Here is a 56,097-nt window from a genome sequence, read left to right on the forward strand (position 1 = left end):
TTGGCGAAGAACATGTCGCCGATGATGGCGCCGACCACCACGAGCCCTGAGGCAGTGCGGAATCCGGTCATCATCGACGGCATCGCCGACGGGAACTCGAGTTTGATCAGCCGCTGGACGCCGGACGCACGCGACAGCGTGAACAACTCGTGCGCGCCCTTGTCCACCGACACCAGCCCGAAATGTGTGTTGGCGATGATCGGGAAGATCGCGATGATCACACACACGATCGTGCGCGCGACCATCCCGTAGCCGAACCACAGACCGATCAGCGGAACGATCGCGAGGACCGGGATCACCTGAAGCACAACCGCCCACGGGTAGATCGCGCGCTCGAGAAAGGACCCTCTGCTCATCACCACCCCGATCGACACGCCGATGAGAGCCGCGAACAGGAAGCCGACGAGGCTCACCTTCGCGGTCACCATCAGCGCATCGAGCATCGGCTCGACGTGGGCGCGGTCGAGCAATGCGTGCGTCAGCACCTCGTGTGGCGGCGGAAGTAGGAATTGCCTTGCAGGACTGAGGATCACATAGCTGACGAAATACCAGATCGCGATCGCGACGGCAAGGGAGATCAGCGGTGGCAGGCCATGACGCAGGATCGACACCGGCACCGACGTGCGGCGCACGGACGCGGTCGCCTGCCGGCCCGACGGAGCCGTGGCATCAGTGGTCAATGGCGGGATCGTCGCAGCGGTCATCGTTGGCCTCGCAGGGTCTCGGAGATCTCGGCGACGTACTCGGTGAATCGGGCGTCGAACCGGAGATCGGGGTCGCGTGGATAGGGGAAATCGATCCGGATGTCAGCGGTGATCCGGCCGGGTCTGGCCGACATCACGATCACTCGATTGGCCAGGAACACCGCCTCCGACACCGAGTGGGTGATGAACATGGCGGTGAACCGCCGTTGGGCATAGAGCCGCTGCAACTCGGTCTGCATGTCGAGTCTGGTCATCTCGTCGAGTGCACCGAAGGGTTCATCGAGGAGCATCACCTCGGGTTCTGAGGTCAGCGTCCGCGCCAGGGAGCAGCGCATCTTCATTCCGCCGGACAGCGTGCGGGGCAGTTGCGACTCGAATCCGGTGAGCCCAACCGCGTCGATGGCGGACTGCGCACGGGACCTCCTCTGCGCCTTGGGCAACCGCGCGAGCTCGGCACACAGCTCGACGTTGGCGCGCACCGACCGCCACGGCAGGAGTGTCGGCTCCTGGAAGATGAAGCCGACCGACTCGGTGGCGAGGGCGACCGTGCCCTCGGTCGGACGTTCGAGTCCCGCGGCCATCCGCAGCAGGGTGGACTTGCCGCACCCCGAAGGGCCGACCACCGCGACGAAGTCACCCTCGGCGATGTCGAGGTCGATGCCGGCCAACGCCAGGGTTCCCGAGTCGAACTGTTTGGTCACACCGGACGCCGAGACGACAACGCCCTTCGTGAGGTGACGCGCATCCACGTCGTTCATCGTGTCGACGAGGCCCATGAACTCTCCCAGGTTTGAAGTACATGTAGATAGTTGATTTCTCGGTGCTACTCATCATTCGATACATGCATTTCGTTCTCGTGTCGATATGTAAACAGTGCATGACGAAAGGCGTCTCCCGCCGCGTGGCCGAACGTCGATCAATAGCCAATAGCTGCATATATGGCCGAGATTGTGCGTCGGTGAAGGAACTCTCACGCACCAACCACCGGCTGGCCGCCGAGACATTCAGCATTTAGATTTACATGTAGATTGCGAATTGCTCGCGACATTCACCGGCTCAGCAGGAGTTCCCATGACAGCTCGTTCCCTCATCACCGCACGCCGATCGCGCGTGGCCGCCGCCGCAATGGCGACCATCTGCGCGGCCGCACTCGCCGGCTGTACCGACTCCGGCACCGACAGCACCGCCGCGGTCAGCCTCGAACCGGCCCCCGCCGCGCAGAGCCTCGCCGACGTGTGCCCGAAAGACGTTGTGGTGCAACTTCAGTGGCAGCCGCAGTCGGATATGGCCGGAGTGATCGGGCTCCTCGGGCCCGGCTACACGGTGGACACCGAGAAGAAGGCGGTGACCGGCCCGCTGGCGTTCGACGGCAAGGACACCGGTGTCGACATCACGCTACGTGCCGGCGGTCCGGCGATCGGTTTCCAGTCGGTCGCCTCGGCGATGTACGCCGACGACTCGATCGATCTCGGGCTGGTGCACGGCGATCAGCTGATCTCGGCTGCCAAAGAGCAGCGCGTCGTCGGCGTCACCCCGCTGCTGCAGTACAACCCGTCGATCATCATGTGGGATCCGGCATCACACCCGGATCAGAAGACGATCGCCGACATCGGCAGGACGAACGCCAGCGTGGTGGTCTCCAAGGACCAGATCTTCCCGCAATGGCTGGTGGCCAAGGGCCTGCTGAAGCAGAGTCAGCTCGACACCAGCTATGACGGCGCGCCCGCGCGATTCGTCGGCGACCCCACCATCACCCAGCAGGGCTTCGCCAACTCCGAGCCCTACACCTATGAGCACGAGACGCCGTCGTGGGACAAGCCGGTCGCCTACGAGATGGTCAAGGACGCGGGCTACGACGTCTACGCCTCGAACGTCTCGGTGCGAGCCGACAAGCTCGAGCAGATGTCGCCCTGCCTGCAGAAGCTGGTCCCGATGATCCAGCAGACCGGCAAGGACTATGTGAACTCCCCCGACGCGATCAACGCGACGATCGTCGACTGGGTCTCCAAGGACGTCGCGTTCACCCCGTACAGCGCGGGCGAGGCGGCGTACTCGGCCGAACTCCTGAAAGACAAGGCGGTCATCGCACCGGGTACCGACGGCGTGTACGGGAGCTATGACATGGCGAAGGCGCAGTCGACCGTCGACGATCTCGTCCCCATCCTGAACGCAGGCGGTGCGAACCTGCCCGCGCACCTGCCGGCCGATCAGATCTACACCACCCGGTTCATCAGCCCCCAGGTGCGCTGACACAGACCGTGACGACCGCCCGGGGCCACACGGCTCCGGGCGGTTGTGCCATCTGGTCACACGGGAACAGACGACGTCCGCGCAGGCGAGTCGAGACGACCGTCGCGCATGTGCAGCAGGAGGTCAACGCCGCGCCCCGGCGCCACCGACAGGGAATCGAGGTCGTGACTCACGAGCACCGCGGCGACATCCCGGTCCCGGACGAGGGCGCCGATCAACTCGATGATCGCCCTGCCCCGCTGGGTGTCCAGTGCAGAGGTCGGCTCGTCGACGAGCAGCAATGACGGCGATCCCATCAGCGCTCGGGCGATGTTCACCCGCTGGCGCATCCCCCCGGAGAGCTCATGCGGCCTGCGGCCGGCCGCCGCGACCACGCCGACGTCGTCGAGCAGTGCCATCGCCTCGTCCCGATGCCGCGCCGGCTTCTGTCCGCGCAGATGGACGGTCAGCAACAGTTGATCGAGCGCGGTCAGCGACGGCAGCAGATTGTCCTGCTGGAACACGAACCCGATGCGGTCTCTCCTGATCCGGGCCCGCTCCTCGTCGGACAGCCCCGTCGTCGGTGTGCCGTCGATCTCGACGGTCCCCGAGTCCGGGGTCACGAGCGTGCCCGCGACGGACAGGAGACTCGATTTGCCGGACCCGGACGGTCCGGTCACCGCCACAAAACCACCGTTCGCGACGTCGAGTGCGACGTCGTCGAGGGCCGTCAGCCGGCCGCGGCCGTCGGCAAAGGTGAGTGTGACGTCGGAAAGCAGCAGACTCATGGTGGGGCTCCTGTCGGATCGCACGTTCGGAGGTCGTGGGCTCGAGATTTCGTGGGCGCGGGGTTTCGTGGAAGCTGGAATTACGTGGACGCGGATCTTCGTGGACGCGGGGCGATGAGAACCGATCACCGCGACATCGCGACGACCGGATCGACAACGGTGACCCGGCGTACCGCCAGGAGCGCACCTGCACTCCCGAGCACTGTCATCGCGACCACGGGCAGGGCGATGCCGCCTGCGGTCAGGGCCACCGGGACCACCGCCGAAGCGGCGACCGCCAGACCGACCCCGAGGAGCGCGCCGAGGATCTCGCCGACGAACAGGACGAGTGCGGCCTGCCCGAAACCGTCCCGCAGGAGGTACCACCGGTTGGCGCCCAGAGCACGGACCACGGCGAGATCACGCAGTCGCTGCACCGTCCACACGGCGAAGAAGGCACCGACGACCAAGGCGGAGATCGCCAGCAACATCGCCTGGATCGCCACCAGCGACCCGCGCTCCGAGCGGTAACCGGGAACGGTGTCGACGGCTGTCGACATCGGCACGCTCACCGTTCCGGGAGCGTCCGTCGAGCCGCCGGACAGCACCATCGCAGTGGCCTCCTGACCATGTGAGAGTTCGCGCCAGGTGGCCATCGGCGTGTACGCGACCGGTGTGTGGGCGTAGTCGCCCGCCGGGCCGATCCCGTCGACCCGCAGACGTGTCGGGCCAACCGTGACCGCGTCACCGATCCCGACGCCCAACGCGTCGGCCTGCTCGCGGGTGAGCAGGATGCCACCCGATCGCGGTACCCCGCCGACGTCGGGCGAAGGCATCAGACTGCTCCCGGCGCCGAAGACGGCCGCCGTCGAGGTGACCTCGCCGTGCGTGATCCGGGTGGTCGTCACGCCCAGTTCGGATGCGTCACCGCCGTTCTCGTCGACGATGCGACGGACGGTCGGTTCGTCGAGCTCGCTCTGCGACAGCGACGGTCCGTCCGGCCCGGCGGTGTCCTGGAGTACCAGGGTCTGGCCCGGTAACCTGCTGATCGCCGAGATCGACTGGTTCTGCAGGCCGGTGGTCAGTGCCGAGAGCGCCACCACCATGAACGTCATCATCGCGATGACCGCACAGATCAAGACGAATCGTCCCTTGGCGAATCTGATGTCGCGGATGCCGATGAACACCGCACTCCCTTCGTCGCTGTCGATGTCTCCAGCCTCGGCGGCGTCGGGTCGGCACGCATCGGCGCACCGATGGGTTCTGGGGTCTCGTTCGGTCCAGCCGGAAGTCCATCAAAAGTTGGAGGCGGTGCCGGGTGCCCGGTGGGGATACTTGGGGATGTGACCCCGTCCCGCCCTCAGTTCGATCCCCCCGGCACCCCGCCGGGTGATGAGGCGGCCCCCGAGGCCGATCGGCACGTGCTGCTGGCCGGACACGTCTTGTTCGCCGTGCTGCTCGCGCTCGGGGCGGTACGCGCCGCGATGGCTTCGTCCACCCCGGTGGTGCCGGTCCTGGCGGCGCTCGCGGCCGCCGGCTGGTACTGCGTCGGCGCGGTGTGGGTCTCACGCCGACGCGGGCGGATCGCCCGCCTGTGGTTGGCCGGACTGATCCTGATCTGGCTGGGCCTCGTCGCGCTGTCCGGTGAGTTCGTGTGGCTGGCGTTCCTGCTCGCATTGCTGGTCTGGCATCTGTTTCCCGTCCGTGCGGCCATACCCATCGAGGTCACGATCGCGCTCGCGGCGGCGATCGGGTTCGCCGCACACCAGGGCCGGTGGGTGGCGGGAGCGGTCTTCGGCCCGGTCATCGGAGTCGCCTGCGCCGCCGTGATGACGGAGATCTATCAGCGGCTGCGAGCCCAGTCGGACGAACGCAGGCGCCTGCTCGACGAGCTGATGCGTACCCAACAAGCCCTGGCGATCCGCGAACGCGAGGCCGGTCGACTCGCCGAACGCGAGCGCCTCGCACGCGAGATCCACGACACCGTGGGACAGAGTCTGGCGAGCGTGATCATGTTGCTGCGCGCGGCGCTGCGACCGTCCACCCCGACAGATCGCTCGGAACAGCTCCACACGGCGCTCGACACCGCGATCGGTGCGCTGGCCGAGACCAGGCGGTTCGTCCTCGGGCTGAACCCGGCGGCGCTCGAGAGAGACGGTCTCACACAGGCGCTCCGATCACTCGCCGACGACAGTTCCGGGCTCGGGTTGCGCACCGATTTCGAACAGCATGGGACCCCACACGTTGTGCCCATCGACGTCCAGGTCGCGCTGCTCCGCGTGGCACAGGAAGCCTTGTCCAACGCCCGCAGGCACGCCGCGGCCGACTCGGCGACGATGACCCTGACCTATCAGGACGACGAGGTCAGCATCGACGTCGTCGACGACGGCGTCGGCTTCGATCCGGCGGCACTGAACGGCCCACGCTCCGACGGGACCGGCTACGGTCTCACGGCCATGCGCAGCCGGCTGGCAGAGCGGGGCGGAGACGTGACCGTCGAGTCCGAGGCAGGCGCCGGAACCGCTGTCCGAGCGACGATCCCGGTGGACCCCGACACCGCCGCGGAGGAGGCCGACACATGATTCGACTGCTCCTCGTGGACGACCACCCGGTGGTGCGGGCCGGCCTGCGCGCCGTGCTGGCACCGGTCGACGGTATCGAGGTCGTCGCGGAGGCCGGCACCGCTGCGGATGCGCTGGCCGCGGCGCAGCGCGAGACCATCGACGTGGTCCTGATGGACCTGCGCCTCGGCAGCGGCGGTGACGGGGTGCACGCAACCGAATCGATTCGGGCGCTTCCGAATCCACCACGGGTACTGATCCTCACCACGTACGAGACCGACGCCGACATCCTGCGCGCGGTCCGGGCCGGCGCCACCGGCTACCTGTTGAAGGACGCCGACCCCGACGATCTCGTCCGAGCGATCGGATCGGCGGCCGCCGGAGAGACCGTCCTGGCTCCGCCGGTGGCGGCGCGCCTCCTCGGCAGGATGCAGTCGCCGGACACCGCCCTCACGCAACGCGAACTCGAGATCGTCGGCCGGCTGGCGGACGGGGATTCCAACCGTGACATCGCCCGCACACTCACCATCTCCGAGGCCACCGTCAAGTCCCACCTGGTGCACATCTTCGACAAGCTCGGCGTGGACAGCCGGACACGGGTGGTCGCCGAAGCCCGCCGACGCGGTCTGCTCTGAGGGACGGTCTCGCTCAGCGGTCCGTCATTCGCGCGGACGGCCGGGGATGTCCGTTTCGACGGGTTACCGATAGGGTCGGGCGCGTGGAGATCCTGCTGATCGTCATCGTCGCACTGCTGCTGATCATCGCGGTCGTGGTCGTGTTCAACTTCCTGGGCAACCGCAAGTTGCGACAGGCCGAGTCCGACGCGTTGCGGCAGCGGGCGTACCGGCCCGGCGACCCGTTCTCGACCGCCGACGACGACGCGGTCCGCGGTGACCCTCGTGTGCTGAAGCCGAGCGACCTCGTCGACCTCCGCGGCGAGACGTTCGCAGTGCGCGGGACTCTCCGGTTGTCCCAGAGCGGCTACCTCTGGACCGAGAACTTCCTGGACACCGGTACCGGGCGTAAGGCGTGGATCTCGGTCGAGGACGACCCCGACCTCGAGGTCGTGTTGTGGCACGAGCTCACGGGCGTGACGTTGACCCCCGGACCGGACAGTCTGGAGTTGGACGGCCGGCGCTACCGCTCCGACGAATCGGGGTCGGCGGAGTTCACCTCGGCGGGAACCACCGGTCTGGCCGCCCGCGGCTCGATGCGCTACCACGACTACGAGGCAGGCGACGAACGCCTGTCGTTCGAGGATTTCGGATCCGGGTGGGAATGCGCCCGGGGCGAGGTGATCGAGCGTGGCGAGTACCGCATCTACCCGTCCGACCCCACTCCTGAACCGTGATCGGCCAGAACCGATTACAGGTCCGCTATGCCGACACGAGTGCCCGCGGCCTCGCCTTCTCGCTGACCGCCGGACTCCAGGAACCGCTGGCGCGCTGCGATCGGCGAATCGGTGACCGCGGTGTGTCTGTGCGTCTGCTCGGTGCCAGCCACCAGGTGGTGGTCGACGACGGCACCGACCGGCTCTGCGAGACAGTCGCCTGCCTGCCCGGCATGGACGCACCACTGCCGGACACCGTCGTCGAGGACGGTTACACCTTCGCCTCACGCATCGAGCCATGCGATACCGACCGGATGCAGTCGATCGTCACCGAACTCGGGCACCGGGTCGACCGCCACCTCGCCGCCGGTGACCCCGCCGTGATGGGCCACTTTCCCGGACTACCGCTGGCGATCACCGCGGTGATCGCCACGGCACACGCCGACGCGCTCGCCTGGCAGACCTGGCACACCTATCCGCAATGCTCCGAGCTCGTGGTGACCTCGAGTGAGCTGCGCCGGACGCCGGAGCCCGGCAGATGACTCAGCCGCCACCACCATCTCCGCCGCCCGGTTCCGACGACCCTCGCCGCGGCCTGCGCCGAACCCGCAACCTCGCGGTTGCCGCGATCGTGCTGATCGCCGTCCTCGCCATCGTCGGATCCTGCTCGGTGAAAGCGTTCCGAGGCCTCGCGGGCGACGACGCCAACGCACGCAGCTACATCACGTCGCACTACCAGCGCGACACCAGCCTCGACGAAGGCGACGTCGACGCCTACGTGGCCGACGGCACACCCGATACCGTGGCCGCGGAGTTGAGTGATGTGGAGCGGCCCAACGATCAGCGCAGCGGCGACACGGCGAATCCGTCCAACGTGGCGGGCAGCCAGTTCCTGCAGTACCCGGACTATCTGATCGGGCTGTTCCCGTTGGCCGCCAACACGACCCGCGTGATGCTCAGCCGTGACTACCGATCGGGATACAACCACTACCTTCCCTTCATCGGCGCCTTCTGGGTGCCGACACCGAATTTCGGGGGCTCCGGCAGCGGTTACCGAGGCGGCGGGTCCGGCGGGGGCGGCAAATGACCCGTCCCGATCTGACCAAACCGACCCATCGGCGCCCATCACCCACCCAACCGTCCAGCATCACCTGAACCGGAGGACACCGTGCTCACCAGACTCATCGAGAATGCCTACGCGGCAGCGGCGTACGGCGCAACCGGCATGGTCCTCATGCTGCTGGCATTCGCCGTCGTCGACGTGCTGACACCCGGCAACCTGCGCCACCAGCTGTGGGCGGACCGCAACCGCAACGCGGGCATCCTGGTCGGCTCCAATCTGGCGGCGGTCGCGATCATCGTCACCGCCGCGATCGTCGCGAGCCAGGGCAGGTTGCTGGAGGGTCTGACCTACACCGTCGTCTACACGATCATCGGCATCGTGATCATGGTGGCGAGCTTCCTGATCATCGACCTGTTCACGCCGGGCAAGCTCGGTGAACTCGTCGTCCACCCCGAAAGCCACCCGGCGGTCTGGGTCCACGGCGTCACGCATGTCGGCATCGCGCTGATCGTGGCCGCCGCGATCCTCTGACCTCGTGGCATCGACAGAATCATGACCACAACCGAGGAATCCGCCACGGGCGCGACGGCCGACGACCAGACGGCGCAGCCCACCGGTGGGGCGCGACCTGACGAACCTGTACGCGGCCGATGGCCCCGAGCCGCGCTCCTCGCGGTCGTGTTCGTCTGCGCCGCATGCGGTCTGGTCTACGAGCTCGCGCTGGTATCGCTCGGCTCGTTCCTGATCGGCAACACCGCCACCCAGGCCTCCATCGTGCTCGCGGTGATGGTCTTCGCAATGGGCGTCGGGTCGCTGGCCGCGAAACCGCTGAAATCGCAGGCCGTCACCACGTTCGCGGTCATCGAGCTGGCGCTCGCCCTATTCGGCGGACTGTCGGTGATAGCGCTCTACGCGGCGTTCTCCTACCTGTCGTTGTACACGCCCGCCCTGGTCGCGATGGCGTTCGTGCTCGGCCTGTTGATCGGCGCCGAGATCCCGCTGCTGATGGTGCTGCTACAGCGGATCCGACGCCAGGACCCGGGGTCGGCGGTGGCGGACATGTTCGCGGTGGACTACATCGGCGCGCTCGTCGGCGGCCTCTGTTTCCCGTTTCTGCTGCTCCCACTGTTCGGGCAATTGCGAGGCGCCCTCGTCGTCGGACTGGTCAATGCCGCGGCCGGATGTTTCCTGGTGTTCGTGGTGTTCCGACACGATCTGGGACGTACCCGGGGGCTGGTGCTCGGCGCCGTGGGTGTCGGTGTGGTCGCGACGCTGATCGCGGGACTGGTGTGGGCCGACCGATTCGAGGTGACCGCCCGTCAGGCCCTCTTCCGCGACCCGATCGTCGCGGCCGAACGCACTCCGTATCAGGACATCGTGATCACCCAGCGCCGCACCCCGATCGGGCCCGACACACGTCTCTATCTCAATGGGGATCTGCAGTTCTCGTCGATCGACGAGTACCGATATCACGAGTCGCTGGTACATCCAGCCATGTCGGGTCCGCATCGCAGGGTGCTGATCCTCGGCGGCGGCGACGGTCTCGCGCTACGCGAGGTGCTGACCTACCCCGACGTCGAGTCGGCGACGCTGGTGGAGCTCGACCCGGAGATGGTCCGGCTGGCCCGTTCCGATCACCGGTTGCGAGACCTGAACCGTGGATCGATGGACGATCCGCGCAGCACCGTCGTCGACGCGGATGCGTTCTCGTGGTTGCGGGACAACCGGGACCGTTTCGACGTCATCGTCGTCGACATGCCGGATCCGGATGAGTCCGCCACCGCCAAGCTGTACTCCACCGAGTTCTATTCACTCGTCCGGACCCATCTGGCCGGTGGCGGCCGTGCCGTTGTGCAGGCGGGTTCGCCCTACTTCGCGCCGCAGTCGTTCTGGTGTGTCGATGCGACGCTCCGCGCGGCCGGTTTCGCCACCACGCCCTTCCACGTCGACGTGCCGTCGTTCGGGGACTGGGGCTACCTGTTGGCCGGTACGTCGAAACCCGCTCTGCGGGTTGACCCCCCGGTTCCACTGCGCTTCCTCAGTCAGGCCGAGCTGGCCGCGGCGGCGGTCTTTCCCGCCGACCGACCCCCGGTCGACGTTGCGCCCTCTACCCTGATGGACCCGCGCATCCTGCGATACGCGCAGGGCGAGTGGTCGGTGTACTGAGCTCGGACCTCCCGGTTTGCCGGTCCAGGTGAACACCGGGCCCGGGAGGTGGGATCGTGGAGACCATGTCCGGACAGCTGGCGATCGCTCTCGCGGTGGTGGCCGTGCTCGTCGTCATCGCGGCGGTGGTGCTCATCCGTACCCGTCGCGTGGTCACCACCCCGACCGAGCGGGCCGTCCACTTCGCTCTGCAGACCGCGTCGCAGGCGGCACGATCGCTACGCACGGGACTCTCGTCCTCCTCGGCTCGCGACGCCCTCCCGCACCTGCGAGCACTCACCGCCGCCGATGCATTGGCTCTCTACGATTCCGTCGGCGAGTTGCTGGCCCACGAGCCCGAGGGCGATCGGCTGTGGGATGACGCTCTGATCGCTGCCGCCGCAGAGGCGGCGCGGACCGCGGAGCCGGATCAGCGGCGAGTGCTGGTGAACGATCCGTGTGGTCCGGAATCGCCGGTCCGCGCACTCGTCGCCGAACCGCTGATCGCCGACGGCCGCAGCGTCGGGGTGCTCGTGGTGGCCGCCACCCAGCGTCCGGGCCCAGGCATGCTGGGCGCGGTCGGTGAGGTGGCGCGGTACGTGTCGAGTCAGATCGAATTGGCGGACCTCGAGGCGTCGAGGGCGCGTCTGGATCGTGCGGAGGTCCTCGCGCTGCGCGCACAGATCAGTCCGCACTTCATCTACAACGCCCTCAACACCATCGCGTCGTTCGTGCGGACCGACCCCGATCGGGCCCGGGAGCTCATCCTCGACTTCGCGGATTTCACGCGGTACTCCTTCCGGGCCGCAGGTGAATACACCGTGCTGGCCGACGAACTGCGCAACATCGACCGGTACCTGACGCTGGAACGCGCGCGGTTCGGACCGGCCCTGAACGTGAAGCTCCAGGTGGCGCCCGAGGTGCTGAACGTCGTCGTACCATTCCTCGCGTTGCAACCGCTGGTGGAGAACGCCGTTCGGCACGGGCTGGCGGGGAAGGGCGGGGGCACCATCACGATCATCGCCCGCGACGAAGGCTCGGACTGCGTGATCACCGTGGAAGACGACGGCGCAGGCATGGACCCCGAACTCCTGCGGTCCGGGGACATCGATGCCCTGGCCCCCGCCGAGAACGCCCGCAGCGAATCCGACGGCGCTCACGTCGGGCTCACGAATGTCGATCATCGGCTGCGGGCCGCGTTCGGCAACGATTACGGTCTGGTGGTCGACACCGGAATCGATGCGGGCACCCGAGTCGGCATGCGGGTCCCCAAGTTCCGCGCCGGTATCCGTGCCTGATGTATCCGTGAAAGGGGGTGCCCGAATGTCGTTGGTGGTCCTCGCTGTCGACGACGAGCCTCCGGCGCTCGACGAACTGACCTATCTGCTCGGGCGCCGGCCCGAGATCGACGAGGTGCTCAGCGCAGGCGACGCCACCGACGCGCTGCGCCAGCTCAACGAGCATCGCGTCGATGCGATCTTCCTCGACATCAACATGCCCGGGCTCTCCGGGCTCGAGCTCGCCGGAGTGCTGACCAAGTACGCCGACCCGCCCGCCGTCGTGTTCGTGACCGCCCACGATGACAAGGCGGTCGACGCCTTCGAGGTCGGTGCCGTCGACTATCTCCTCAAGCCGTTGCGCGACGAACGGCTCACACAGGCGATCTCCCGGGTACTGACGATCCGCGAGACCTCCGGCCACGCTGAACCGGTTCCGCCGGGGGTGAGCGGCACCGACGAGGTGATCCCGGTGGAGCTGTCCGGCGTCACATCACTGGTCCGTCGCGACAGTATCTCGTGGGTGGAGGCGGTGGGCGACTATGCCCGGCTACATTCGGATTCGGGCGCGCATCTCGTGCGAATCCCGTTGTCCACCCTGGCATCCCGCTGGCAGGATCACGGGTTCCAGCGCGTCCACCGATCATATCTGGTGGCGTTGCCCATGGTGACCGGACTACGCACGACCGGTTCCACGACCGTCGTGTGCGTACGGGCTCATGGAGCCTCGGCCGCCGTCGAGCTGCCGGTGAGTCGCCGTCAGCTCCGCGAGCTCAAGGATCTGCTGATCCGCGATCCGATGCGCGAGCTCAAGTCGAGCCCGGACGACCCGGCACAGCGATGACAAGCCAACAGCCGCAGCGGGAACGGGTCGTCTTGTCACGACGGCGCGGCGCGCGGATGGTCCGCACCCGGGTCGAGGTCCAGGAACAGACCGAGGTCGGCGACGCCCTGGTGCGTGGACTGATGCGAGCGCAGTTGGGGCTCGCCCTGCGCCTGGCGGTGGGTGTGGTCGCCATCATCGTCGCGATCCCGGTGGTGGGCACCATCTTTCCGTGGCTCACCACTGTGAGTGTGCTCGGAATCCGTCTCAACTGGCTGATACTGGCGTTGGCGCTCTACCCCCTGCTGTACGTCACCGGACGGGTCTACGTGCGATTCGCCGAACAGGCCGAGCGCGACTTCATCGGGCTCGTCGACGACGAACGCGACCAGCCGTGAGCACCGACGTCGACGCTCTCACCGCGGTGGCGCTGGGACTCGCGGCCGTCGCGACCGTTGCCGTCGGCGCGTACGGCGGCCGACTCTCGCGCACCACCTCCGACTTTCTCGTCGCCTCTCGCAGCATCGGTTCTCGCTGGAACGCCGCAGCGATCTCCGGCGAATACCTGTCGGCCGCATCTTTTCTGGGTGTTGCAGGCCTGGTGGCCAAATACGGCGCCGACGCACTGTGGTATCCGGTCGGATTCACCGCCGGGTATCTGGGGCTGCTGTTGTTCGTGGCGGCCCCACTGCGCCGGTCCGGCGCGTACACGGTGCCCGACTTCGCCGAGTTCCGGCTGAGCTCCCCGACCGCCCGGCTCGCCTCGATGACGGTCGTGGTGGTGGTGTGTGTGCTGTACCTGATCCCCCAGCTGCAAGGTGCCGGACTCACCTTGAACATCCTGCTGGGTGCGCCCGTGTGGATCGGTGTCGTCGCGGTGGGCGCGATCGTGATCGTCAATGTCGTCGGGGGTGGGATGCGGTCGATCACCTTCGTCCAGGCATTCCAGTACTGGCTCAAGCTCACCGCGATCGCGGTGCCGGCGCTGGCCCTGCTCGCCGTGTTCTTCTCCGATCGTGCAGAACTCGGTGCACCCGCACCCCCACGCGTGGCGCAGGCCACCACGGTCGACATCACCACCGACGTCACGGTCACCGTCACCGAGACAGCAGGTCTGTCGGTGACGGGGACGCTCGACGGTGAGCACGTCGAGGACGCGCCGATCACCGCCACCGGGCCACACGATCTGGCCGCCGGTACCGTCATCCACCTCGATGCGGGCGCGGCCACCCCGGTGGTCGAGGGCGCCCCGACCACCGGGGCCGACTGGATCGCCTCGGGTGGCGGACTCGGTGGGCGACAGCCATTGTTCGAAGTGCTGTCGCTCATCGTCGCGACGTTCCTCGGCACCATGGGACTCCCCCACGTGCTGGTGCGCTTCTACACCAATCCCGACGGCCGGTCGGCACGCCGGACCGCGCTCGCGGTGATCGCGTTGCTGGCGTTGTTCTACCTGTTCCCCACGCTTCTCGGAGTCTTCGCCAGGCTGTATGTGCCGCAACTCCTGATCACCGGTACCGCAGACGCCGCGGTGCTCCTGTTGCCCAGCGCAGCGGTCGGCGGGCTGGCCGGACAGTTCCTCGCGGCCCTGGTCGCCGCGGGCGCGATCGCCGCCTTCCTCGCCACGTCCTCGGGTCTGCTGGTCAGCGTCGCCGGGGCACTCGCCACCGACGTACTGCGCGGACGCGTCCGCGACTTTCGGCTGGCGGCAGTGATCGGTGGCCTGATCCCGATCGGGCTGTCTCTCGCCGCCACCTCCCTCGAACTGTCGCGGACCGTCGGCCTCGTGTTCGCTGTCGCTGCGTCCACGTTGTGTCCCCTTCTGGTGCTGGGCATCTGGTGGCGTGGCCTCACGGCCCCCGGCGCCGTCGCCGGCCTGGTGGTCGGTGGATGCTCGTCAGGGGCAGCGACGAGCCTGGCGATCGCGGGAGTGGTCGACAACGAGGCGCTCGGCGGCTGGCCCGCCATGATCATCGGATACCCGGCCGCGGTGACCGTCCCCCTCGCGTTCGCCACCATGATCGTGGTGAGTGTTGCCACCCGGCGGCACCTGCCCGTCGACCTCGCCCGCACCTTCGCCCGGATGCATGTCCCCGAACGCCTCGGGATGGGCATCGAACGGTTGCCGAAGGAGTAGTCGTTAGGCGTGGTCGGCCTGGGCTGTGCCTGGGTCAGCGTGGGTGGGTGGTGATCTCCTCTCCCGTGGTGGTGTTGCACCACGTGATGGTGCGGTCGGTGTTCATGGTGGGTCGCCATCGACCGAGGTGTTTGCGGTGATGGTCGGGCGGGCACATCGGAGCCAGGTTGGACGCCAGCGTCCACCCGCCTGCGTGCGGGTCGGCATGATCGAACTTCACGATGTGGTCGAGTTCGCACTTGTGAGACGGCATGCCGCAGAACGGGTATCGACAGATGAGGTCCGACAGCATGACCTCGCGACGCAACCGTGCCGACGGTGCGTGGGTCAACGCGCCGGGCGGTGGATGCTCGAACCCGCCGTGCCCGGTCGGGTCCATCGGCGGTGCCGGTCCACGTCTGCCGACGACGATGAGTCGGGAGCGCCCGCGGATCAGGTGCGGAGGCAGCGTGATCAGCGAGGCTCGCGGAGACAAGGTGTCCGCCAAGGACGGATCGATGGCCCTGAAGCCACGTAGCCGAGGCACCTCGACACCGGTCGGATCGACGACGAGCGTCCACGGCGGCGGTTCTGTGGGTGCCGGTGAACCCTCGTGACGATCGTCCGCGACGTCGGTCGGGACATACATTGCCGGAGCCTGCTCGTCGGTCGTGGCATCTGGCATACGCATCGGGCATTCGTCCAGACCACATGCACACGTCAGCTTCTTGCCAGGCACACCCAGCAGCTCCGCCAATGCGAGCACGCGGCGGCGGCCGATGGTGCGAGGATCGCGGTGACACACCCGCTCGGCGATCAGCGCACCGATCCGCTCACGCAGGAACACCGCGTCCTCGGCAGGCACACATGCGTCGATGTTGGCGTGACCGGATGAGTCGTCGGTGATGGCAACGTTCTGCCACGCGTCGGCAAATCCGTCACGCGCCTCGGCGGCACCCTCCGGATCCAGACTGATCAGCGCCTCTTCGAGTTCGTCGCGCAGCACCTTGTCGGTGGACGGGCGCGACGCCAAGTCCAATGCGATGTCCTCGAAATCGGGTTCTGCGGTGGCGACGGACGCCGATCGTGCCGCGTAGACCATCACCGACATCCGATGCGTACTGAGATCACCTGCCAGATATGCCATCCGGATCTTCGGCAGGCCCCGTAACGCCTCGCCGAGATTGAACCAGGTGCCTGCCTTCTTCCGGGAGATGCCCAGCTGCAGCGAGATCTCGCCGATGGCAGCCTTGTCGGCGGGGTTGCGCACCATCATCTGGCGTTCGGGATCCAGCGACATCAACATCTCGTCGTACACCGACTGCCCGAGCCGATGAGCCGCGAGCAGCGAACGGGCCTCGGCCTGGCGACTCAACCACAACGCGTCACGCGCCGTACCCGCCAGCTCGGACGACGGCGCGCAGGACAGCGCGACGTCGTCGGCGACAGGATCGGTGAACACGAACACGAGCAGGCCTCACTGGACGAAACCGACAGGACACCAACAACATCAGCCCGGTATCGAATGCGTAAAGCCCTCGTGGAGATCAACTGGACACAGACTATCGCGGAGCACCGACAGGAAATTCGGGGTCCGTGAAGGGGTCTCGATACGCGCGCTCACTCCGTTCGCGGGCTACTCGACCAACAGGAGCCACCCACCCTCGCGGGCTACTCGACCAACAGGAGCCACCCACCCTCGCGGGCTACTCGACCAACAGGAGTCGCCCACCCTCGCGGGCCGGCCCGACCGTTCGTCGCCGGACACCGACCGCCCGGCGCACCGTCACCGGACTTCGACGTGTGAGCCACGCCACCCCGTTCTCATGTGACCTGGCCCTCAATATTCTCCTGTTCAGAGTGTCATCACAGTCCCCGTAGGAGGCAGACGTGTCCACCATCGAACAGCCACCCGGCGCGGTACCGCACCCGCCGACCGGCGATCAGTTCCTGGAGGTGCAGGCCAGCCCGCAGTTCCAGGAACTCCGCAGTCGCCTGCGCCGATTCGTCTTTCCGATGACGGCGTTCTTCTTGCTCTGGTACGGGCTCTACGTGTTGCTCGGAGCATTCGCCCACGACTTCATGGCGACCGAGGTCTGGGGCAACATCAACGTCGGACTGGTCCTCGGCCTCCTGCAGTTCGTGACCACCTTCGTCATCACCGGGCTGTATGTACGCTTCGCGAACCGCGACCTCGATCCCCGCGCCGAGGCGATCCGCGACGAGATGGAAGGGCCGGTCGGTTCATGAGCACCTCACATACCCAGGTCGTGGCAGCCGCAGTCGGCAACCCGGCGGCCAACATCTCGATCTTCCTCGCATTCGTGGCGATCACCATGTACGTGGTGATCCGGGCGAGCAAGAACAACAAATCGGCGGCCGACTTCTTCACCGGCGGACGTGGCTTCTCCGGACCACAGAACGGTGTCGCCATCGCGGGCGATTATCTGTCCGCGGCGAGCTTCCTCGGCATCGCAGGCGCCATCGCCGTCTACGGCTACGACGGCTTCCTCTACTCGATCGGGTTCCTGGTCGCCTGGCTCGTCGCTCTGCTCCTGGTGGCCGAATTGCTGCGCAACACCGGCAAATTCACGATGGCCGACGTCTTGAGCTTCCGCCTGCGCCAACGCCCGGTACGCCTGGCGGCCGCGATCTCGACCCTGGCGGTCTCGCTGTTCTATCTGCTCGCCCAGATGGCCGGCGCGGGCGGCCTGGTCGCCCTGCTCCTCGACATCGAAGGCCGCGTCGGACAGTCGATCGTGATCGCGGCTGTCGGTGCGCTGATGATCGTCTACGTCCTCGTCGGCGGCATGAAGGGCACCACCTGGGTGCAGATCATCAAGGCGGTCCTGCTGATCGCCGGTGCCGCGATCATGACGTTCATCGTGCTGGCCAAATTCGGCATGAACCTGTCGAGCATCCTCGGCTCGGCCCAGGACGCGATCTCCGGGTCGGCCGACGAGAAGATCGCTGCCCGTGACGTTCTCGCGCCCGGGGCGCAGTATGGCGGCTCCTTCGAGTCGCAGATCAACTTCGTGTCGCTGGCCATCGCCCTCGTGCTCGGCACCGCAGGGCTGCCTCATGTGCTGATGCGCTTCTACACCGTGCCGACAGCGAAAGAGGCTCGGAAATCGGTGGTCTGGGCGATCGCACTGATCGGCGCGTTCTATCTGTTCACCCTGGTCCTGGGCTACGGTGCCGCAGCCCTGGTCGGTCCGGACAAGATCATGGCGGCGGCAGGCAAGCAGAACTCGGCGGCTCCGCTGCTCGCGTTCGAACTCGGGGGCGTGGTACTCCTCGGGATCATCTCCGCGGTGGCGTTCGCGACCATCCTCGCCGTCGTCGCCGGGCTGGCCATCACCGCATCGGCCTCGTTCGCGCACGACATCTACGGAAGCGTCATCAAGCGCGGCACGGCAAGTGAGGAAGATCAGGTCCGGGTGTCGCGCTACACCGTCGTCGTGCTCGGCATCATGGGCATCATCCTGGGCATCCTCGCCAACGGGCAGAACATCGCCTTCCTGGTGGCCCTGGCCTTCGCGATCGCCGCAGCGGCAAACCTGCCGACCATCCTGTACTCGCTGTACTGGAAACGATTCAACACCCGCGGCGCGCTGTGGAGCATCTACGGTGGCCTGATCTCGACGATCGTGCTGATCATCTTCTCCCCGGCCGTCTCGGGCTCGGAGACGGCGATGATCCCGGGCGCCGACTTCGCGTGGTTCCCGCTGGCCAATCCGGGCATCGTGTCGATCCCGATCGGTTTCATCCTCGGCATCGTCGGAACGTTCACGTCACCATCCGACGTGGGCACGCCGGAACGCAAGGCCGAGATGGAGGTGCGGTCACTCACCGGGGTGGGTGCCGAAAAGGCTGTTTCGCACTGATTCTCACGCTCGACCGACCCAGAGGTTGCATCCTGTTCCGGATACCGGACCAGGATGCAACCTCTGTTCGTGTCAGTCCTGGATGCGCGCGAACGGCCGGGCCGCCTCGATCTCGAAGGCCATCTCCAACAGCAGGCGTTCGCGGCCCAGGTCGGCGCAGAAGTGGACGCCCACGGGAAGCCCATCGGAACTCCGGCTCATCGGGAGACTGATGGCCGGGGTGCCGGTGGTGTTGTTGGCGGGCGTGAAGGCGACATAGTGCACGAGCCGCTCGAAGATCTCGTCGAAATCGCCTCCGGGATCGAGGTAACCGATCCTCGGAGTGGTGTGGGACAAGGTCGGCGACACGAGGAGATCGAACCGGTCGAACGCAGTGCGGAACCTCGCGGTGGCGCGTTTGAGTCCGACGATCGTCGACGGGGTCCGCCAGAACGCTCGCAGATACCGCTGCGACAGGTCAACGGTGAAAGGATCGAGCGCCGCGGCATCGAAGTCCTTGCCCACCAGCAGTTTTCCGAGTCGGTGCATCGAGCATGCGAGCATCGACCAGTAGTCGGTGAACTGCCGGACGAATGTCTCGTCCAACGGGACCGGGGTCACCTCGACATCGTGCCCCAGCGAGGTGAGCAGGTCGACGGCCGACGAGAGCGCGGCCATGGTGTCGGCATCTATCGGGGTCCCGGTCACGGTGTCGTTGATCAACCCGATCCGCAGCCGCCGCGTGCCCGGCCCCTCCACGAGACCCACCGTCGGGAGCTCGGACGGCGGCCGGAACTTCTCGGCATCGTCGATGAAATGCGCTGTGTCGCGGACGGTTCTGCTCAGGATGCCGTTGGAGATGATGTCCACCGGAAGGATCTGACCGGTCGGCGAGGGTGCCACCCGCCCGCGCGACGGCTTGAGGCCCACCAGCCCGCAGGCCGCGGCGGGGATCCGGATGGAACCGCCGCCGTCGTTGCCGTGCGCGACGGGCAGCGCGCCGGCGGCCACCAGCGCGGCCGACCCGCCCGACGACGCGCCGGAGGAGTAGTCGGTGTCCCAGGGGTTGCGGGTGGGATCGCGGTCGACGAACTCCGTTGTCGCAGTGAGTCCGAAGGCCGGCAGCGTGGATGCCCCGACGATGTTGACGCCCGTCGAGAGGAACTGCTCGGTGAACGGTTCGTTGCCCTTGGCGGGCAGGTCGGGCATCGCAGCCGAACCATTACCCACCGGCAGACCCTCGAACAGGGTGTTGTTCTTGATGATCGACGGCACCCGAGCGAACGAGCCGGCCGGGAAATCGTCGTCCGCGGCCCGTTTGCGGGCACGATCCCGATCGTCGACGGCGATCGCGTTGAGCTGCGGGTTGACCGCGTCGATCCGGGCGATTGCCGCATCGAGCGCTTCGGCAGCGGAGATCTCGCCCGATCGGATCGCGGCCGCAACTCCCACACCGTCGAGATCGCCGAGCGCGTCGTCCCCGAATGCGTGGACGTTCTTCATGCGGGGAGCCTAGCCTCCGTCACGGTCGATCGGCCATGGCTCGGCGATGTCGGGCCGGGGTCGGGGTGTCTGATCTCGATACGGCGCCTCGCTGCGCTCGGGGCCTACTCGATCAGCGGGGGGGCGGGGGGCGGTGTGGCGGGGCCTGATCTCGATACGGCGCCTCGCTGCGCTCAGGGCCTACTCGATCAGCGGGGGGCGGTGTCTGATCTCGATACGGCGCCTCGCTGCGCTCGGGGCCTACTAGATCGGCGGGGGTGGGGGCGGGGTGGCCCGGGGCGGGGGGCGGGATCAGCGGGGTGGCTGGGCAGCCTTGGTCATGGCCATCACATCAGCGGCCAGATCCTCCGCGTAGGTGTCGTCGAGGGCCAGACCGAAGACGGCGTGGTGATACAGCGGCGCGATCACGTGGTCGAGGATCTGGCGTGCCGATGGCGTCGTCTCGCCACGTGCAACCGACCGCGCGACCATCTGCTCGGCCTGCTCGCGGCGGATCTCCCAGCAGGGACACTCCTCGACCACATCGTTGCGCGCGAACACCATGGCGCGCAGATATGCCCGCCGCTTCGGGCGCCCGATGTCGGCGGCGATGATCTTCGACCATTCGGCGAGGTCGGCGTCGAGCACACCGGTGTCGGGCAGCGGCTCGCCCTGGGTGAGAGCGGCGACGGCCACCTCTCCGAGCAGCGCCTCGATCGACCCCCATCGTCGGTAGATGCTGGTGGGGTTCACCTCGGCGAGCTCGGCCACCTCGGGGATCGTCATGGTGTCACGCCTGCCGGCACCGACGAGCTGCCCGACCGCCGCGTACACCGCCGACTGCACCCGCGCACTCCGACCACCCGGGCGCCTGGAACCGCCGGGATGGGCATTCGCCGCTGCACTGGAACCACTCATGTCTGCCATTATTGCAAATCGAGTTGCTTTAGTGGGCGGGTGTGGCTACTTTGAATCTAACGCAAATTTGTTTGCTTTAGGGAGATGAGATGACTCGATTGCACCCGCATCGCGCGTTCTGGGTGGTCACGGCCACTTTCGTGATGGTCCTCTTCTCCTCTGCTGCGCCATCGCCGCTGTACCCCGTCTATCAGGAACTCTGGGGGTTCTCGGCGTTCACCCTGACCGCGGTTTTCGCCATCTATGTGGCCACGATGCTGGCGAGCCTGCTCACCGTTGGCTCTCTGTCCGACCACATCGGCCGACGACCCGTGCTCGCGGTGGCACTCGCCCTGTTGATCGCGAGCATGATCTTGTTCGTCTCGGCCGACGACGTCGGCGTGCTGTTGGCTGCCCGTGCCCTACAGGGCCTCGCAACCGGCGCGGCGATGGGGACACTGACCGCGACCGTCGTCGACCTGCAGCCGACACCCCGGCTCGGGTCGGCGATCACCGGGGCCGCTCCGACCATCGGACTCGCAGGCGGCGTCGCGGTCGCCGGTCTCCTCGTCGAGTACGCGCCTGCCCCGCGGTTCCTGATCTACGAGGTGATCCTCGGGTTGTTCGCGGCATTGCTCATCGCTCTGCTCATCGTGCCCGAGACCTCCGAGCGAGTCGGCTTCACCTCCCGGCGACACCTCGTCGCGACGCTCGCTCCGAGAGTGCATCTGCCCGCCCCGGTCCGCCGGGTGTTCTTCACCGCAGTGCCCGCGCTGGTCGCGACCTGGTCGCTCGGCGGGCTCTACCTGTCGCTCGGCTCGTCGGTGGTCGCCCGCGTCTTCGGCGTCGAGAACCACGCCGAAGCCGGAGTGCTGCTCTTCGTCTTCTTCGCCTCAGCGGCCGTCACGTCGCTGATGATCACCGGACGCGAGGCGGGCACCAAGCTCGCCTTCGGCTACCCCGCCCTCGCCGGCGGTGCGGTCATCTCGCTGTCGGGCGTGCTCATGGAGGCACTACCGCTCTACATCGTCGGCTCGATCGTGGCAGGCGCCGGCTTCGCCGCGACCTTCCTCGGCGCGCTGGACAGCATCATCGCGGCGACGCCCGCACAGCAACGCGGACAGGTCTTCTCGTCGGTCTTCGTGGCGAGCTACCTCGCCTTCAGCCTGCCCGCGGTGGTGGCCGGACTCGTGGTCTCCCACATCGGTCTGCAGGAGACCGTCGTCGGCTATGTGGCCTACGTACTGTTGCTGGCGGTCCTCGGTGCACTCGTCACCGCCGGTATCCACCGGCGGTCGGCCAGGAGCGACGGATCGGCGACCGGCGCCGCGGCGGCCGACCGCACCGTCTCGGACCGAAAGATCTCAGTGGGTCGCTGACACGCTCGCCCGCGTTCGCCCACATCGACGTGTCACGTCGGTGAGCGGTCCGCCCGAGCACCGACGATCCGCGCAGCCATCTCCGCCTGGAAGTCACCGATCTGTTCAGGAGTCATCGCGCCGGACTCCCGATACCAGCGCGCCACATCGACACCCATCGACAGCAGCAGCGTCGTGGTCGCCTGCGGGTCGTCGACGTCGAAGGCTCCGCGGGCGATGCCCGTGTCGACGATCGCGCCGACCCGTCGGGCGACCTCCTTGCGCATCACTGCGATGGCTTCACGATGCTCCGCCGAGAGCGAGTCCAACTCATAGTTGACGACCCTGGACCACACATGATCACGAGCGTGATGAGCGGCCAGCGCACCGATCACGGCCCGCAGACGCGCGGCAGGCGGGTGCGCGGGATCGTCAGCGGCATCGATCAACTCCAGGAACGAGCGGTGCCCGGCGTCGGAGAGCTCGTAGAGCACCTCCTCCTTGGACCGGAAGTGCACGTACACCGCTGCCGGACTCATCTGCGCCCCGGTCGCGATGTCGCGGGTGGTCGTCGCGTCGAATCCCTGTGCCGCAAACGCCTCCACCGCGGCTCGCAGCAACCGTGAGCGCGCCGCGACGGCACGGGGCGGCGGTTCCACGACTGACATGTCGCCGGCCTCCGTTTCCGATGATCCGTTGACATTGACATGGGCCACTGGTCGCGGCATAGTGCAGAGTATCACTAAGCAAGCGCTTAGTCAGCAGACGCAACGACCGTCACCTTCGCGTTTCCACGTCTGCATCCCACGCCCGCCGACCAGGAGTAAGACAGAACTCATGCAGCTGAAATTCAGTCCCGAAGAAGAGGCGTTCCGCGATGAGTTGCGGGCGATCTTCGCGAAAGTCCCCGAAGACCTCCGGCGCCGGTCAGAGGCGGGCAAGCTGAATTACCCTGACGACCTCGTCACCACCACCCGCATCCTGAACGAGCACGGCGTCGCGACGCCGGGTTGGCCGGTCGAGGCGGGCGGCCGCGACTGGACCCCCATCCAGAGCCACATCTACCGCGAGGAGATGAGCCTGATGCACGTCCCGGACATGCTGCCGTTCAACGTCGGCATGATCGGTCCGGTCATCGCGCAGTTCGGGTCACCGGAGATGAAGGAACGCTTCCTGGCCAAGACCGCCAACCTCGACATCTGGTGGTGCCAGGGCTTCTCCGAGCCCGAGGCCGGTTCGGACCTCGCATCACTCAAGACCCGCGCGGTCCGCGACGGCGACCACTACGTCGTCAACGGCCAGAAGACGTGGACCACGCTCGGCCAGTTCGCCGATTGGATCTTCTGCCTCGTGCGCACCGATCCGGACGTCAAGAAGCAAGCAGGCATCAGCATGCTGCTGTTCCCGATGGACACCCCCGGCGTGGAGCTCCGCCCGATCCAGCTGATCGACGGCGGATTCGAGGTCAACGAGGTCTTCTTCAACGACGTCCGCGTGCCGGTCGAGAACCTCGTCGGCAAGGAGAACGAGGGCTGGACCCAAGCCAAGTTCCTGCTCGGCAACGAGCGCAGCGGCATCGCCCGCATCGGCTACACCAAGACCAAACTGGCCAAGGCGAAAGAACTCGCGCGCCAGATCACCACCGCGTCCGGCGGCACCCTCTTGGAGGATCCGCTGCTCGCCACCCGTCTGGCCGAGCTGGAGAACGACCTCCTCGCCCTCGAGGTGACCCAGCTGCGCGTGGCCGCGTCGTCGGCAGACGGCAAGCCGAACCCGGCGTCGTCGCTGCTGAAGCTGCGTGGCAGCCAGTTGCAGCAGGAGGCCATGGAGCTGCTCGCCGACATCGCCGGCCCCGACTCACTGCCGGTCGCAGGCCTGGATGCGTCCGCCGCCAACGGTACGGCCGACATCGCGTCGCCGGAGTGGGCGCAGCTGTCCGTACCGACCTACCTCAACTACCGCAAGGTCAGCATCTACGGCGGATCGTCGGAAGTTCAGCGTCAGATCATCGACAAGGCCGTGCTGGGCCTGTAACAGGCCGCCACACAGAACCTTTCACTACACACGAGAACCTGGGTACCTTTCATGGATTTCGCTCTATCTGACGAACAAACGATGCTGCGCGACACCGTCCGCGAGGTGTTGACCCGCAAGTACGACATCGAGACGGTCCGCGCGGTCACCGACACCGAACTCGGCTGGGACAAGGGCGTCTGGAAGTCGTTGGCCGACATCGGCATCCTCGGCCTCACCTTTCCCGAGGACGACGGCGGTATGGGCGCGGGCCCGGTGGAGTTCACCAGCGTCATGACCGAGGTCGGTCGCGCACTGGCCCCCGAGCCGTACCTCGACGCAGTCCTCGTCCCGGGGTCGCTCGTCGCCGCGACCGCCGATGCCGACACTCGCGCCGAAATCCTCGGCGGGCTGGCGTCGGGTGAGTTGCTGATGGCGTTCGCACACCTCGAACCGGGCGACCGCTGGCCGGGCGCGAAGGTCGCAACCACCGCCGACGACGGCAAGCTCAATGGCGTCAAAACCCTGGTCGGACATGGTGATTGCGCAGGCAAGCTGGTCGTGTCGGCACGCACCGACGACGGTGTCGGCCTGTTCCTCGTCGACGCGGATGCCGAGGGCGTCGCACGAACTCCGTATCGCACCCACGACCGCCGTCGGGGCGCGCAGATCGAGTTCACCGATGCCGCAGCGGTTCGCCTGGGCAGCGGCGACGCGACCCAGGTGATCGCGGACGCCGAGGTCGGCATCCAGACCGCGTTGTGCGCCGAGGCCGTCGGCGCCATGGAGCGCGCCCTCGACCTCACCGTCGAATACCTGAAGACCCGCAAGCAGTTCGGTGTCACGCTGTCACAGTTCCAGACACTGACCCAGCGCGCCGCGGACATGTACGCCCAGCTGGAGCTGGCACGCAGCATGAGCCTGTACGCGACGACCGCGTTGTCCGACGGCGTCTGCGACCCGGCCATCGCGTCGCGTGCGAAGCTTCAGATCTGCCGCTCAGGCCGGGTCATCGGACAGGAGGCGGTGCAGATGCACGGCGGTATCGGGATGACCGCCGAGTACCCGGTCGGCCACTACCTGAGCCGACTGACCGCGATCTCGCACACCCTCGGCGACGCCGCCGATCACGTGTCGGCGCTGGCACGCTCGGTCGGCGACCACGAGATGGTGATGATCGGCTGAGTCGGTCGAATTGACCGCGCAGGCCCCCACCTGGTCCGGGAGTGATCCCGAAGCAGGTGGGGGCCTCGGCGTTTCCCGGCAGTCTCATCACTCGTCGCCGCGGCGCTACAGCCAGGCCTCGGCGGCTACCGCCAGGCCTCGGCGAGGAGCTGGTGCGATCGCTTCCGGGCCTCGAAATCGTGTGTGACGCTGGTGATCACCAACTCGTCGGCACCGGTGGCTCGCACCAGGGCCTCGAGGCCGCCGACGACCGTCTCCGGCGCGCCGACGAACTGGGTACGGGTCCGATCCGCGACGACGCGGAGCTGCTGAGCGGTCAGCGGTGGCGCCGTGGCGGGGTCGAGGTAGTCCGTCGCGCCGTGACCGCTACGGATGTCGTACACCCAGTGACCGTAGGTCGAGGCCAGCTGCGCCGCGGTCTCGTCGTCGTCGGCGACGACCACATCCGCCGACACGACGACGTAGGGTTCGGTCAGCCGAGCCGATGGCCGGAACGCGGCACGATAGGCCTCCACGGCCTCCAGCACACTGGCCGGGCTCACGTGGTAGTTGGCCACGAACGGCAATCCGGACGCACCCGCGACCGCCGCGCTCTGCCCCTTGCTGCTGCCGAAGATCCAGACCTGGAGGTCGGCATCCTCACCCGGGACGGCACGGACCTCGAGGTCGTCGATGCGAAAGCGCCCGCCCAGCAAGGCAAGCACGTCGTCGACGGCGTCGGCGAAATCCGGCTGCCGCGCACCCTCGAACGCGAGCGCACTGCTCATCGTCGCCAGCCGCGGCGACGACAGGAGTTGCTCGATCGGAAACGGTTCCGGGATCAGCAGTCCGTCGACCCATCGTTCCGGCTGCGGTTCGGTGACGCGTCGGCCCGCGGCGACGGCCGACAGGGCCTCGGTGCGCCGCTGCCCCGACCGCCCAAGCCCGAGGTCGAGCCGCCCCGGGTGGAGAGCATCGATCGTGCCGAACGCCTCGACCACCGACGCCGCGGTGTGGTGACCGATCTGGACTGCAGCACTGCCTACCCGGATGTGATCGGTCGCGGCCGCGACCAGCGCGATGAGGGTCGTCGTGGATGAGCTGGCCACGGAGACGAAATGGTGTTCGGCCAGCCAGTACCGCCGGTACCCCAACTGTTCGACGTGGCGGGCGAGTTCGATGCTGCGCCGGATCGCGTCGGTGGCGCGACTGCCCTCGGTGATCGGCGCGAGGTCGAGGACCGACAGCGGAACACGCGAGGCACGCACGGTCACCATGCCTCCCCGTGCGCCGGGATGACAGCACCACACGAACAGTCCGGTCCGGCACACAACGCGGTGGCATGCGCGGCCTCGGGTGCGAGCCCTGAGACCGCTCGGAGCAGATAGTTGTGCTGGGAGACCAGCACCCGGGTCAGCCACGACATGGCCACACTCCCTGGGTTCCTCGGCGTGAGATCGATGGCGATCACCCAGTAAGCCGCACCACGAGAGTCTTGGCGAGACTTGCACTCACACTGATCGAGACCCTCCGGATCCGGTTGCCCGGGCGCCGTCGCGACGTTGTCCTCGATGACCACGCGACGTACCACCGATACGGGAAGTGCCCTCATGACCACTCTCGGAACACATCTGGCCATCGCCCTCACCGGTGCCGGCTGGCATCCGCTCGCCTGGAGAGAACCGGACGCATGCCCTGATGACCTGCTCACGGCGGACTATTGGACCGACCTCGTCGGCGAAGCGGATCGGGCCGGGATCGACCTGGTGACGATCGCCGACCGCTTTCGCCTGCGGCCACCGACGACCGACGACCTGGACCGGCCGGCCGCCGAACTCGCCGCCGGACGACTCGATTCCGTGCTGGTGGCCGCACGCGTCGCATCGACGACGTCGCGGGTCGGCCTGGTACCGACCGTGGTCGCGACGCACACCGAGCCGTTCCATGCCGCAAAGGCCATCGCCACCCTCGACTACGTCGGTCGTGCACGTGCGGGTGTCCTCGTCGAGGTGGCCGACACCGACCCGGACGCGCGGCTGTTCGGCAGGCGGACGCTGCCGGCCGAGTCTGCCGAACGGCAACGCGAATTGTTCTCCGAGTCAACGGAATATGTCGAGGTTCTGCGCCACCTGTGGGACTCCTGGGAAGATGGCGCCGAGATCCGGGACGTGTCGACCGGACGGTTCGTCGACCGGAGGAAGCTGCATCACATCGACTTCGAGGGACGCTTCTTCTCGGTCCGGGGACCGTCGATCACCCCGCGGCCGCCGCAGGGTCAACCCGTCATCGCCGCAACGACCGCAGCGGGCGCGGCCGCCGTCGACTTCGTGGGCGCGTCCGCCGACATCGGGTTCGTCGCCGCCCACGATCGTCCGTCCGCGACCCGTGCCGTGGCCGCCGTCCGGGACGCGCAGTCGCGCGCTGGACGCGAGGACGAGCAGGTCCACGTGTTGGCCGACCTTCTCGTCCACCTCGACGATCGCGACCGGACCGCCGAGGCCCGCCGCAATCGGCTCGACGACGTGCTGGGCACGCCGTACACCGGTGGGGTGCCGGTCTTCTCGGGCACCGCTGCCGACCTCGCCGACCACATCGCCGATCTCACCGGCTCCGGGATCACCGGCGTCCGACTGCGGCCGGCGACGGTTCCACACGACCTGCTGCAGATCACCACGAACCTGGTGCCGGAACTCCGACGACGTGGACTGATCCGCGACGCCGACGCACCGAGTCTGCGCGAACGGCTCGGCCTCACGCGCCCGGCCAACCGGTTCACCCTGACCACTGCGACGACGACAGGAGCGGGACGTCGATGACGAAACAGGTCCACCTCGCCGCGCACTTCCCCGGCGTCAACAACACCACGGTGTGGAGCGATCCGAACTCCGGCAGCCACATCGAGTTCGATTCGTTCACCCGTTTCGCCCAGACCGCCGAGCGCGGGCTGTTCGATTTCCTCTTCCTCGCCGAGGGGCTGCGTCTACGCGAACAGCACGGGGAGATCTACGACCTCGACGTCGTCGGGCGGCCGGACACGTTCACCGTCCTCGCCGCACTGGCGGCCGTCACCGAGCACCTCGGTCTGGCAGGCACCATCAACTCCACGTTCAACGAACCATTCGAGGTGGCACGGCAATTCGCGACACTCGACCACCTCTCGGACGGTCGCGCCGCGTGGAACGTGGTGACGTCGTGGGACGAGTTCACCGGACAGAACTTCCGGCGGGGCGGGTTTCTCCCCCAGGACCAGCGCTACCGGCGCGCCCGCCAATTCCTCGAGACCGCCATCGAATTGTGGGACTCGTGGCTCGACGACGACGTGTCGGCCGACAAGGTGACCGGCCGATTCCTGCGTCGCGACGACGCAGGCGCATTCGACCACGTCGACGATCAGTTCGCGATCTCCGGGCACTTCTCGGTGCCCCGGAGTCCGCAGGGACGCCCGGTGATCTTCCAGGCCGGCGACTCCGAGGAGGGCCGCGAGTTCGCGGCGGCCCGCGCCGACGCCATCTTCTCGCGCCACTCCGACCGCGACGCCGGTCGGGCGTTCTACGCCGACGTCAAAGGACGCCTCCCATCGCATGGCCGCCGTCGGGAGGACTTGCTGATCCTCCCGGCAGCAACCTTTGTCCTCGGCGACACCGACGCCGAGGCCGCGGACATCGCCCATGAGGTCCGCCTCGCACAGGTGAGCGGGCAGACCGCGATCGCGTTCCTCGAACAGCTGTGGAACCGCGACCTCTCCGACCACGACCCGGACGGACCGCTTCCCGAGGTCGACCCGATTCCCGGCGAGAACACGGTCGCCAAGGGCAGGGCCAGTGTTCGGATCCACCGCGATCCCCGTGACGTGGCCGCGCAGTGGCGGCACATCGCCGCCGCCGGGAACCTGACCACCCGCGAACTCATCATCGAGGTCACCGGCAGGCAGTCGTTCGTCGGATCGGCAGAGACCGTGGCGCGCGAGATCGATGATCTGGTCCAGGCGGACGCGAGTGACGGTTTCATCCTGGTCCCGCACATCACCCCGGGTGGCCTCGACCGCTTCGTCGACGAGGTGGTGCCGTATCTCCAGGAGTTCGGCGTCTACCGCACCGAATACGAAGGTCGCACCCTGCGGGAGAACCTGGGACTCGGCGCGCGCCGTCGGTCAAACACCCCGGTCCGACTCGCCTGATCGCTACTGTTCTCCTACAGCACACGACACCTGGCGGCAGGTGATCAGGGACGGGAGCGACGATGGATCCACTGCGCGACAATCTCGGATCCGCCGCCGCGTACAGCATCGTCGGGATCGCGGTCCTCGTCCTCGGGTTCGCGGCCCTCGATCTCGTCACGCCCGGCCGTCTGCGCAACCTGATCTGGCTCGATCACAACCGGAACGCGGTGATGCTGGCGACCGCACAGGTGATCGGGTTGTCCATCGTCATGGTCGCCGGGGTGCGCGACTCGGTGACGCTCGAACTGTGGCGCGGCGTGCTGTACACGGCCGCGTACACGGTGCTGGCCATCGCGGTGATGATGTGGTCGTTCGTGCTGATCGACTGGCTGACCCCGGGAAAGCTCGGCACCCTGCTGCTCGACGACGACGAGCATCCGGCCGGCTGGATCTGCGGTGCCGTGTTCGTCGGGGTCGGCGCCGTGATCGGCGCCGCGCTGAGTTTCTGACGGGCGAGGCCGGCGTGCCGAGACCGCGCGGCCGCCCGTTTCCGATCGACGAGGTTCGTCGGCTATTGACGGTTGCTCAATAAGCTCTTAGGGTCATCGCTGACTGGTCGACGACACCGAGGGGAACACCATGGCCGCGCCGCTGATCGAGGAATCCATCGACATCAACGCCTCCGCAGAGGACGTATGGGCGGTGATCTCCGATCTCAAGCGCATGGGCGAGTGGAGCCCGCAGTGCAAGAAGATGATCATCCGGGGCGGAACCGTCGGATTGGGCACGCGGTCGTTCAACATCAATCGTCGTGGCCCGCTGGTGTGGCCGACGACGGCGAAGGTCGTCCGCTTCTCCCCCGCCAAGGAACTGGCGTTCCGCGTGGCCGAGAACCGCACGGTGTGGAGTTACACCATCGAGCCGTCCGGTGCGGGCGTTCGCCTGACCGAGAAGCGTGAGGTCGGCAACGGCACCACCAAGGTGTCGTCGTTCCTGGTCGACAAGATGATGGGCGGCACAACCAACTTCGAGGCAGAACTCAAGCTGGGCATGGCCGAGACCCTCGAGAAGATCAAGCGGACCGCGGAGTCGTCGGCGACTCGGGCGGCCTGACGGGGGTCTCGATACGCCGGGCTCGCTACGCTCGCCCGGCTACTCGACCAGCGGAGGTGGCCCGACTACTCGACCAGCGGAGGTGGCCCGGCTACTCGACCGGCGGGATGGGGATCGCCCGGCTACTCGACCGGCGGAGGTGGCCCGACTACTCGACCAGCGGAGGTGGCCCGGCTACTCGACCGGCGGGATGGGGATCGCCCGGCTACTCGACCGGCGGAGTTGGCCCGGCTACTCGACCGGCGGGAGCTAGCGGTCGGCGAGCTTCTGCATCAGGGCGGGCAGGTCCGCGATCGAGTCCACGATGTGGTCGGGAACCGGGCCGAACTCGTCGCGTTGCAGTGCCCGCAGCGCGTCCTCACGGAATTTCCCCGTTCGCACGAGCACCCCGATGAGGGCGGCGGCCTGGGCACCGAGCACATCGTTGTGCATGTCGTCGCCCACCATCACGACCTGCGTGGGCTCGAGTTGCATGAGTTCGACCGCGGCACGGAACCCGAGCGGCGACGGCTTGCCGATCGCCTTGATCTTCCGTCCTGCCGCCTTCTCCAGCCCCTCCAGGTAGACGCCGGTGTCGATACTGAGGCCGTCCGCGGTTGACCAGGTCATGGACCGATGCATCGCGACCACCGGCACCCCGGCGACCAGCAGCTCGAGAACCTGCGACAACGCGCGGTGATCGAACACCGGCCCCGCGCCGCCGAGGACCACGACCTGCGCCCGGCTCGGTTCGTCGATCAGCTCGACCCCGGTCATGTCCTCGGCGATGGGGCCCTCGTTGAGCACCCAGGCCCGCTTGCCCGGATGATTCGCGGTGAGGTATTCAGCGGTCAGTTTGGCCGCGGTGAGGATCTCGTCGGCGGCGACGTCGAAACCGCAGTCGTTGAGTGCCTGGGCGATCTCACCACGGGAGCGCGAGGTGGTGTTGGTCAGGAACATCCGCGGATAGCCCTGCTCAGTCAGTTCGGCAGCCGCCTCCACCGCTCCCGGCAGCGCTTTCCACGAGGTGACCATCACCCCGTCGATGTCCAGCAGCAGCCCGAGAGTCATGCCCAAAAATCTAGACCCGTCAGCGGCACCCTGCACGGTCGACGGGCCCGGATGGCATGCTGGGCGGATGCGATCGGTGTCGGATCACCAGGCCATTGTCGCCGCGTTGTTCGGTAGCCCCGATCCCGCGACTGCCCGTGTCGCCGATGCCATCGGATGCGTGACGGCGACCGAGGTCGTCGCACCGATGGGACTGCCCGGATTCGACAACTCGGCGATGGACGGGTATGCCGTCATCGCCGATGAGATCTCTTCGGCCACAGACGAATTCCCGGTCCGACTGCCGGTGGAGCAGGATATCCCGGCGGGACGTACCGACCGGCTGACGCTGGCCCCGGGGACCGCTCATCGGATCATGACCGGCGCGCCGATACCTCTGGGTGCCGATGCCGTGGTCCCAGTGGAGGCCACCGACGGCGCGGTCGACCGGGTTGCGATCCGGATGTCGGTGCCGCCGGGAAGACATATCCGCCGGGCCGGCTCCGACATCGAGGCCGGCGAGGCGGCGATACCCGCGGGCATCCGCCTGGGCCCTCCCCAGATCGGCCTGCTCGCCGCGCTCGGCATCACCGAGGTGTCGGTGCGGCCACGGTTGCGGGTCGTCGTGCTGTCCACCGGCTCCGAACTGGTGACGCCCGGAGAGCCGCTGCGCTACGGACAGATCTACGAGTCCAACGGTCCGATGCTGACGGCATCGGCACGCGAGGCGGGCGCCGACGCCACACACCTGCACTACGTCACCGACGACGTGGATGCCTTCCGGTCACGACTCGACGAGATCAGCGACGACGCAGACGTCATCATCACCTCGGGTGGGGTGAGTGCGGGCGCCTTCGAAGTGGTGAAAGATGCCCTGACCGGCACCGGCGTCGAGTTCACCAAGGTCGCGATGCAACCCGGGATGCCACAGGGATGCGGTCACTACTCCGCCCCGGGCGGTCGTCGGGTTCCGATCGTCACGCTGCCGGGCAATCCGGTGAGTTCACTCGTGTCGTTCGAGGTGTTCATCCGCCCGCCGCTGCGCGCGGCGATGGGATTGCCGTCCGAGCGACCGCGGATCACCGCACGCCTCACCACCGACATCCGCTCCCCCGGAGGAAAACGCCAGTTCTTGCGCGGGGTCCTCGGCAACGGCGACGGCGGCACTCCCGTCGTGGATCCGATCGGCCCGCCCGCTTCACACCACCTGCGCTACCTGGCCAGGGCAGACGCGTTGATCGACGTCCCGGCCGCGACCGAGTCGGTGGCCGCCGGGTCTGCAGTCGACGTCATCGTGCTGTGAGATGTCGGGGGCGCCGGGACATCGTTGTGCAGTGCCGGAAGTCGCCGACGCGCGATGAGACCGGGGCCGCCGCCGGGCACGCTCTAAGCTGAGACGAGCGGGCCCGCACGTGCCGAACGCACACCCGTTTGTCGCAACAGGAGGTTGATGGTGGCCAGGCGCCCGCGTCCGGACGGAACGCGCAGCGGAGCAGGTCATCTCATCGACCTGGCGCGCGAGACCGTTCCCCCGGTTCACCGGGCGGGACTGCCCTTTGTCGCAGGACCCGCCGCGATCGCGATCATCGGACGCCGCCACCCGTGGATCGCCCGGCCGGCCGCACTCACCGCTGCCGCCTGCGCCGCATTCTTCCGCCACCCCTCCCGCGTGCCACCGACCACCACCGGTGCGGTCGTGGCGCCTGCCGACGGCACCATCGCTCTGGTCGACGAGGCCGTACCGCCACCCGAGGCAGGTCTGGGCGACGATCCGCTGCCGCGGGTGTCGACGTTCCTGTCCATCTTCGACGTGCACGTCCAGCGGGTGCCGATCACGGGCACCGTCACCTCGGTGACGCACACGCCCGGATCGTTCGTGTCGGCAGATCTCCCGGAGGCCAGCAGCGTCAACGAGCGCACGACCATGACACTGAGCTGCCCGGTCGGGCCACAGACCACCCGCGACATCGCCGTCGTCCAGATCGCCGGGCTGCTCGCCCGACGCATCGTCTGCGATCCCGTCGTCGGAGAGCGCATCACCGTCGGGGACACATACGGGCTGATCCGATTCGGGTCGCGCGTCGACGTCTACCTGCCCGCCGGGTCGGTTCCGCAGGTGCGCGTCGGGCAACGTGCGGTTGGTGCCGAAACCGTCTTCGCGGCCCTGGACTGAGCCATGCCGAACGCCCGCAGGCCTGAGCGCTCGACGTCGCATCGCACCCCGACGACCCATGCGACGCGACGCGCCCGCAGCACCGCGACCTCGCCACACCCACCGACCCGGGCGCAGTCCGAACGCGCCCGCTTCGCCAAACAGGCCGCTGTCGGCCGCATGTTCGTACCGTCGGCCCTCACGATCCTCGCGATCTGTGCCGGTCTGACGGCCATCCGGGTGACAGGCACCGGCGACATCAACGCGGCCATGGGCCTCGTGGTGGCCGCGGCCCTGCTCGACGGCCTCGACGGCCGCGTCGCGCGGATGATGGGCGCCACCACCAGGATGGGCGCCGAGATCGACTCGCTCGCCGACGCCATCAACTTCGGGGTCGTGCCGGCGCTGATCGTGTACCTGCACCTGATGCCCGACGAGGACATCGGCTGGGCGTTCACCCTGATCTACTGCTGCGCGATCGTGCTTCGTCTGGCGCGGTTCAACACCCTGCTCGACGATGACGAGGCACCGGGCTTCACCCGCGACTTCTTCGTCGGCGTGCCGGCACCCGCGGCCGCGATCATCGCGCTGCTGCCGATCGGGTTGTCGCAGCAGTTCGGTTCTGGGTGGTGGACCTCGGTACCCGTGGTGGGCGGATGGCTGGTGTTCGTGGCGCTGCTGGCCGTCAGCCGGGTGCCGACGGCGTCTCTCAAGGCGGCGTCGGTGCCGCCGCGTGCGCTGGCCGGCCTGCTCATCGTCGTCGCCATCGGCGCGGCGCTCTTGCTGACGTTCCCGTACGTCCTGATGATCGTCGCCATCGTCGGTTACCTGCTGCACATCCCGTTCGCGTGGCGCAACCGGCGCTGGGTCGCCGAGCGTCCCGAACACTGGGAGGATCACCCCGCCGAACGCCGAGCGCAGCGTCGGGCCATCGCCCGTGCGCAGCCGGGGCGCAGGCGACGGCTGACCACCGGCGGCAAGTCGCAGGCCAGGCTCGGGCTCCGGCGTCCGACCGGTGTGATCGCCGTTCCCGACGACACGGCCGCCGACGTCGCGCCCCCGTCCGAGTCCGAGTCGCCGTCCGAGTCCGAGTCGCCGTCCGAGTCTGCTGCCGACCCGTCGAGCCAGGAGAATCACTGATGCCGGGCAGCGTCCAGCTCACCCTGACGGCACGGGTGAACCCGTCGGCCGCCGATGCGCGGCGCGGGATCGTACGTGTCCACTCCGAGGTGCTCACCGCGCTGGGCCTGCGTGAATGGGATGCGGTCGCGATCACCGGGGCCCGGGTGACTGCGGCGGTCGTCGCGGAGGCCGGTCCCGGGACGCCGACCGGGACCGCGCTGCTCGACGACATCACATTCTCGAACGCGGGCGTCCGGGAGAACGCTTCGGTGGTGGTGGCACCGGTGCAGGTGCACGGCGCCACCCGCATCACGGTGTCGGGTTCGGCGCTCGCCACGCGGTCGGTCGACGAACCGACGCTGCGACGCGCACTGCTCGGCAAGGTGATCTCGGTCGGCGACGCGGTGTCGTTGCTGCCGCGGGATCTCGGACCGGAGTTCACCGCCGGTGCGGCCACCCGCGCCCTCGCGGTGTCGGTCGGCATCACCTGGACCAATGAGCTCCTGACGGTCGCGGCCACCGATCCGGCCGGACCGGTCAGCGTGCAGACCAACACCGCCGTTCTGTGGGCGGGCGACGATGCCGGGAAACCGTCGTCGCCGACCCCGCCGACGGCGCTGGGATTCGCGGCGTCACAGCCGTCGGCGCCGGCACGCCGGACCTCCGGGAGCACGACCACGCCCGGTGTCACCTCGCACAGATCGTCGTCGACCACCGTGATCCGCCCGGTCTCCACCCTGGTCGGCCTCGACGGCCAGGTCGCCAGACTCACCGAGTGGCTGACGATCACCCTCGACGAGCCGGAGGTGCTGAGGACGCTGGGGGCCGCACCTCGTCTGGGTGTCCTGGTCACCGGTCCCGCAGGTGGTGGCAAGGCCACGATGGCCCGGTCGGTGTGCGCGGATCGCCGGGTGACGACGATCGACGGACCGACCGTCGGTGCGCTGGAGGCCGGCGCCCGACTCGAGGCCGTGCGGTCGGCGATCGCCGATCTCCGTGAGCGCGGCGGTGTCCTGTTGATCACCGACGTCGACGCGCTGTTGCCCGCGCCGAGGGAACCCGCGCCTGCCGAACCGGTCTCCACACTGATCCTCGACGAGTTGCGTGCCGCGATCGCCGACCGCGGCCACACGGCTCCGGGTGATCCCGGCGGCACGATCGCGTTGATCGCGACGACCGCCGAGTCCGTGCGTCTCGACAGTCGGCTGCGCGATCCGTCGTTGTGCGATCGGGAGCTGATCATCGGTCTGCCCGACATGGCAACGCGTGCCCGGCTGCTGGGCGTCATCCTCACCGACGTCCCCACCGAAGGTCACCTCGACCTCGACCTGATCGCCTCGCGCACCCCGGGTTTTGTCGCAGGCGATCTGGCCGCGCTGGCACGGGAGGCCGCGTTGCGCGCGGCCGCTCGGGTGACCGGCGCCGGGAGCGAAGCGAGCGGGCCACATGACACCGGCGCCGGGAGCGAAGCGAGCGGGCCGAATGACACCGGCGCCGGGAGCGAAGCGAGCGGGCCGAATGAGACCCCTGCCGACGACAAGCCACGCATCGCGCTGCGTACCGACGACCTGGTCGGGGCACTCGAGGTGATCCGCCCGGTCTCGCGGATGGATTCACCGGAGGTGGCGCTGGGGTCGCTCACCCTCGACGAGGTCGGCGACATGGTGGAGACCAAGCAGGCGCTGACCGAGGCTGTGCTGTGGCCGCTCCAGCATCCGGACACCTTCACCCGGCTCGGTGTGGAACCGCCGCGTGGTGTGCTGCTGTTCGGTCCACCGGGCTGTGGCAAGACGTTCGTGGTGCGGGCGCTGGCGGCATCGGGCCGGCTGTCGGTGCACACGGTCAAGGGCGCGGAACTGATGGACAAGTGGGTCGGGTCGTCGGAGAAGGCGGTGCGTGATCTGTTCGATCGGGCGCGTGAGTCGGCGCCCTCGCTCATCTTCCTCGACGAGATCGACGCCCTGGCGCCGCGACGCGGTCAGTCCTCCGATTCAGGCGTCGGCGATCGTGTGGTGGCCGCCCTGCTGACCGAGCTCGACGGCGTGGAACCGCTGCAGGATGTGGTCGTACTCGGGGCCACCAACCGGCCGGACCTGATCGATCCGGCGCTGTTGCGGCCGGGCCGTCTCGAACGTCTGGTGTTCGTGCCGCCGCCGGATGCGGCCGCTCGTGCCGAGATCCTGCGCGCCTCGGGCCGCAATGTGCCGCTGGCCGACGGTGTGGATCTCCAGGCGTTGGCCGACGACCTCGACGGCTATTCGGCAGCCGATTGTTCGGCGTTGTTGCGCGAGGCAGCACTGTCGGCGATGCGGCGCGACATCGACGCCGCGACCGTGGGCCCGGCGGATGTGGCGGAGGCACGCGCGCGGGTCCGTCCGTCTCTGGACGCGGCGCAGGTGGAGAACCTACGCGCATACGCCGAGCGGCGTGTGGAGTAGCGCGACCACCCGAGGGCGTGGAGAGGGCGGCCGTCGTTGACGAGCCGGGTCGTGTGCAGCGGTGCACGACGGTCGGCACCGCTGCACACGAGGTCGGAGGCCATGCGGCTCCCGTCACCTCGCTGCTCCCGCCCTGAGCGGGGAGCACGTCAGGACGTGGTCGACCCCTGGGTGGGCGCGGTCTGACCGGGCATCTGTCCCTGGCCCGTCTGGCCGCCGGGCATCTGGCCCAAACCACCCTGGCCGCCCGGCATCTGGCCCATTCCACCCTGACCACCCGGCATCTGACCCATTCCACCCTGACCACCCGGCATCTGGCCCATTCCACCCTGACCACCCGGCATCTGACCCATCCCACTCTGGCCACTCTGACCACCCGGCATCTGACCCTGGCCGCCGGGCATCTGGCCCATACCGCCCTGGCCGCCGGATCCCATGCCACCGCCCGGCATGGTGCCGCCCGGCATGTTCATGCCAGGACCCTGGTCCGACGACGACGAGTTGCCGGCGAAGTAGCCGGCACCGAACCCGATCAGCGCGAACACGACGGCGATCCCGATACCGCCCGCGATGACCGCGTTACGCAGCTTGTCGGTGACCACGGTGGTCGGGGCAGGGCGATCTCCCTGCGGTCCGGCCTGGCCGAACACGTCGGTCGGCGTGGCGTCGGGTCCTGGTGCCGTGGCGTGCTCGGCCGGCTGCTCGGTCGAGGCGATCGTCGCCCCCTGTGGTGTGGACATCGGTGTTGATCTCACTTTCTACGACAGGTGAAAGAGACATCCACCCTGCGGTCGCCGACTGACCGTGCCCTGCCCCGCACCTGTCAGTTCACTGTGAGATCGGACCAATCGGACAGCGAACCTGTCAGTCGACGCTGATCTGATAGAACACCGACGCCCCGCCACCGGCCGCCCCCGCGGCGGTGCCCACCTGCACCCAGTAGGTGGCGCCCGCCTTCTCGGCCGACAGGATCACCACCTTCTGCCCGCCGTCGGAGCTGCGCTGGGATTCGGTGAAGCCGGCATCGGTGAGAGAGGTCACGGCGTTCTCGAGGACATTCCCCGAGTCACGGCCACCCTGCACGGTCACCGACCATCCGTCTGCGCGAGTTCCGTCGGCCGTCAGCACAGTGCCGTCGACCAACGGGACCTGCCCGGTGGGAAAGTCTTTCGGCAATGCCGCACCGTCGGGTGCGTCGTCGCCGTCGGACCCGCAACCGGTCATCAGCAGCGCGGCCGCGAACACGACCGCGAGCAGCATTGACAGCCTGTCGAAGCGCATCATGCCAGCAACGGTAAGGTAGAGCGGGCGGGCGTTGCCCGTGACACCCCGCCCGAATCTGCGAAAGACGGTGTGCCCACTTGATCTCCGTGTTGGCTGCGCTCGCGCTCTGCGCGCTGCTCGCGCCCCCGGTGATCACGTGGCTGGGTACCCGGGGTTTCTACGTCCTCGCACTCGCTCCGGCGGGCGCTCTGATCTGGGTGATCGTCAACTGGCCGCAGCAGGGGCAGCCGCCCGTCGTCGAGACGGTGAAATGGGTGCCGGTCCTGCAGATGGACATCGTCACCAGGTTCGACACCCTGAGCGCGATCCTGTCGGTCCTCATCCTCGGTGTCGGCGCGCTCGTGCTCTGCTATTGCGCCCACTACTTCGACGATGCCCGGCCACGTGTCGCCGTGTTCGGCGGCGAGATGATCGCCTTCGCGGCGGCCATGTTCGGCCTGGTGGTCAGCGACAACATGCTGGTTCTCTATGTGTTCTGGGAACTGACAACGGTGCTGTCGTTCATGCTGGTCGGGTTCTACGGCATCCGCGCCACCGCGCGCCGCGCCGCGACCCAGGCGCTGCTGGTCACCACCGCAGGTGGCCTTGCCATGCTCGTCGGCATCATCATGCTGGGCGAACGCGCCGGCAGTTACCTCCTCTCGGACATCCTGGCCGATCCGCCCGCCAGCAGCGCCTACATCGACTGTGCGGTGGTCCTGTTGCTCATCGGCGCGCTGAGCAAGTCCGCGATCGTACCGTTCCACTTCTGGCTTCCCGGTGCCATGGCCGCGCCGACCCCGGTCAGCGCCTATCTGCACGCGGCGGCCATGGTCAAGGCGGGCATCTATCTGATCGCGCGCCTCGCCCCGGCCTTCTCGACGACGCCGAGTTGGCACATCGCCGTCGTCGTCCTCGGCATGGTGACGATGGTCCTCGGCGGATGGCGCTCCCTGCGCGAACTCGACCTCAAACTCGTGCTCGCGTTCGGAACGGTCTCCCAGCTCGGTTTCCTGGCAGTCCTGGTCGGCATCGGCGATGCGAACGTCGCCATGGCCGGTATCACGATGCTCGTCGCGCACGCGTTGTTCAAGGCCGCGCTCTTCATGGTCGTGGGCATCATCGACCACTCGACCGGTACCCGCGACATCCGCAAGCTGGCCCGGCTCGGCCACCGGTTGCCGGTGCTCGCGCTGACCGCGGCGGTGGCCGGGGCCAGCATGGCCGGGTTGCCGCTGACCATCGGTTTCGTCGGGAAGGAGACGGCCTTCGGGTCGGTGTGGGACTCCGGCGCCTATGTGCCGTGGCAGTCCGAGACGATCGACATCGTCCTGCTGGTCGGTTCGGTCATCACCTTCGCCTACACGTGCCGGTTCCTCTGGGGTGCGTTCGGCCGCAAGGTCCGCTCCACACCGAGCCCGGCGGTCGCCAAGATGCATCCGCCGACGCCGATGTTCCTGGCCGCCCCGATCCTCCTGGCGATCGGCGGCGTGGCGGCGGGCATCTTCAGTCCGCTGGTCGGTGACCTGTTCGAGCCGTACGCGCAGACCCTCCCGAGCTACGGTCACGAGCTCGAGCACCTCGCGATGTGGCACGGCTTCGGGCTGCCGGTCGTGTTCTCCATCATCGTGATCGTCGGCGGGGCGCTGCTGTTCCTGCTGACCCGGCGCCTGCGTGAACAGCTCTTCCGGTACCGCCCGATCCTCAACGCCGACCGCATCTACGACGCGACCCTGCGCACCGCCGACACCCTCTCCCTGCTGCTGACCCGCAACACGCAGCGCGGCTCACTGCCCATCACGCAGGGCGTGATCCTGTCGACGGCGATCGTGGTGCCCATCGCGGCGCTTGGCTGGGGGTCGCGGACGCGCCTGGAGATCGCCGGGTTCGACACCGCGGTGCAGTTCGTGATCGGCGCCATCATCGCGGTCGCCGCAGTGGCCGCGGTCCTGCTGCGCAATCGTCTCGCGGCCACCCTCGTCGTCGGGCTCACCGGCTACGGCTCCGGCATGCTCTTCGCCCTCTACGGCGCACCCGACCTCGCGCTCACCCAGTTCCTGGTGGAGACGCTCACCTTGGTGATCTTCGTGCTGGTGCTGCGCAAACTGCCTGCCGAACCCGAACCCCGTCACGCCACCGGATTCAAACCGCTACGCGCTCTCATCGGCGTCGCGTTCGGCGCGTCGCTGGTGATCATCGGCCTGTTCGCGGCGGCCGCACGGTCCGAGCAGCCGCTGCACGTCGACATCCCGGCCGCTGCCTACGAGTTCGGCCACGGCGCCAACGCGGTCAACGTGCTGCTGGTCGACGTCCGGGCCTGGGACACCCTCGGCGAGATCTCCGTGCTCATCGTCGCGGCAACCGGCGTGGCGTCGATGGTGTTCCGCAACCGGCGGTTCGGTGCGGCCCCTCGCGTCGCCGATGCCGCTCGCCTGCAGGCCGGGATCAACGGTGAGGATGTCGACGACCCGATCCCACCGGACCGCACCCGATGGCTGCTGGGCAGCGATTTCCGTGACCCGCGACACCGCTCGATGGTGCTCGAGGCGACCACTCGACTGATCTTCCCGACCATGGTCGTGCTGTCGGTCTATTTCTTCTACGCGGGTCACAACGCGCCCGGCGGCGGCTTCGCCGGTGGACTCACCATGGGCCTGGCGCTGGTGCTGCGGTATCTCGCCGGCGGACGATACGAACTCGGCGAGGCGCTGCCCATCGAGCCGGGACGCATCCTCGGTGCGGGGCTGGCGGTCTCCGCGGGCACTGCGGTGGCCTCGTTGCTGCTCGGCGCGCCAGCCCTGTCGTCGGCGGTCTTCGAGATGACGCTGCCCGTCCTCGGCCACGTGAAGCTCGTCACCGCGCTCTTCTTCGACCTCGGCATCTACCTCATCGTGGTCGGTCTGGTCCTCGACGTCCTGCGCAGCCTCGGCGCCCGCCTCGACGTCGAGTCCACGGCCGCCGACAACACCCCCGCGCCCGTGCGCTCGACCGTGGGGGAGGTGCCGCAGTGAGCATCAACCTCGGACTGCTGATCGTCATCGGCGTGCTGGCGGCCTGCGGCGCCTATCTGTTGATGGAACGCAGCCTGATCCGCATGCTGTTCGGACTCCTGTTGTGCGGCAACGCGATCAATCTGCTGATCCTCGTGGTGTCCGGAGGCACGGGGAACCCGCCGATCCTGGGCCGGTCGTCGGAGAGCCGCGCCGCCGATGCCGATCCGTTGGCGCAGGCGATGATCCTGACTGCCATCGTCATCACCATGGGCGTCGCCGCCTTCGTGCTGTCGCTGGTCTACCGCCTCTTCGTGATCAACCGCGACGACGACGACCTCGAGGACGACACCGAGGACGTGAAGATCCTCAGCGGGTCGCTGAACACCGCTCCTGACCGCGACCGCAGCGACGACCCGGTCACCCTGGCCGACACCGCAGCGGGCGACCTCTATGACGACCAGGGCAATCCGCTCACACCGGAGGAGTTCGCGGCCCGGCACGCGGAGATGATCGAGACCGACCTGATGCCCGAAGACGCCGACGTGGTCGACGAGAACGTCGACGACGGCGAATCCGCGAGCACCACCTCCGACCCGACCGATGGAGCCCACCGATGATCCCGCAGACGTCGTGGGTCCCGGTGCTCATCACCCTGCCCACGCTGGTGCCGATCGTGGCGGCCGCTCTCACCCTGCTCGGTGGACGAAGCCCGCGCTTCCAGCGGGCGATCGCGGTCGGCGCGATCTCGGTGGCGTTCATCGCATCATGCCTGTTGCTCTACCTGACCAACGCACACGGCACGTTCGCCGTCACCATCGGCGGCTGGGGCGACAAGGGCTTCCCGAACGGACCACTCGGCATCACGCTCGTCGTCGACCAGCTCGCCGCCCTGATGCTGGTGGTGTCGACCATCGTGCTGCTGTGCGTCGTCGTCTACGCGGTCGGCCAGGGTATCCGCGACGGGACGTCGCAGCAGCCGGTGTCGATCTTCCTGCCCACCTATCTGATCCTGACCGCCGGTGTGTGCAACGCCTTCCTCTCCGGGGACCTGTTCAACCTGTATGTGTCGTTCGAGGTCCTGCTCGCGGCGAGCTTCGTGCTGCTCACGCTGGGGGCCAGTCCCGAGCGAGTGCGCGCAGGCGCGTCGTATGTGATGGTGTCGATGGTCTCGTCGCTGATCTTCCTGTCCGGGATCGCCTTCGCCTACGCGACCACCGGAACGCTCAACCTCGCCGAGATGGCCGCCCGCCTCGATCACGTGCCCGACGGCACCCGCAACGCGTTGTACGCCGTGTTGCTCGTCGCCTTCGGCATCAAGGCAGCGGTGTTCCCACTGTCCACCTGGCTGCCCGACTCCTACCCGACCGCCCCCGCGCCGGTCACCGCGGTGTTCGCCGGCTTGCTCACCAAGGTCGGCGTGTACGCGATCATCCGGGCCCACACCCTGCTGTTCCCGGGTGGGTCGATGGACAACGTGCTCCTGATCGCGGGGCTGCTCACCATGTTGATCGGTATCTTCGGCGCGATCGCACAGTCCGACATCAAACGACTGCTGTCGTTCACCCTGGTCAGCCATATCGGCTACATGGTGTTCGGCATCGCATTGTCGTCGCGGTTCGGGTTGTCGGCGGCCATCTACTACGTCGCCCACCACATCCTCGTGCAGACCACGCTGTTCCTGGTGGTGGGACTCATCGAGCGTCAGGCCGGGTCGTCGTCGCTGCGCAGGCTGGGCGGGCTCATCGCGACCCCGGTACTCGCCGCGCTGTTCCTGATCCCGGCCCTGAATCTCGGTGGCATCCCGCCGTTCTCCGGATTCATCGGCAAGGTCGCACTCCTCGAGGCCGGCGCCCAGGACGGCTCTGTGCTGGCGTGGGTGCTGGTCGTCGGCTCCGTGGTGACGAGCCTGCTCACGCTCTATGTCATGGCACGAGTGTGGACCAAGGGTTTCTGGCGTGCCCGCGCGGATGCGCCGGAGGGCGATCTGGCCGACAAAGCCCCGTCGGCCCTGATCGACGAGAGCACCGACATCGCCTTCGACGATCGGGCCGACGTCGGCCGGATGCCGATCGGCATGGTCATCCCGACCGCGGTGATGGTCGCGGCCGGACTCGTGCTGACCCTCTGGGCAGGTCCGATCATCGGTTTCACCGATCGGGCGGCCGCCGACATCGCCGACCGCGGCATCTACATGCAGGCTGTACTCGGAGGTGACGGCCGATGAAGAACCAGTCCGCGGCGCGTCCGGTGCGCGCACGCATCATCACCGCCTGGCGAGTGTCTCTGCTCTTCATCTTCTGGAACGTGGTGAGTGGCTACGTCTGGGTCCGTGATCGGGTGCGCATCCCGCGCTGGCTCGGGAGCGATGGCCGCGAGGTCGCGGTCCGGCTCTGGAGCCTGGCCTGGCTGACCTTTGTCTGGGTGTTGCTCTGGGGCACCATCTCGTGGGCCAACATCATCGGCGGTCTGGTGCTGGCGACCGCCATCGTCACCCTGTTGCCGCTGCCGCGAGTGCCGGTCGAGGGACGCATCCACCCGATCGGACTGCTCGTCCTGATCGGACGGCTGATCGTCGACTTCTTCATCTCAAGCGCCCAGGTGGCGTGGGCGGCGATCCGACCGGGAAAGCCACCGCTCGGCGCGGTGGTGCGGGTCCGTCTGGCGATCAAATCCGATCTGGTCCTCACCCTGGCCGTGGACTACCTCAACCTGGTGCCCGGCACCATGGTGCTCGAGATCGACCACCGCAGGCGCATGCTCTACATCCACGTCTTCGACGTCCGCAACGAGAAGCGTCTGGTGGCGTTCCGCAAGCAGGTCGCGTTCGTCGAGCGGGCGTTCATCCGGGCGTTCGAGCGCGACAGCGAGTGGCATCCGAGTCCGTACCACGGAATCGACGAGGACTACCACCGCGTCGCACGGGCGAACGGGGGTGAGCGATGACCTACGTCTGGGTGATCGTGAGTGCGATGTTGATGATCGCCGCGGTGCTGACCACCATTCGCGTCCTGCGCGGTCCCACCACGCTGGACCGGCTCGTCGCGCTCGACACGGTCATCGCACTGTGTATGTGCGGACTCGGTGCGTGGGCCGCGTACAGCCGCGACTCGACGGTGGTCCCGGCCATCGTCGCGCTGTCGCTGGTGAGTTTCGTCGGGTCGGTGGCCATCGCCCGTTTCCGAGTGAGGGATGACGAGACATGATCGGTGACATCATCTCGTCGGTGCTGTTGCTCCTCGGGGCGACGATGGCGCTGACCACCTCGATCGGCATGCTGCGCTTCCCGGACACGCTGAGCCGTATGCACGCGTCGACCAAGCCGCAGACCTTCGGCCTGCTACTGGTCCTGATCGGCGCGATGATCCGCCTCGGCCGCAACGTCGACGTCGGGATGCTGGTCTTGGCCTGCCTGTTCGCCCTCATCACCGCGCCGGTGATCGCGCACCGCATCGGCAGGCTGGTCTATCAGGAGCAACGGGCACGCGACGGTCTCATCGCACGCGAGGACATGGAGTCCGGCACCCGCGATTAGCGCGGGCGCGATGCCACGCGCCCGGACCCGACCGTCACTCCAGCTCGCCGACCACCGAGTTCACCACCGACCGCAGGTCACCGGTGCGTCGATAGACCTCCCGCTGGCGCTGGTAACTCGTACCGCGGGTGGCGATGTCGGCGACGCGAGAGAGTTCGTCGACGCAGTTCAGGTCCTGGGCCACCGGTGCGAGCCGGGTGAGTACGTCGGCGAGATCGTCGGTCACCAGGCGCTCGGTGCAGTCCGAATCCAGGATGACGATGGCGTCCAGCCCGTATCGCGCTGCGCGCCACTTGTTCTCCTGAACCAGCCACGGCGCCATCTGGGGCAGGTCCTCGCCCGCCTCGAGCCGCCGATCGAGATCGACGACGAGACAATGGATCAGCGCGACCAGCGCCGACAGCTCGCCGAGATTGGTCATCCCGTCGCACACCCGGACCTCGATGGTGCCCAGGTGCGGCGACGGCCTGATGTCCCATCGGATCTCGTTGAGGTGATCGATGATGCCGGTGGTCATCTGATCGGTGACGAAGCCCTCGAACTCGGCCCAGGTACCGAACTGGAACGGCAGACCCGCCGTCGGCAACTGCTGGAACATCATCGCGCGGTTGCTGGCGTAACCAGTGTCCTGCCCTGCCCACATCGGCGACGACGCCGACAGCGCCAGCAGGTGCGGATAGTAGTTCAGCAGAGCGCCGAGGATCGGTAACACCTTGTCGCGGTGGCTGATCCCGACGTGCACGTGCACGCCCCAGATCAGCATCTGACGTCCCCACCACTGGGTGCGCTCGATCAGCTCCGCGTATCGGTGTCCCTCGGTGAGCAACTGCGTCGACCACTCGGCGAACGGGTGGGTGCCCGCACCGTACAGATCGACACCGAGTTCCTCGGTGAGGCCGCGGACGCCGTCGAGTGTGGCGGACAGATCCGCGATCGCCTCGGGCGTGTCACGGCAGACACCGGTGACGATCTCGACGGTGTTGCGCAGGAGTTCCTTGTGTACCTTGCCGCGACGCTCCGGCACCCGCTCGGACACCAGCGCGAACAGATCCGCGGCCGAGTTCGACAGATCGCCGGACACCTTGTCGGTGAGGGCGAATTCCCATTCGACCCCCAGCGACGGGGTCGGTGAACCGTCGAACTCGATCGGCGTGATCATGACAGCGGATCAGACCCGCATCGGATCACTCGTGGGCCTCGATGACCCCACACGCCAGCCGATTACCCGCATCGCCGGTCTTCATCGTCTGCTCGTCCGGCGCCGGAGCGTATCGGGTGGGGATGTTGGCGAAGTTGTCCGCCTTCTCGTGGATGACGATCGCCTTCCCGACGATCTGGCCCAGGTCCACCGCGTCGGTGGTGGTGACCGTCTCGCCGGTGCCGTCCTTCAGGACGTTGATGGACACGAGGTCTCCACTGGACGGATGACCGGTGTGCCCGGCGACCTGGAGGTGGCCGCCTGCGCTCGAGAACGCCTCGCTGCCGCCGGTCTGGCAGACGCCGTTCTGGTGGATGTGCATGCCGTGGAAGCCTGCCGGGATTCCGCTCTCGGCGTTCACGCGCACCGTGACCTTGACCGACGACCCGCTCGGCGTGAACGTCGCCTCGCCGATCGACTTGCCGCTGTCGTCGATCAGGTTCGCGGTTGCGTCCCCCTGGGGTGAATTGCCTGCGCCGTCGGCGTCGTCGACCGCACCGGGAGGCGCCTGGTTCCCGGTCACCACCGACGGGGTGGTGCCGGGTGTGTCGGTCGCCGGCTCGTCGGGAGTACATGCGGCCAACGCCGCGCCGACGATGCCTGCTGCGGCCAGCACGGCCAACGTGCGACGGGTCGAATTGCCGGGTTTCGATCTGACGGTCATGTCACTCCTTGTGATCTGAACGGACCCTGGTCTGGCGGACTGTCATCGGGGCACGGGTCGAGCCGGCGTCATCGGGTGACCACGACGACCGGGATACCGTCCGCGCACTGCGTGAACGACGACGGGCGGGACTCAACGCTCGCATCGCCGCCGAGTGCTGCCGCCACCTCGTCGGCGGCCGCCTTCTGGCCGTCGTCATAGAAGATCGTGTTCTCCGTGATCGACGACGTGGTGATGTTGCCGGGAGAGGCGGTCTGGAAACCCTTGGCCTTCAGATCGTCGGCGACCTGGCCGGCCAGGCCCGACACCGAACCCGCGTTGAAAACGCACAGTTCCGGCGTGTCGGCCGACGCGCCGGTCGACGGTGACGCGGAGGCCGATGCCGCGCTCGGTGCCGCTGCCGACGTCACCTGGCGCTGGGCCTCCTGCAGGTCCTGCTCGGGATTGTCGCCACTGGTCGCAGCGGAATGCCAACCCAGTCCGATGCAGACGATGGCCAACGCCAGCAACAGCATGGCACCGGCGCGGAGCGGCAGCCGGCTCGGTTCACGATCAGGATTCATCACCGAGAACCTTACTTCACATCCGATGGTGCGCCGGGCGCGGTCGCCGCTGCTGCGAGGCCGGTGCGATCAGGTGATCTCGAAGCCGAGGCGACGGGCCGCGCGAGCCTTCTGACGCGACGCCCGCAACCGCCGCAGACGCTTGACCAGCATCGGATCGGCGGCCAGTGACTCCGGCCGGTCGACGAGGGCGTTGAGCACCTGGTAGTAGCGGGTGGCCGACAACCCGAAAAGCTCCTTGATGGCCTCTTCCTTGGCTCCCGCGTACTTCCACCACTGCCGTTCGAACGCGAGGATGTCGTGCTCACGACGGGACAGGCCATCCGGACCGACCTCGTGCGGGTCGGCGGGATTGGTCACATCGGCGGCAGCGTCTGTCTGGGTGGGGTCTGTGGGTGTGGGTTGATCGCCCTGCTTCTGGCTTCGCGCAGCTGCGCCGTCCATCTCGCTCCCTCAAGATCGCCTCGTGCACATCACATCGCGGGATATGGTCCCCCGACCCACCGGCCCGAACAAAACTCCACCGAACCGGATATTCAGGTCGCCGAACAAATCACAGCAATGTGGTTCGGTGATCATCTAACCACGATCGGCGAGCCGGTTCGTGGTGTGACTCGCCACGACACTCCGTTCACCGGATGTGGCACGCTCACATCCACTCCCGTCGCCACGGCGACACATGGATGAGCCGCCCGAGGTCGCTCGGTAATCTGTCCGGCATGGCAATCCTCCCGATCTGCATCGTCGGCGAGCCGGTGTTGCATCACCCCACCGAACTCGTCGAGCTCGATGCGCAGCGTCGTCCGGCGGCGGAGCTCGTGACGCTTCTCGACGACATGTTCGCGACCATGGACGCGGCCAACGGCGTCGGCCTGGCCGCCAATCAGGTCGGGGTCGGCAAACGCATGTTCGTCTACGACTGCCCGGAGGGCGAACGGTACGAGGCGCGGCGGCGCGGCGAGGTGATCAACCCGGTACTCGAGACGTCGGAGATCCCGGAGACCATGCCCGATCCCGACGACGATGACGAGGGCTGTCTGTCGGTGCCGGGCGAGCAGTTCCCGACCGGGCGTGCCGACTGGGCTCGCGTCACCGGAGTCGATCGCAACGGCGACGAGGTCGTCATCGAGGGCACCGGCTTCTTCGCCCGCATGCTGCAGCACGAGGTCGGCCATCTCGACGGATTTCTCTATGTCGACGTGCTGATCGGTCGCAACGCCCGGGCCGCGAAGAAGACCATCAAGCGTCAGGGCTGGGGTGTGCCGGGATTGACCTGGCTACCCGGGGCCGTCGAGGACCCGTTCGGGCACGACGACGCCGGGCACGACGACGAGGACTGAGCCGTGGATGCCGTGACCGGGCTGTCGCGCCGATGAGCGAGCCCTTCGTCGGCGACCGGATCGTCGTGCGCTACCGCCTCGGCGACGCCACCCCCACGGACTGGCGCGGCGATCCGGCGGCCGCACAGTCGGACGTGACGGGCATCCTGCGCGCGGACGGGGATCCGCTGGTCATCGACCGGGACGGCACACCCGAATCCATCCCGCGGGCGGCGGTCACGTCCATCCGGCTCCTGTCCCGGGTGACGGTGCGCAACTCGGAGATCCGGGCCGTCGAGGCAGCCGCTGCGGCGGCCTGGCCGGGCACCGAATCGGCGATGGTGTCGGGCTGGCTGTTGCGGGCGGGCGGCGGGTTCACCCGACGCGCGAATTCGGCGGTGCCGGTGGAGTTCGGTGCCGACACCGATGCCGACGCGATCGCCGCGATGCGCGGCTGGTACTCGGCTCGCGGTCTGCCGACGATGATCGCGCTCCCCGAGCGGCTCATCCCGGCCGGGCACATCGACGGCCGCCCGCGCAGTGGCGAGGTGCAGATGTTGGTCCGCGACCTCGCCGGCGCCCCGGCCGCCACCTCGGAGGTCCCCGTCCGGCTGGCCGCCGCACCGACGGGCCCATGGCTGCGCGCTTATCGCGGCGTCGACGTCGACGTCGAGGTCGCCGCGGCGGTGGTGGCCGCATCGCGCGGACCGGTGGCCTTCGCATCGATCGGCGACGACGACGATCCGGTGTCCATCGGTCGCGCCACGGTCACCGAGTCGACCGACGGCACCCGGTGGCTCGGTCTCACCGCGCTGTGGACCTCGTCGGCCCGGCGCCGCGAAGGGCTCGCCGGAGCAGTGCTGTCGCGTCTGGTCGATTGGGGTGCCGAGCACGGCGCGCAGCGGACCTATGTGCAGGTCGAGGCGGACAACCGAATCGCCGGGACCTGGTATCGCACCCTCGGTTTCGGCCTGCATCACACGTACCGGTACGTCGAGATCTGATGGTCTCGTAGGGTAAATACGTGGTGGCGGCGAGCGCGAGCAAGCGGCGGCAGGCGATCCTGTCGGTGGCCACCGTGGTGGCCATCGCCGTCGTGGCGGCGCTGACCTGGGCCCTCAGCGGCGCAGGCGACGACGGGTCGACGACCGCCGGCTCGTCGACGACGGTGAACTCGCCTGCATCAGGACAATCGAGCTCCGCTGCGCCGGGAGCCGTACCCGCACACGCCCTGCACACCCTCGCTCTGATCGACGCGGGCACCTGGCCCGAGGCCGCCGATGCCCCCGGCACCCGCGGCGGGGACATCTTCCGCAATTCCGAGGGCAACCTGCCGGAGACCGACGGCCGCGGACGCCACATCACGTATCGGGAATGGGACGTCAACCCCAAACAACCCGGGCAGAGCCGCGACGCCGAGCGGATCGTCACCGGTAGCGACGGCAGCGCCTGGTACACCGCAGACCACTACCGCACCTTCGTCAAGATCCGGGGGCCCGACCTGTGACCAGCTCCGAGCACACCCCGATCCCGCTGGCACAATTCGTCTCTGCCGCCGGGCGTTTCGGTCCGGTGGCCGGCGTGCTCACCGCGCCCCGGTTGTCGTGGGTCCCGGACGACCTCACGGTGCGGTCCGTCGACGCCGACCGGATGACCACCGTCGCCGCGCTGTTCGACGAATTCGCCCGGGCCTGGTCGTTTCCTGATCATTTCGGGCACAACCGCGACGCGTTCGACGAGTGCATGCGCCACCTCGACCCGACTCCACCGGACGTGCGCGCGCCGTCGGCCTACCTCACCGTGATCGAGAACGCGCCGCGCCTGCTGAGTCACGAACCCGATGATCTGCGCTGGTTCGCCGGATCCCTCGAGTTCTACCGCGACCATTACCGCGACGTCGCCGACCCGACCGCCGCCTTCGCCGTCGCACTTCTGAGTCCACCAACCCGCCGTCGACGGGTCGAGACACGCTGGCACGACGCAGGCTCGCCGGTCGCCCTGATCGAGAGCTGACATGCGCATCGCCACCTGGAATGTGAACTCCATCCGTGCGCGCTCGGAGGCCGTCGTCGGCTGGATGGAACGCAACGACATCGACGTGCTCGCGATGCAGGAGACGAAATGTCGCGACGACGAGTTCCCGCTGATGAGTTTCCTGGCCGGCGGCTACGACGTCGCCCATATCGGAACCGGCGGGTTCAACGGGGTCGCCATCGCCTCCCGGATCGGTCTCGACGAGGTGGAGACCGGCTTCGAAGGTCAGCCGAGCTTCGGTACCGAACACACCGCACCGGTGCGGGAGGCCCGCGCGATCTCCGCGCGGTGCGGCGCGATACGGGTGTGGAGCCTCTACGTCCCCAACGGCCGGTCCCTCGACGACCCGCATTACCGGTACAAGCTCGACTGGCTGCGCAGACTCCACGACATCGGGTCACTGTGGCTGGCCCACGACCCCGCGGCGCAGATCGTCCTGGCCGGTGACTGGAACATCATCCCGACCGACGAGGACGTGTGGGACCCCGCGCAGTTCGACGGCAGGACCCATGTGTCCGAACCCGAACGGGCCGCCCTGGCAGCAATCCGGGCTGCCGGATTCCACGACTCGGCCCGCCCGTACGCCGATGCGTACACCTTCTGGGATTACACCCAACTCCGATTCCCGCGCGACGAGGGCATGCGGATCGACTACCTGCTCTGCTCCCCCGCCTTCGACGACCGCGTCCGCGGCGCCTTTGTCGACCGCAGCGCCCGAAAGGGCAAGGGTGCCAGCGACCATGCCCCGGTCGTCCTGGAGATCTGAGCATCCGGGACCAGGGCCGACAGCGATCACGACCATCGACGGAAACGCCGGGGTGAGCTTAGGCTAAGCTGCTCGCATGACTCGTCCGTTGCGTGTTTTCTTCGTGATGATCACCGTGCTGGTGACGACGATGCTGGCAGTCAGCGCCTGTAGTGCGCCGGACGAAACCGATGGGGGCGGTGCCCCCATCCAGGTCAACACCTCCAAGGGCTCGGTCACCATCAACGGCGTACCCAAGCGAATCGTCGCCCTCGGCGCGCAATGGATCGACGTCGCACTCTCGTTCGGCGTCACCCCGGTGGCCTATCTCGACAACATCCAGGTCCTCACCGGCAAGCCCGCGCCGTGGTCGAGTGACAAGCTCAAGGATTCGACGGCGATCAGCACCGACGACGTCGTCGCCCAGGTGGCCAAGGCGAAACCGGATCTGATCCTGGCGACCTCGTACATGGCCGACGGTCAGCCCGAGATGTACAACCAGATCTCCAAACTCGCGCCGACCATCCCCGGCATCACCGGCAAGCAGATCGACCCCTGGCAGGACATGGTCACCTTCCTGGGAACCGTGTTGCGACAGCCGGAGAAGGCCAAGGAGATCACCAGTGGCGTCGACTCGAAGATCGATGCCACCAAGAACGAGCTCCCCGGCCTCAATGCCAAGACGTACACGATGGCCTACATGTACTCGAACGATCAGATCCAGGTCCTCGGCGATCCGAACGACGGCGCAACCTCCTTGTTCAGCTCGCTCGGCATGAACATCGCCCCCGCTCTGGTCGCCGGCTATCGACGCAGTGGTCAGCCGCGATACCCCATCTCCACCGAGAACGTGCCACTCCTCGATTCCGACCTGCTGGTCATCACCGCCAATACCGATCAGTTGATGTCGTCGCTGCAGAAACTGCCCGGATATCGCAATCTGCGGTCGGTGCGCAGCGGTGCCGTGAGTCGTCTGACGGTCGCCGAGATCGGCGGGCTGAACGAGCCGACGCCGCTGTCCATCCCGTACCTGCTCGACAAGATGCATCCGGCGATGGAAAAGGCCGCCGGCTGACGACCCGATGACGAACCCGACATCGGCGACTGCGCCACAGACCGTCTACACCCTCACCGATGGCGCGCGTTGCCTGCTAGGTGGCGGCGGCGTCGCCGTCCTGCTGCCGGCCAAACAGCGCCTCGACGGGTTGTCCCCTGGCCAGATCGCGACCCTGCGAACGCTCAACGAGGGACCACTGCGGCCGGCCGACGACCCCGACGCGGACACAGTCGACCTGCTCGACCGTCTGGTCGCCGCCGGGGTGGTCTCGCTGACCGTGACCGCAGGCCGGCGGGATCTCTACTCGCTACGCCCCTTTCGCCGGCCGCCCCGGCCCCGCCCGCTCCCACGCTCGGACGCGTTCGAGCTGTCACGATTCACCGTGGTGCGGCGCAACGGCACCGACATCGTCGCCGAGCATCCTCGATCCTGGTGCGACGTCGCGGTCCACGACCCGGAGACTCTCGCGACGCTCGTCGGGCTCGGGTCCTCCGCCCTTCCTGCGGAGATCCGCGACCGGCTGGCCGCCGATCTGGCGTGGTCGGGTCACGCGGTCGAGCCTGGCGCCGAGGACCACGACTTCGCCACGCGCAGTTGGAGTCCGCACGAGCTGTGGTTCCACCGGCGCAGCACCGTCGGAGATCGCGGCACCAGCTGGGCACATTTCGGACCGACCCGGTGGGCCGACGGCGAGTTCGAGCCGCTGCCGGCGCGCCGCGAACCCTACGACGGCGAGCCGATCTCCCTGCCCACACCCGACCTCGCAGCATTGCGGCGCGACGATACCCCGCTCACTGCCGTCGTCGAGGACCGGAAGTCGGTGCGTGACTTCGATGATCGGCATCCGCTGACCACCGAACACCTCGGCGAGCTCCTCCACCGGTGCGCCCGAACCCGCGCGGTCCGTACCACCAACGCGAATCGCACTGTCCCCGAGGAACTCCCGTCGCGACCGTTTCCCTCGGGTGGGTCACTCTACGAACTCGAGGTGTATGCGGTGGTGCGCATCGCCGACGGCGTCCCGGCCGGGATGTATCACTACGATTCCTTCGAGCACGTGCTGCGTCCGGTGGCGCCGTACGACAGTCCCGCCGTGCGCAGGCTCGTCGCACCCGCCTCACTCACGCTCGCCGACGGCCAGCTCCCGCAGGTGCTCCTCGTCCTCGCCGCGCGACCCGGCCGGATCATGTGGACCTACGAGCAGATGCCGTACGCGGTGATCCTCAAGCACGTCGGGGTCCTGACCCAGACGCTCTATCTCACTTCCACCGCAATGGGTTTGGGCGGTGTGGCACAGGGCTACGGCGACACGGCGGCATTCGCCGAGGCCACCGGCACCGATGAGCTCACCGAGTGCAACGTCGGGAGTTTTGTCGTCGGTACCCCGAAACGGTGAGCACGGCGGCGTAACCGCGGGATGAGATCCGAATCGCCGCAATCCTGGCCCGCGTCAGCCTGATCCACGTCCCACCCGACGATGTCGCAGAGTTCGATCACGCGGTTGCGCGTGCCTGGCGATGGACCGCCCACCGACTCTTCCAGGCGCTGCCCGACGCCGGACCACGACCAGCTACCCGAGGTGCTGCATGGGCCGATCTGTCGGATCGGCACGATGTCGTCCGGTGTGCGATGACGGCTACCGCCCGCCGCGAATTCGCTCTGATCGATCTTGTCGGTGCCATCTCGTAGTGTTGGCACCAGCAGGAAGAAGAAGACGAAGCGCGCCCCGTGTCCACTTGCCGGCCCGTCGCACAGAACACGTAAGCCCTGCTGTCCTGTTCTGTCATTCGGGAGGCCGCAATGTCATCGACCGCATCACTCATCGCCATCGGCGACGCCCTGCGCGCCGTCGCGCACGACCACGCGTCCATGACCGGGCAGAGCGCCTTCGAGGAGATGCGCGCCCTGTACACGGTCCGGAATCTGATCGATCACCACGCAGCACAGCTGACCGGCACACTCGAACGGCTGCGGGTGGCCAAAGACCACGGACGCACTACTCGAGAGTTGTTGATCGTCATGGGCTTCGCCCCGTCAGTGGCGCAGCGTTACGTTCGTATCTCCGGTGCGCTTGCGCTGCTCCCCACCCTGTCGGCGCATGCCGTCGACGGCGCGGTGCCCGGCGAACATGTCGACGCCATCGTTCGCGGTATCGACCACATCGGGAAAAGATCACCGGAACCGATCGATGACGCGCTGCGTCTCAACCATGTGACCGATCTTCTCGGACAACACTTCTCCGGCGCCACCCCCGCCGACATCATCGACCGCGCCCGCACCCGGGGCCACGTCCTCGCCGACCACACCCCCGGCGGGCTGCCCGCCGCCGAAGACCGCTCGATCAACACTCTCACGAACAGCAGACGCACACTGACCCTGGACACCATCGCCGCCTGACCCGTCCAGCGGCTCTCCTTCGACCACACTCCCGCACCCGGCCACGCCGGGACCGCATCCGTACCTTGACAACTCCACAGTGTGAAAACGGCGGGCCCGACCACGCCGCACCGGGTCTCACGTCGCAACCGTCGTGGGCACGAATGTTCCGTCCTAGCCCTCGAGGGCTCCCGCCAACGCGACCACCGATCGCTCCCACATCGCCGTCAGCTCCCCGACCTCGCCGGCGGTCAGCACGGTGTCGCCGTAGCGCCAGTTGGTCACCAACTGCGGACCGTGGTCGGTCGCCCGGATCACCGCCACCACGTCGAGCGCATACCGCAACGGCAGATCCGGTTCCGGGTCCGTCGGCAAGTGCTCGTTGACGTCGAGATCAGTGATGGGCGACCACGGCTGCCACTGCGTGTCCGGCGTGTGCAGATCGAAACGACCGAGATAGTTGAACTCGATCTGCGGCATCGGCGCCTGCAACCCCGGAATTCGGGAAAGATACTTGAGGACACCGAAATCCACTCCGCCGCTCG

57 protein-coding genes (2 of these 57 running past the window's edge) are annotated in these 56,097 nt (G+C 67.8%); 39 read left to right on the forward strand and 18 right to left on the reverse strand.

From position 1 onward, the window contains the following. Together IDF66_RS09455 and IDF66_RS09460 are read right to left on the reverse strand one after the other, a co-directional pair. A protein-coding gene (locus IDF66_RS09455) for an ABC transporter permease (protein ID WP_190266650.1) crosses the window boundary here: on the reverse strand, positions 1-704 show its 5' portion. It extends 154 nt beyond the left edge of the window; 704 of the gene's 858 nt are visible here — the first part of the coding sequence; the start codon lies at positions 702-704; the stop codon falls past the left edge of the window. Continuing rightward, complete coding sequence (locus IDF66_RS09460) at positions 701-1,480, reverse strand: ABC transporter ATP-binding protein (protein WP_164307699.1); 780 nt, start codon at positions 1,478-1,480, stop codon at positions 701-703. The genes IDF66_RS09455 and IDF66_RS09460 overlap by 4 nt, the downstream gene beginning before the upstream one ends. 295 nt (positions 1,481-1,775) lie before the next feature. On the opposite strand from IDF66_RS09460, the gene IDF66_RS09465 reads away from it, so the two are divergent. Next, a complete protein-coding gene (locus IDF66_RS09465; RefSeq protein WP_190266651.1) occupies positions 1,776-2,954 on the forward strand; it encodes a nitrate ABC transporter substrate-binding protein in 1,179 nt (392 codons plus the stop codon). Between the two features lie 56 nt (positions 2,955-3,010). Here IDF66_RS09465 and IDF66_RS09470 read toward each other — a convergent pair whose 3' ends face one another. Next, a complete protein-coding gene (locus IDF66_RS09470; RefSeq protein WP_190266652.1) occupies positions 3,011-3,721 on the reverse strand; it encodes an ATP-binding cassette domain-containing protein in 711 nt (236 codons plus the stop codon). A gap of 125 nt (positions 3,722-3,846) precedes the next feature. Continuing rightward, positions 3,847-4,887 carry an ABC transporter permease gene (locus IDF66_RS09475; RefSeq protein ID WP_190266653.1) on the reverse strand — a complete coding sequence of 347 codons (1,041 nt, stop codon included), beginning with the start codon at positions 4,885-4,887 and terminating at the stop codon, positions 3,847-3,849. A 156-nt stretch (positions 4,888-5,043) separates the two neighbouring features. Here IDF66_RS09475 and IDF66_RS09480 point away from each other — a divergent pair, with 156 nt between their 5' ends. The 11 genes from IDF66_RS09480 (at position 5,044) to IDF66_RS09530 (ending at position 15,036) form a co-directional block, all read left to right on the forward strand. Further along, entirely contained in the window at positions 5,044-6,282 is a 1,239-nt protein-coding gene (locus IDF66_RS09480; protein ID WP_317628645.1) for a sensor histidine kinase, read from the forward strand. Next, on the forward strand, positions 6,279-6,896 hold the full coding sequence (locus IDF66_RS09485) for a response regulator (protein WP_190266655.1): 618 nt from the start codon (positions 6,279-6,281) through the stop codon (positions 6,894-6,896). Before IDF66_RS09480 ends, IDF66_RS09485 begins: the two co-directional genes overlap by 4 nt. 83 nt (positions 6,897-6,979) lie before the next feature. Further along, complete coding sequence (locus IDF66_RS09490; protein ID WP_164307705.1) at positions 6,980-7,612, forward strand: DUF4178 domain-containing protein; 633 nt, start codon at positions 6,980-6,982, stop codon at positions 7,610-7,612. Continuing rightward, positions 7,609-8,133, forward strand: a complete 525-nt coding sequence (locus IDF66_RS09495) for a DUF2617 family protein (protein WP_190266656.1) — start codon at positions 7,609-7,611, stop codon at positions 8,131-8,133. The genes IDF66_RS09490 and IDF66_RS09495 overlap by 4 nt, the downstream gene beginning before the upstream one ends. Then, a complete protein-coding gene (locus IDF66_RS09500) occupies positions 8,130-8,678 on the forward strand; it encodes a DUF4247 domain-containing protein (protein ID WP_190266657.1) in 549 nt (182 codons plus the stop codon). Before IDF66_RS09495 ends, IDF66_RS09500 begins: the two co-directional genes overlap by 4 nt. Before the next feature lie 81 nt (positions 8,679-8,759). Further along, the gene (locus tag IDF66_RS09505) at positions 8,760-9,185 is read left to right on the forward strand and encodes a DUF350 domain-containing protein (protein WP_164307708.1); all 426 of its coding nucleotides are present in this window, start codon (positions 8,760-8,762) and stop codon (positions 9,183-9,185) included. Between the two features lie 21 nt (positions 9,186-9,206). Continuing rightward, entirely contained in the window at positions 9,207-10,820 is a 1,614-nt protein-coding gene (locus tag IDF66_RS09510; RefSeq protein ID WP_190266658.1) for a polyamine aminopropyltransferase, read from the forward strand. A gap of 65 nt (positions 10,821-10,885) precedes the next feature. Continuing rightward, positions 10,886-12,097, forward strand: a complete 1,212-nt coding sequence (locus IDF66_RS09515) for a sensor histidine kinase (RefSeq protein ID WP_190267415.1) — start codon at positions 10,886-10,888, stop codon at positions 12,095-12,097. Between the two features lie 25 nt (positions 12,098-12,122). Further along, positions 12,123-12,920, forward strand: a complete 798-nt coding sequence (locus IDF66_RS09520; RefSeq protein ID WP_190266659.1) for a LytR/AlgR family response regulator transcription factor — start codon at positions 12,123-12,125, stop codon at positions 12,918-12,920. Then, positions 12,917-13,297: a hypothetical protein gene (locus IDF66_RS09525; protein WP_190266660.1), complete on the forward strand. Its 381-nt coding sequence runs from the start codon at positions 12,917-12,919 to the stop codon at positions 13,295-13,297. Before IDF66_RS09520 ends, IDF66_RS09525 begins: the two co-directional genes overlap by 4 nt. Beyond that, complete coding sequence (locus tag IDF66_RS09530; protein WP_190266661.1) at positions 13,294-15,036, forward strand: sodium/solute symporter; 1,743 nt, start codon at positions 13,294-13,296, stop codon at positions 15,034-15,036. The genes IDF66_RS09525 and IDF66_RS09530 overlap by 4 nt, the downstream gene beginning before the upstream one ends. A 34-nt stretch (positions 15,037-15,070) precedes the next feature. Here IDF66_RS09530 and IDF66_RS09535 read toward each other — a convergent pair whose 3' ends face one another. Next, complete coding sequence (locus IDF66_RS09535) at positions 15,071-16,477, reverse strand: HNH endonuclease signature motif containing protein (protein WP_317628646.1); 1,407 nt, start codon at positions 16,475-16,477, stop codon at positions 15,071-15,073. Positions 16,478-16,905: 428 nt separating this feature from the next. Here IDF66_RS09535 and IDF66_RS09540 point away from each other — a divergent pair, with 428 nt between their 5' ends. Continuing rightward, the gene (locus IDF66_RS09540) at positions 16,906-17,265 is read left to right on the forward strand and encodes a DUF485 domain-containing protein (RefSeq protein WP_190266663.1); all 360 of its coding nucleotides are present in this window, start codon (positions 16,906-16,908) and stop codon (positions 17,263-17,265) included. Continuing rightward, the gene (locus IDF66_RS09545; RefSeq protein WP_164307715.1) at positions 17,262-18,902 is read left to right on the forward strand and encodes a solute symporter family protein; all 1,641 of its coding nucleotides are present in this window, start codon (positions 17,262-17,264) and stop codon (positions 18,900-18,902) included. Before IDF66_RS09540 ends, IDF66_RS09545 begins: the two co-directional genes overlap by 4 nt. 72 nt (positions 18,903-18,974) lie before the next feature. On the opposite strand, the gene IDF66_RS09550 is transcribed toward IDF66_RS09545, so the two are convergent. Both IDF66_RS09550 and IDF66_RS09555 read right to left on the reverse strand, forming a co-directional pair. Continuing rightward, positions 18,975-20,384 carry an amidase gene (locus IDF66_RS09550; protein WP_190266664.1) on the reverse strand — a complete coding sequence of 470 codons (1,410 nt, stop codon included), beginning with the start codon at positions 20,382-20,384 and terminating at the stop codon, positions 18,975-18,977. 291 nt (positions 20,385-20,675) lie between these two features. Continuing rightward, the gene (locus IDF66_RS09555) at positions 20,676-21,281 is read right to left on the reverse strand and encodes a TetR/AcrR family transcriptional regulator (RefSeq protein WP_190266665.1); all 606 of its coding nucleotides are present in this window, start codon (positions 21,279-21,281) and stop codon (positions 20,676-20,678) included. Positions 21,282-21,370: 89 nt separating this feature from the next. On the opposite strand from IDF66_RS09555, the gene IDF66_RS09560 reads away from it, so the two are divergent. Continuing rightward, positions 21,371-22,639, forward strand: coding sequence for an MFS transporter (locus IDF66_RS09560; RefSeq protein WP_190266666.1), 1,269 nt, complete (start codon positions 21,371-21,373; stop codon positions 22,637-22,639). 32 nt (positions 22,640-22,671) lie between these two features. Here IDF66_RS09560 and IDF66_RS09565 read toward each other — a convergent pair whose 3' ends face one another. After that, a complete protein-coding gene (locus tag IDF66_RS09565) occupies positions 22,672-23,286 on the reverse strand; it encodes a TetR/AcrR family transcriptional regulator (RefSeq protein WP_164307719.1) in 615 nt (204 codons plus the stop codon). Between the two features lie 169 nt (positions 23,287-23,455). On the opposite strand from IDF66_RS09565, the gene IDF66_RS09570 reads away from it, so the two are divergent. Further along, positions 23,456-24,652 (forward strand): acyl-CoA dehydrogenase family protein, encoded by a 1,197-nt coding sequence (locus IDF66_RS09570; protein WP_164307720.1) that lies wholly within the window; start codon positions 23,456-23,458, stop codon positions 24,650-24,652. Between the two features lie 51 nt (positions 24,653-24,703). Continuing rightward, positions 24,704-25,816, forward strand: coding sequence for an acyl-CoA dehydrogenase family protein (locus IDF66_RS09575; RefSeq protein WP_190266667.1), 1,113 nt, complete (start codon positions 24,704-24,706; stop codon positions 25,814-25,816). A 125-nt stretch (positions 25,817-25,941) separates the two neighbouring features. On the opposite strand, the gene IDF66_RS09580 is transcribed toward IDF66_RS09575, so the two are convergent. Both IDF66_RS09580 and IDF66_RS09585 read right to left on the reverse strand, forming a co-directional pair. Further along, positions 25,942-27,072 (reverse strand): LLM class flavin-dependent oxidoreductase, encoded by a 1,131-nt coding sequence (locus tag IDF66_RS09580; protein ID WP_190266668.1) that lies wholly within the window; start codon positions 27,070-27,072, stop codon positions 25,942-25,944. Further along, positions 27,066-27,221: a hypothetical protein gene (locus IDF66_RS09585; RefSeq protein ID WP_164307723.1), complete on the reverse strand. Its 156-nt coding sequence runs from the start codon at positions 27,219-27,221 to the stop codon at positions 27,066-27,068. The genes IDF66_RS09580 and IDF66_RS09585 overlap by 7 nt, the downstream gene beginning before the upstream one ends. Positions 27,222-27,366: 145 nt before the next feature. On the opposite strand from IDF66_RS09585, the gene IDF66_RS09590 reads away from it, so the two are divergent. From IDF66_RS09590 to IDF66_RS09605, 4 genes are all read left to right on the forward strand, one after another. Next, the gene (locus tag IDF66_RS09590) at positions 27,367-28,611 is read left to right on the forward strand and encodes an LLM class flavin-dependent oxidoreductase (RefSeq protein WP_223309402.1); all 1,245 of its coding nucleotides are present in this window, start codon (positions 27,367-27,369) and stop codon (positions 28,609-28,611) included. Further along, positions 28,608-29,972, forward strand: a complete 1,365-nt coding sequence (locus IDF66_RS09595; RefSeq protein ID WP_164307724.1) for an NtaA/DmoA family FMN-dependent monooxygenase — start codon at positions 28,608-28,610, stop codon at positions 29,970-29,972. The genes IDF66_RS09590 and IDF66_RS09595 overlap by 4 nt, the downstream gene beginning before the upstream one ends. Before the next feature lie 62 nt (positions 29,973-30,034). Continuing rightward, a complete protein-coding gene (locus IDF66_RS09600) occupies positions 30,035-30,463 on the forward strand; it encodes a DUF350 domain-containing protein (protein WP_190266669.1) in 429 nt (142 codons plus the stop codon). Between the two features lie 130 nt (positions 30,464-30,593). After that, on the forward strand, positions 30,594-31,067 hold the full coding sequence (locus tag IDF66_RS09605; protein ID WP_190266670.1) for an SRPBCC family protein: 474 nt from the start codon (positions 30,594-30,596) through the stop codon (positions 31,065-31,067). A gap of 249 nt (positions 31,068-31,316) precedes the next feature. Here IDF66_RS09605 and IDF66_RS09610 read toward each other — a convergent pair whose 3' ends face one another. Next, the gene (locus tag IDF66_RS09610; protein ID WP_190266671.1) at positions 31,317-32,117 is read right to left on the reverse strand and encodes an HAD-IIA family hydrolase; all 801 of its coding nucleotides are present in this window, start codon (positions 32,115-32,117) and stop codon (positions 31,317-31,319) included. A gap of 67 nt (positions 32,118-32,184) precedes the next feature. Between IDF66_RS09610 and moeA the strand changes: the two genes are divergently transcribed. The 4 genes from moeA to IDF66_RS09630 all read left to right on the forward strand — a co-directional run bounded on the left by moeA (position 32,185) and on the right by IDF66_RS09630 (position 37,808). After that, on the forward strand, positions 32,185-33,399 hold the full coding sequence (gene moeA, locus IDF66_RS09615; RefSeq protein ID WP_190266672.1) for a molybdopterin molybdotransferase MoeA: 1,215 nt from the start codon (positions 32,185-32,187) through the stop codon (positions 33,397-33,399). Positions 33,400-33,549: 150 nt separating this feature from the next. Continuing rightward, on the forward strand, positions 33,550-34,269 hold the full coding sequence (locus IDF66_RS09620; protein WP_190267417.1) for a phosphatidylserine decarboxylase: 720 nt from the start codon (positions 33,550-33,552) through the stop codon (positions 34,267-34,269). A gap of 3 nt (positions 34,270-34,272) precedes the next feature. After that, on the forward strand, positions 34,273-35,388 hold the full coding sequence (locus IDF66_RS09625; RefSeq protein ID WP_190266673.1) for a CDP-alcohol phosphatidyltransferase family protein: 1,116 nt from the start codon (positions 34,273-34,275) through the stop codon (positions 35,386-35,388). Further along, a complete protein-coding gene (locus IDF66_RS09630; protein WP_190266674.1) occupies positions 35,388-37,808 on the forward strand; it encodes an AAA family ATPase in 2,421 nt (806 codons plus the stop codon). The genes IDF66_RS09625 and IDF66_RS09630 overlap by 1 nt, the downstream gene beginning before the upstream one ends. A 149-nt stretch (positions 37,809-37,957) precedes the next feature. On the opposite strand, the gene IDF66_RS09635 is transcribed toward IDF66_RS09630, so the two are convergent. Together IDF66_RS09635 and IDF66_RS09640 are read right to left on the reverse strand one after the other, a co-directional pair. Then, positions 37,958-38,548: a hypothetical protein gene (locus tag IDF66_RS09635; protein ID WP_190266675.1), complete on the reverse strand. Its 591-nt coding sequence runs from the start codon at positions 38,546-38,548 to the stop codon at positions 37,958-37,960. A gap of 124 nt (positions 38,549-38,672) precedes the next feature. Further along, entirely contained in the window at positions 38,673-39,092 is a 420-nt protein-coding gene (locus IDF66_RS09640) for a hypothetical protein (protein ID WP_164307731.1), read from the reverse strand. Between the two features lie 77 nt (positions 39,093-39,169). Here IDF66_RS09640 and IDF66_RS09645 point away from each other — a divergent pair, with 77 nt between their 5' ends. The 6 genes from IDF66_RS09645 to mnhG are packed head-to-tail and all read left to right on the forward strand — an operon-like array spanning position 39,170 to position 45,596. Next, positions 39,170-42,082, forward strand: a complete 2,913-nt coding sequence (locus tag IDF66_RS09645; RefSeq protein ID WP_190266676.1) for a Na+/H+ antiporter subunit A — start codon at positions 39,170-39,172, stop codon at positions 42,080-42,082. Then, on the forward strand, positions 42,079-42,681 hold the full coding sequence (locus IDF66_RS09650) for a Na(+)/H(+) antiporter subunit C (protein ID WP_190266677.1): 603 nt from the start codon (positions 42,079-42,081) through the stop codon (positions 42,679-42,681). Before IDF66_RS09645 ends, IDF66_RS09650 begins: the two co-directional genes overlap by 4 nt. Next, positions 42,678-44,288, forward strand: a complete 1,611-nt coding sequence (locus IDF66_RS09655; protein WP_190266678.1) for a Na+/H+ antiporter subunit D — start codon at positions 42,678-42,680, stop codon at positions 44,286-44,288. The genes IDF66_RS09650 and IDF66_RS09655 overlap by 4 nt, the downstream gene beginning before the upstream one ends. Beyond that, positions 44,285-45,007, forward strand: a complete 723-nt coding sequence (locus IDF66_RS09660) for a Na+/H+ antiporter subunit E (RefSeq protein ID WP_190266679.1) — start codon at positions 44,285-44,287, stop codon at positions 45,005-45,007. Before IDF66_RS09655 ends, IDF66_RS09660 begins: the two co-directional genes overlap by 4 nt. Next, positions 45,004-45,267: a monovalent cation/H+ antiporter complex subunit F gene (locus IDF66_RS09665; RefSeq protein ID WP_164307736.1), complete on the forward strand. Its 264-nt coding sequence runs from the start codon at positions 45,004-45,006 to the stop codon at positions 45,265-45,267. The genes IDF66_RS09660 and IDF66_RS09665 overlap by 4 nt, the downstream gene beginning before the upstream one ends. Beyond that, complete coding sequence (gene mnhG / locus IDF66_RS09670; protein ID WP_164307737.1) at positions 45,264-45,596, forward strand: monovalent cation/H(+) antiporter subunit G; 333 nt, start codon at positions 45,264-45,266, stop codon at positions 45,594-45,596. Before IDF66_RS09665 ends, mnhG begins: the two co-directional genes overlap by 4 nt. A 34-nt stretch (positions 45,597-45,630) precedes the next feature. On the opposite strand, the gene IDF66_RS09675 is transcribed toward mnhG, so the two are convergent. The 4 genes from IDF66_RS09675 to IDF66_RS09690 form a co-directional block, all read right to left on the reverse strand. Beyond that, entirely contained in the window at positions 45,631-46,755 is a 1,125-nt protein-coding gene (locus tag IDF66_RS09675) for a glutamate--cysteine ligase (protein ID WP_190266680.1), read from the reverse strand. A gap of 25 nt (positions 46,756-46,780) precedes the next feature. After that, positions 46,781-47,458, reverse strand: a complete 678-nt coding sequence (gene sodC, locus IDF66_RS09680; protein WP_190266681.1) for a superoxide dismutase[Cu-Zn] — start codon at positions 47,456-47,458, stop codon at positions 46,781-46,783. A gap of 68 nt (positions 47,459-47,526) precedes the next feature. Next, positions 47,527-48,021: a LytR C-terminal domain-containing protein gene (locus tag IDF66_RS09685; RefSeq protein ID WP_164307740.1), complete on the reverse strand. Its 495-nt coding sequence runs from the start codon at positions 48,019-48,021 to the stop codon at positions 47,527-47,529. A 69-nt stretch (positions 48,022-48,090) separates the two neighbouring features. Continuing rightward, positions 48,091-48,465 (reverse strand): DUF3263 domain-containing protein, encoded by a 375-nt coding sequence (locus tag IDF66_RS09690; RefSeq protein ID WP_164307741.1) that lies wholly within the window; start codon positions 48,463-48,465, stop codon positions 48,091-48,093. Between the two features lie 275 nt (positions 48,466-48,740). Between IDF66_RS09690 and IDF66_RS09695 the strand changes: the two genes are divergently transcribed. The 8 genes from IDF66_RS09695 to IDF66_RS09730 all read left to right on the forward strand — a co-directional run bounded on the left by IDF66_RS09695 (position 48,741) and on the right by IDF66_RS09730 (position 55,573). Then, positions 48,741-49,361, forward strand: coding sequence for a peptide deformylase (locus IDF66_RS09695; RefSeq protein ID WP_190266682.1), 621 nt, complete (start codon positions 48,741-48,743; stop codon positions 49,359-49,361). Between the two features lie 32 nt (positions 49,362-49,393). Further along, positions 49,394-50,344, forward strand: coding sequence for an N-acetylglutamate synthase, CG3035 family (locus IDF66_RS09700; protein ID WP_190266683.1), 951 nt, complete (start codon positions 49,394-49,396; stop codon positions 50,342-50,344). Between the two features lie 20 nt (positions 50,345-50,364). Continuing rightward, a complete protein-coding gene (locus IDF66_RS09705; protein WP_317628647.1) occupies positions 50,365-50,847 on the forward strand; it encodes a ribonuclease domain-containing protein in 483 nt (160 codons plus the stop codon). Continuing rightward, a complete protein-coding gene (locus IDF66_RS09710) occupies positions 50,844-51,353 on the forward strand; it encodes a barstar family protein (protein WP_190266684.1) in 510 nt (169 codons plus the stop codon). Before IDF66_RS09705 ends, IDF66_RS09710 begins: the two co-directional genes overlap by 4 nt. Before the next feature lies 1 nt (position 51,354). Further along, entirely contained in the window at positions 51,355-52,140 is a 786-nt protein-coding gene (locus IDF66_RS09715; RefSeq protein ID WP_190266685.1) for an exodeoxyribonuclease III, read from the forward strand. Positions 52,141-52,216: 76 nt separating this feature from the next. Continuing rightward, a complete protein-coding gene (locus tag IDF66_RS09720) occupies positions 52,217-53,194 on the forward strand; it encodes an ABC transporter substrate-binding protein (protein WP_190266686.1) in 978 nt (325 codons plus the stop codon). A 7-nt stretch (positions 53,195-53,201) separates the two neighbouring features. Continuing rightward, positions 53,202-54,572, forward strand: a complete 1,371-nt coding sequence (locus IDF66_RS09725; RefSeq protein ID WP_190266687.1) for a SagB family peptide dehydrogenase — start codon at positions 53,202-53,204, stop codon at positions 54,570-54,572. Positions 54,573-54,976: 404 nt separating this feature from the next. Then, complete coding sequence (locus IDF66_RS09730; RefSeq protein WP_190266688.1) at positions 54,977-55,573, forward strand: hypothetical protein; 597 nt, start codon at positions 54,977-54,979, stop codon at positions 55,571-55,573. A 153-nt stretch (positions 55,574-55,726) separates the two neighbouring features. Here IDF66_RS09730 and IDF66_RS09735 read toward each other — a convergent pair whose 3' ends face one another. Beyond that, a protein-coding gene (locus IDF66_RS09735; protein WP_190266689.1) for a non-ribosomal peptide synthetase crosses the window boundary here: on the reverse strand, positions 55,727-56,097 show its end. 4,201 nt of this gene lie beyond the right edge of the window; 371 of the gene's 4,572 nt are visible here — the last part of the coding sequence; the start codon falls outside the window, past its right edge; the stop codon is at positions 55,727-55,729.

Source organism: Gordonia hankookensis (assembly GCF_014673215.1).
Classification (GTDB): Bacteria; Actinomycetota; Actinomycetes; order Mycobacteriales; family Mycobacteriaceae; genus Gordonia; species Gordonia hankookensis.

Excerpts from the sequence above, each read along its gene's own strand:
- IDF66_RS09460 (WP_164307699.1), bottom strand. The coding sequence starts at position 1,480 with ATGGGCCTCGTCGACACGATGAACGACGTGGATGCGCGTCACCTCACG.
- IDF66_RS09465 (WP_190266651.1), top strand. The coding sequence starts at position 1,776 with ATGACAGCTCGTTCCCTCATCACCGCACGCCGATCGCGCGTGGCCGCC.
- IDF66_RS09470 (WP_190266652.1), bottom strand. The coding sequence starts at position 3,721 with ATGAGTCTGCTGCTTTCCGACGTCACACTCACCTTTGCCGACGGCCGC.
- IDF66_RS09485 (WP_190266655.1), top strand. The coding sequence starts at position 6,279 with ATGATTCGACTGCTCCTCGTGGACGACCACCCGGTGGTGCGGGCCGGC.
- IDF66_RS09500 (WP_190266657.1), top strand. The coding sequence starts at position 8,130 with ATGACTCAGCCGCCACCACCATCTCCGCCGCCCGGTTCCGACGACCCT.
- IDF66_RS09510 (WP_190266658.1), top strand. The coding sequence starts at position 9,207 with ATGACCACAACCGAGGAATCCGCCACGGGCGCGACGGCCGACGACCAG.
- IDF66_RS09515 (WP_190267415.1), top strand. The coding sequence starts at position 10,886 with ATGTCCGGACAGCTGGCGATCGCTCTCGCGGTGGTGGCCGTGCTCGTC.
- IDF66_RS09520 (WP_190266659.1), top strand. The coding sequence starts at position 12,123 with ATGTCGTTGGTGGTCCTCGCTGTCGACGACGAGCCTCCGGCGCTCGAC.
- IDF66_RS09525 (WP_190266660.1), top strand. The coding sequence starts at position 12,917 with ATGACAAGCCAACAGCCGCAGCGGGAACGGGTCGTCTTGTCACGACGG.
- IDF66_RS09545 (WP_164307715.1), top strand. The coding sequence starts at position 17,262 with ATGAGCACCTCACATACCCAGGTCGTGGCAGCCGCAGTCGGCAACCCG.
- IDF66_RS09550 (WP_190266664.1), bottom strand. The coding sequence starts at position 20,384 with ATGAAGAACGTCCACGCATTCGGGGACGACGCGCTCGGCGATCTCGAC.
- IDF66_RS09555 (WP_190266665.1), bottom strand. The coding sequence starts at position 21,281 with ATGAGTGGTTCCAGTGCAGCGGCGAATGCCCATCCCGGCGGTTCCAGG.
- IDF66_RS09560 (WP_190266666.1), top strand. The coding sequence starts at position 21,371 with ATGACTCGATTGCACCCGCATCGCGCGTTCTGGGTGGTCACGGCCACT.
- IDF66_RS09565 (WP_164307719.1), bottom strand. The coding sequence starts at position 23,286 with ATGTCAGTCGTGGAACCGCCGCCCCGTGCCGTCGCGGCGCGCTCACGG.
- IDF66_RS09570 (WP_164307720.1), top strand. The coding sequence starts at position 23,456 with ATGCAGCTGAAATTCAGTCCCGAAGAAGAGGCGTTCCGCGATGAGTTG.
- IDF66_RS09575 (WP_190266667.1), top strand. The coding sequence starts at position 24,704 with ATGGATTTCGCTCTATCTGACGAACAAACGATGCTGCGCGACACCGTC.
- IDF66_RS09580 (WP_190266668.1), bottom strand. The coding sequence starts at position 27,072 with ATGGTGACCGTGCGTGCCTCGCGTGTTCCGCTGTCGGTCCTCGACCTC.
- IDF66_RS09585 (WP_164307723.1), bottom strand. The coding sequence starts at position 27,221 with ATGTCGTGGCTGACCCGGGTGCTGGTCTCCCAGCACAACTATCTGCTC.
- IDF66_RS09590 (WP_223309402.1), top strand. The coding sequence starts at position 27,367 with ATGACCACGCGACGTACCACCGATACGGGAAGTGCCCTCATGACCACT.
- IDF66_RS09595 (WP_164307724.1), top strand. The coding sequence starts at position 28,608 with ATGACGAAACAGGTCCACCTCGCCGCGCACTTCCCCGGCGTCAACAAC.
- IDF66_RS09600 (WP_190266669.1), top strand. The coding sequence starts at position 30,035 with ATGGATCCACTGCGCGACAATCTCGGATCCGCCGCCGCGTACAGCATC.
- IDF66_RS09605 (WP_190266670.1), top strand. The coding sequence starts at position 30,594 with ATGGCCGCGCCGCTGATCGAGGAATCCATCGACATCAACGCCTCCGCA.
- IDF66_RS09610 (WP_190266671.1), bottom strand. The coding sequence starts at position 32,117 with ATGACTCTCGGGCTGCTGCTGGACATCGACGGGGTGATGGTCACCTCG.
- moeA (WP_190266672.1), top strand. The coding sequence starts at position 32,185 with ATGCGATCGGTGTCGGATCACCAGGCCATTGTCGCCGCGTTGTTCGGT.
- IDF66_RS09625 (WP_190266673.1), top strand. The coding sequence starts at position 34,273 with ATGCCGAACGCCCGCAGGCCTGAGCGCTCGACGTCGCATCGCACCCCG.
- IDF66_RS09630 (WP_190266674.1), top strand. The coding sequence starts at position 35,388 with ATGCCGGGCAGCGTCCAGCTCACCCTGACGGCACGGGTGAACCCGTCG.
- IDF66_RS09635 (WP_190266675.1), bottom strand. The coding sequence starts at position 38,548 with ATGTCCACACCACAGGGGGCGACGATCGCCTCGACCGAGCAGCCGGCC.
- IDF66_RS09640 (WP_164307731.1), bottom strand. The coding sequence starts at position 39,092 with ATGATGCGCTTCGACAGGCTGTCAATGCTGCTCGCGGTCGTGTTCGCG.
- IDF66_RS09655 (WP_190266678.1), top strand. The coding sequence starts at position 42,678 with ATGATCCCGCAGACGTCGTGGGTCCCGGTGCTCATCACCCTGCCCACG.
- IDF66_RS09660 (WP_190266679.1), top strand. The coding sequence starts at position 44,285 with ATGAAGAACCAGTCCGCGGCGCGTCCGGTGCGCGCACGCATCATCACC.
- IDF66_RS09665 (WP_164307736.1), top strand. The coding sequence starts at position 45,004 with ATGACCTACGTCTGGGTGATCGTGAGTGCGATGTTGATGATCGCCGCG.
- mnhG (WP_164307737.1), top strand. The coding sequence starts at position 45,264 with ATGATCGGTGACATCATCTCGTCGGTGCTGTTGCTCCTCGGGGCGACG.
- IDF66_RS09675 (WP_190266680.1), bottom strand. The coding sequence starts at position 46,755 with ATGATCACGCCGATCGAGTTCGACGGTTCACCGACCCCGTCGCTGGGG.
- sodC (WP_190266681.1), bottom strand. The coding sequence starts at position 47,458 with ATGACCGTCAGATCGAAACCCGGCAATTCGACCCGTCGCACGTTGGCC.
- IDF66_RS09685 (WP_164307740.1), bottom strand. The coding sequence starts at position 48,021 with ATGAATCCTGATCGTGAACCGAGCCGGCTGCCGCTCCGCGCCGGTGCC.
- IDF66_RS09690 (WP_164307741.1), bottom strand. The coding sequence starts at position 48,465 with ATGGACGGCGCAGCTGCGCGAAGCCAGAAGCAGGGCGATCAACCCACA.
- IDF66_RS09695 (WP_190266682.1), top strand. The coding sequence starts at position 48,741 with ATGGCAATCCTCCCGATCTGCATCGTCGGCGAGCCGGTGTTGCATCAC.
- IDF66_RS09700 (WP_190266683.1), top strand. The coding sequence starts at position 49,394 with ATGAGCGAGCCCTTCGTCGGCGACCGGATCGTCGTGCGCTACCGCCTC.
- IDF66_RS09715 (WP_190266685.1), top strand. The coding sequence starts at position 51,355 with ATGCGCATCGCCACCTGGAATGTGAACTCCATCCGTGCGCGCTCGGAG.
- IDF66_RS09720 (WP_190266686.1), top strand. The coding sequence starts at position 52,217 with ATGACTCGTCCGTTGCGTGTTTTCTTCGTGATGATCACCGTGCTGGTG.
- IDF66_RS09725 (WP_190266687.1), top strand. The coding sequence starts at position 53,202 with ATGACGAACCCGACATCGGCGACTGCGCCACAGACCGTCTACACCCTC.
- IDF66_RS09730 (WP_190266688.1), top strand. The coding sequence starts at position 54,977 with ATGTCATCGACCGCATCACTCATCGCCATCGGCGACGCCCTGCGCGCC.